46 protein-coding genes are annotated in these 44200 nt (G+C 69.3%); 18 read left to right on the top strand and 28 right to left on the bottom strand.

What is annotated here, in order from left to right; genetic code table 11:
- Positions 1–267 precede the first annotated feature (267 nt).
- A complete protein-coding gene (ruvB, locus tag jaqu_RS08105; RefSeq protein WP_043918461.1) occupies positions 268–1287 on the top strand; it encodes a Holliday junction branch migration DNA helicase RuvB in 1020 nt (339 codons plus the stop codon).
- Between the two features lie 159 nt (positions 1288–1446).
- Here the strand turns inward: ruvB and jaqu_RS08100 are convergent, their stop codons facing one another.
- The 5 genes from jaqu_RS08100 to jaqu_RS08080 form a co-directional block, all read right to left on the bottom strand.
- Positions 1447–1911: an MmcB family DNA repair protein gene (locus jaqu_RS08100; RefSeq protein ID WP_089268368.1), complete on the bottom strand. Its 465-nt coding sequence runs from the start codon at positions 1909–1911 to the stop codon at positions 1447–1449.
- Between the two features lie 102 nt (positions 1912–2013).
- Positions 2014–2871: a hypothetical protein gene (locus tag jaqu_RS08095; protein ID WP_141134321.1), complete on the bottom strand. Its 858-nt coding sequence runs from the start codon at positions 2869–2871 to the stop codon at positions 2014–2016.
- A gap of 67 nt (positions 2872–2938) precedes the next feature.
- Complete coding sequence (locus tag jaqu_RS08090) at positions 2939–3268, bottom strand: DnaJ family domain-containing protein (protein ID WP_043918459.1); 330 nt, start codon at positions 3266–3268, stop codon at positions 2939–2941.
- A 3-nt stretch (positions 3269–3271) separates the two neighbouring features.
- The gene (locus tag jaqu_RS08085; protein ID WP_043918458.1) at positions 3272–3454 is read right to left on the bottom strand and encodes a hypothetical protein; all 183 of its coding nucleotides are present in this window, start codon (positions 3452–3454) and stop codon (positions 3272–3274) included.
- Positions 3451–3690 carry an accessory factor UbiK family protein gene (locus tag jaqu_RS08080; RefSeq protein WP_043918457.1) on the bottom strand — a complete coding sequence of 80 codons (240 nt, stop codon included), beginning with the start codon at positions 3688–3690 and terminating at the stop codon, positions 3451–3453. The genes jaqu_RS08085 and jaqu_RS08080 overlap by 4 nt, the downstream gene beginning before the upstream one ends.
- Before the next feature lie 99 nt (positions 3691–3789).
- On the opposite strand from jaqu_RS08080, the gene lgt reads away from it, so the two are divergent.
- The 4 genes from lgt (at position 3790) to gghA (ending at position 10497) form a co-directional block, all read left to right on the top strand.
- On the top strand, positions 3790–4686 hold the full coding sequence (gene lgt / locus jaqu_RS08075) for a prolipoprotein diacylglyceryl transferase (protein WP_043918456.1): 897 nt from the start codon (positions 3790–3792) through the stop codon (positions 4684–4686).
- Positions 4687–4751: 65 nt separating this feature from the next.
- Positions 4752–5792 (top strand): class I SAM-dependent methyltransferase, encoded by a 1041-nt coding sequence (locus jaqu_RS08070; protein WP_043918455.1) that lies wholly within the window; start codon positions 4752–4754, stop codon positions 5790–5792.
- 61 nt (positions 5793–5853) lie between these two features.
- Positions 5854–8055 carry a 1,4-alpha-glucan branching protein GlgB gene (glgB, locus tag jaqu_RS08065; RefSeq protein WP_043918454.1) on the top strand — a complete coding sequence of 734 codons (2202 nt, stop codon included), beginning with the start codon at positions 5854–5856 and terminating at the stop codon, positions 8053–8055.
- Positions 8056–8124: 69 nt separating this feature from the next.
- Positions 8125–10497: a glucosylglycerol hydrolase gene (gene gghA / locus jaqu_RS08060; RefSeq protein ID WP_043918469.1), complete on the top strand. Its 2373-nt coding sequence runs from the start codon at positions 8125–8127 to the stop codon at positions 10495–10497.
- On the opposite strand, the gene jaqu_RS08055 is transcribed toward gghA, so the two are convergent.
- Positions 10484–11059: a DNA-3-methyladenine glycosylase I gene (locus jaqu_RS08055; protein WP_043918453.1), complete on the bottom strand. Its 576-nt coding sequence runs from the start codon at positions 11057–11059 to the stop codon at positions 10484–10486. The two genes, gghA and jaqu_RS08055, sit on opposite strands and share 14 nt — an antisense overlap.
- A 57-nt stretch (positions 11060–11116) precedes the next feature.
- Between jaqu_RS08055 and jaqu_RS08050 the strand changes: the two genes are divergently transcribed.
- The 3 genes from jaqu_RS08050 (at position 11117) to jaqu_RS08040 (ending at position 13889) form a co-directional block, all read left to right on the top strand.
- On the top strand, positions 11117–11674 hold the full coding sequence (locus jaqu_RS08050; RefSeq protein WP_043918452.1) for a type 1 glutamine amidotransferase domain-containing protein: 558 nt from the start codon (positions 11117–11119) through the stop codon (positions 11672–11674).
- A gap of 36 nt (positions 11675–11710) precedes the next feature.
- Entirely contained in the window at positions 11711–12526 is an 816-nt protein-coding gene (locus tag jaqu_RS08045) for an EAL domain-containing protein (RefSeq protein ID WP_043918451.1), read from the top strand.
- A 187-nt stretch (positions 12527–12713) separates the two neighbouring features.
- Entirely contained in the window at positions 12714–13889 is a 1176-nt protein-coding gene (locus tag jaqu_RS08040) for an acetyl-CoA C-acetyltransferase (protein ID WP_043918450.1), read from the top strand.
- A 133-nt stretch (positions 13890–14022) separates the two neighbouring features.
- On the opposite strand, the gene jaqu_RS22220 is transcribed toward jaqu_RS08040, so the two are convergent.
- Entirely contained in the window at positions 14023–14154 is a 132-nt protein-coding gene (locus tag jaqu_RS22220) for a hypothetical protein (RefSeq protein ID WP_269078984.1), read from the bottom strand.
- Between the two features lie 72 nt (positions 14155–14226).
- Between jaqu_RS22220 and jaqu_RS08035 the strand changes: the two genes are divergently transcribed.
- The 3 genes from jaqu_RS08035 (at position 14227) to gcvA (ending at position 17250) form a co-directional block, all read left to right on the top strand.
- Entirely contained in the window at positions 14227–15078 is an 852-nt protein-coding gene (locus tag jaqu_RS08035) for a patatin-like phospholipase family protein (protein ID WP_043918449.1), read from the top strand.
- Between the two features lie 22 nt (positions 15079–15100).
- Positions 15101–15823, top strand: coding sequence for an acetoacetyl-CoA reductase (gene phbB, locus jaqu_RS08030; protein WP_043918448.1), 723 nt, complete (start codon positions 15101–15103; stop codon positions 15821–15823).
- A 476-nt stretch (positions 15824–16299) separates the two neighbouring features.
- Positions 16300–17250, top strand: a complete 951-nt coding sequence (gene gcvA / locus jaqu_RS08025; protein ID WP_043918447.1) for a transcriptional regulator GcvA — start codon at positions 16300–16302, stop codon at positions 17248–17250.
- A 116-nt stretch (positions 17251–17366) separates the two neighbouring features.
- Here the strand turns inward: gcvA and jaqu_RS21030 are convergent, their stop codons facing one another.
- From jaqu_RS21030 to jaqu_RS08015, 3 genes are all read right to left on the bottom strand, one after another.
- Positions 17367–17540 (bottom strand): YdcH family protein, encoded by a 174-nt coding sequence (locus jaqu_RS21030; RefSeq protein ID WP_084629563.1) that lies wholly within the window; start codon positions 17538–17540, stop codon positions 17367–17369.
- 105 nt (positions 17541–17645) lie between these two features.
- Complete coding sequence (locus jaqu_RS08020; RefSeq protein WP_236687817.1) at positions 17646–18380, bottom strand: tRNA1(Val) (adenine(37)-N6)-methyltransferase; 735 nt, start codon at positions 18378–18380, stop codon at positions 17646–17648.
- Complete coding sequence (locus jaqu_RS08015) at positions 18377–18589, bottom strand: putative signal transducing protein (RefSeq protein WP_043918446.1); 213 nt, start codon at positions 18587–18589, stop codon at positions 18377–18379. Before jaqu_RS08015 ends, jaqu_RS08020 begins: the two co-directional genes overlap by 4 nt.
- Positions 18590–18700: 111 nt before the next feature.
- On the opposite strand from jaqu_RS08015, the gene jaqu_RS08010 reads away from it, so the two are divergent.
- The gene (locus jaqu_RS08010; RefSeq protein WP_084629566.1) at positions 18701–19633 is read left to right on the top strand and encodes a polyprenyl synthetase family protein; all 933 of its coding nucleotides are present in this window, start codon (positions 18701–18703) and stop codon (positions 19631–19633) included.
- 4 nt (positions 19634–19637) lie between these two features.
- Here the strand turns inward: jaqu_RS08010 and jaqu_RS08005 are convergent, their stop codons facing one another.
- The 3 genes from jaqu_RS08005 to jaqu_RS07995 form a co-directional block, all read right to left on the bottom strand.
- Positions 19638–20432: a 4-(cytidine 5'-diphospho)-2-C-methyl-D-erythritol kinase gene (locus jaqu_RS08005; protein WP_043918444.1), complete on the bottom strand. Its 795-nt coding sequence runs from the start codon at positions 20430–20432 to the stop codon at positions 19638–19640.
- Between the two features lie 6 nt (positions 20433–20438).
- On the bottom strand, positions 20439–22127 hold the full coding sequence (locus tag jaqu_RS08000) for a tetratricopeptide repeat protein (protein ID WP_052500849.1): 1689 nt from the start codon (positions 22125–22127) through the stop codon (positions 20439–20441).
- A gap of 231 nt (positions 22128–22358) precedes the next feature.
- The gene (locus jaqu_RS07995) at positions 22359–24008 is read right to left on the bottom strand and encodes an electron transfer flavoprotein-ubiquinone oxidoreductase (protein WP_043918443.1); all 1650 of its coding nucleotides are present in this window, start codon (positions 24006–24008) and stop codon (positions 22359–22361) included.
- Between the two features lie 659 nt (positions 24009–24667).
- Between jaqu_RS07995 and jaqu_RS07990 the strand changes: the two genes are divergently transcribed.
- The 3 genes from jaqu_RS07990 (at position 24668) to jaqu_RS07980 (ending at position 28075) form a co-directional block, all read left to right on the top strand.
- Positions 24668–25618 (top strand): ABC transporter permease, encoded by a 951-nt coding sequence (locus tag jaqu_RS07990; RefSeq protein WP_043918442.1) that lies wholly within the window; start codon positions 24668–24670, stop codon positions 25616–25618.
- A 61-nt stretch (positions 25619–25679) separates the two neighbouring features.
- On the top strand, positions 25680–26444 hold the full coding sequence (locus jaqu_RS07985; RefSeq protein WP_043918466.1) for an ABC transporter permease: 765 nt from the start codon (positions 25680–25682) through the stop codon (positions 26442–26444).
- 83 nt (positions 26445–26527) lie between these two features.
- Positions 26528–28075 (top strand): ABC transporter ATP-binding protein, encoded by a 1548-nt coding sequence (locus jaqu_RS07980; RefSeq protein WP_043918465.1) that lies wholly within the window; start codon positions 26528–26530, stop codon positions 28073–28075.
- Here jaqu_RS07980 and jaqu_RS07975 read toward each other — a convergent pair.
- The 9 genes from jaqu_RS07975 to jaqu_RS07935 all read right to left on the bottom strand — a co-directional run bounded on the left by jaqu_RS07975 (position 28026) and on the right by jaqu_RS07935 (position 36360).
- Entirely contained in the window at positions 28026–28667 is a 642-nt protein-coding gene (locus jaqu_RS07975) for a hypothetical protein (RefSeq protein WP_052500848.1), read from the bottom strand. The two genes, jaqu_RS07980 and jaqu_RS07975, sit on opposite strands and share 50 nt — an antisense overlap.
- Positions 28655–29581 carry a phosphatidate cytidylyltransferase gene (locus tag jaqu_RS07970; RefSeq protein WP_043918441.1) on the bottom strand — a complete coding sequence of 309 codons (927 nt, stop codon included), beginning with the start codon at positions 29579–29581 and terminating at the stop codon, positions 28655–28657. Before jaqu_RS07970 ends, jaqu_RS07975 begins: the two co-directional genes overlap by 13 nt.
- Complete coding sequence (locus jaqu_RS07965; RefSeq protein ID WP_043918440.1) at positions 29571–30251, bottom strand: lysophospholipid acyltransferase family protein; 681 nt, start codon at positions 30249–30251, stop codon at positions 29571–29573. The genes jaqu_RS07970 and jaqu_RS07965 overlap by 11 nt, the downstream gene beginning before the upstream one ends.
- A 99-nt stretch (positions 30252–30350) precedes the next feature.
- Positions 30351–30719, bottom strand: coding sequence for a nuclear transport factor 2 family protein (locus tag jaqu_RS07960; protein ID WP_043918439.1), 369 nt, complete (start codon positions 30717–30719; stop codon positions 30351–30353).
- An 88-nt stretch (positions 30720–30807) separates the two neighbouring features.
- Complete coding sequence (locus jaqu_RS07955; RefSeq protein ID WP_236687816.1) at positions 30808–31713, bottom strand: hydroxyacid dehydrogenase; 906 nt, start codon at positions 31711–31713, stop codon at positions 30808–30810.
- A 94-nt stretch (positions 31714–31807) separates the two neighbouring features.
- Positions 31808–32902: a Gfo/Idh/MocA family protein gene (locus jaqu_RS07950; RefSeq protein ID WP_043918438.1), complete on the bottom strand. Its 1095-nt coding sequence runs from the start codon at positions 32900–32902 to the stop codon at positions 31808–31810.
- A complete protein-coding gene (locus jaqu_RS07945; RefSeq protein WP_043918437.1) occupies positions 32899–34221 on the bottom strand; it encodes a hypothetical protein in 1323 nt (440 codons plus the stop codon). The genes jaqu_RS07950 and jaqu_RS07945 overlap by 4 nt, the downstream gene beginning before the upstream one ends.
- The gene (locus tag jaqu_RS07940) at positions 34218–35063 is read right to left on the bottom strand and encodes a PfkB family carbohydrate kinase (protein WP_043918436.1); all 846 of its coding nucleotides are present in this window, start codon (positions 35061–35063) and stop codon (positions 34218–34220) included. The genes jaqu_RS07945 and jaqu_RS07940 overlap by 4 nt, the downstream gene beginning before the upstream one ends.
- A gap of 1 nt (position 35064) precedes the next feature.
- Positions 35065–36360: a cytochrome-c peroxidase gene (locus tag jaqu_RS07935; RefSeq protein WP_052500847.1), complete on the bottom strand. Its 1296-nt coding sequence runs from the start codon at positions 36358–36360 to the stop codon at positions 35065–35067.
- Here jaqu_RS07935 and jaqu_RS07930 point away from each other — a divergent pair.
- The gene (locus jaqu_RS07930) at positions 36349–36828 is read left to right on the top strand and encodes a tetratricopeptide repeat protein (protein ID WP_043918435.1); all 480 of its coding nucleotides are present in this window, start codon (positions 36349–36351) and stop codon (positions 36826–36828) included. The genes jaqu_RS07935 and jaqu_RS07930 overlap by 12 nt on opposite strands.
- Before the next feature lie 9 nt (positions 36829–36837).
- Here jaqu_RS07930 and jaqu_RS07925 read toward each other — a convergent pair whose 3' ends face one another.
- The 3 genes from jaqu_RS07925 to jaqu_RS07915 form a co-directional block, all read right to left on the bottom strand.
- Positions 36838–37155, bottom strand: a complete 318-nt coding sequence (locus tag jaqu_RS07925) for a hypothetical protein (RefSeq protein WP_043918434.1) — start codon at positions 37153–37155, stop codon at positions 36838–36840.
- A 220-nt stretch (positions 37156–37375) separates the two neighbouring features.
- The gene (locus jaqu_RS07920) at positions 37376–38482 is read right to left on the bottom strand and encodes a phosphodiester glycosidase family protein (RefSeq protein WP_043918433.1); all 1107 of its coding nucleotides are present in this window, start codon (positions 38480–38482) and stop codon (positions 37376–37378) included.
- On the bottom strand, positions 38475–39359 hold the full coding sequence (locus jaqu_RS07915; protein WP_043918432.1) for a hypothetical protein: 885 nt from the start codon (positions 39357–39359) through the stop codon (positions 38475–38477). Before jaqu_RS07915 ends, jaqu_RS07920 begins: the two co-directional genes overlap by 8 nt.
- Before the next feature lie 168 nt (positions 39360–39527).
- On the opposite strand from jaqu_RS07915, the gene jaqu_RS07910 reads away from it, so the two are divergent.
- Both jaqu_RS07910 and jaqu_RS07905 read left to right on the top strand, forming a co-directional pair.
- Complete coding sequence (locus jaqu_RS07910) at positions 39528–40550, top strand: hypothetical protein (RefSeq protein ID WP_043918431.1); 1023 nt, start codon at positions 39528–39530, stop codon at positions 40548–40550.
- Between the two features lie 11 nt (positions 40551–40561).
- Complete coding sequence (locus tag jaqu_RS07905) at positions 40562–40927, top strand: Pepco domain-containing protein (RefSeq protein WP_043918430.1); 366 nt, start codon at positions 40562–40564, stop codon at positions 40925–40927.
- Between the two features lie 87 nt (positions 40928–41014).
- Here jaqu_RS07905 and jaqu_RS07900 read toward each other — a convergent pair whose 3' ends face one another.
- Genes jaqu_RS07900 through jaqu_RS07890 form a run of 3 tightly spaced genes read right to left on the bottom strand, consistent with a single transcriptional unit; the run spans position 41015 to position 43976 of the window.
- Complete coding sequence (locus jaqu_RS07900) at positions 41015–42067, bottom strand: TRAP transporter substrate-binding protein (RefSeq protein WP_043918429.1); 1053 nt, start codon at positions 42065–42067, stop codon at positions 41015–41017.
- A 31-nt stretch (positions 42068–42098) separates the two neighbouring features.
- The gene (locus jaqu_RS07895) at positions 42099–43388 is read right to left on the bottom strand and encodes a TRAP transporter large permease (RefSeq protein WP_043918428.1); all 1290 of its coding nucleotides are present in this window, start codon (positions 43386–43388) and stop codon (positions 42099–42101) included.
- Positions 43389–43976 (bottom strand): TRAP transporter small permease, encoded by a 588-nt coding sequence (locus jaqu_RS07890; RefSeq protein WP_043918427.1) that lies wholly within the window; start codon positions 43974–43976, stop codon positions 43389–43391.
- Positions 43977–44200 lie beyond the last annotated feature (224 nt).

The raw sequence follows: 44200 nt of genomic DNA, 5'->3' as shown, positions 1-44200 counted from the left end.
AAAGGCGGGATCCGTCCACATCGACTACGCCCCAGCCGCAGGCACTCGCCCCGGGTGAGTAGGCGCGTGATCTCCGCCGATCTCCGCGCCATCGCCGGTACACCGATCGGATGCCGTGATGTGCTCTCGAAGCCCGTCTTTCCATCCTCGATTCCGGCAGGCCCCCGTCCGCCTGTCAGACTAATCCCACGAGCATCGAACCGGCGGTCCGCCCCCGGCAAAACGGGCTGGTCCCTCGCCGTCCTCTCCGGCAGATAGGCCCGACCGATGGACCGTGACCCCCTCCTCGACCCCGCCTCCCGCGACGAGGCCGACCGCGCGCTGCGCCCGCAGACGCTCGACGAGTTCGTGGGCCAGGCCGAGGCGCGCGCCAACCTTCGGGTCTTCGTCGAATCCGCCCGCCGCCGGGGCGAGGCGATGGATCACGTCCTGTTCCATGGCCCTCCGGGGCTGGGAAAGACGACGCTGGCACAGATCATGGCGCGCGAACTGGGCGTCGGGTTCCGCATGACCTCGGGCCCGGTTCTCGCCAAGGCCGGCGATCTGGCCGCGATCCTGACCAATCTCGAGGCGCGCGACGTTCTCTTCATCGACGAGATCCACCGCCTGAACCCGGCCGTCGAAGAGGTGCTCTATCCCGCGCTTGAGGATTTCGCCCTCGATCTGGTCATCGGCGAAGGTCCGGCTGCACGTACCGTGCGCATCGACCTGCAGCCTTTCACGCTGGTGGGTGCCACGACGCGGCTGGGCCTGCTGACGACGCCGCTGCGGGACCGGTTCGGTATCCCGACGCGGCTGGAATTCTACACCGTAGAGGAGCTTCACCATATCGTCACCCGCGGCGCCCGGCTCATGGGCGCGCCCGCGACCGAGGACGGCGCGAGAGAGATCGCCCGCCGCGCCCGTGGCACGCCCCGCATCGCCGGACGGCTCTTGCGTCGCGTCGTCGACTTCGCCGTGGTCGAGGGCGATGGCACCGTCACCCAGGCCATCGCCGACCGCGCCCTGACCCGCCTGGGTGTGGACGGTCTGGGCCTTGACGGCGCCGACCGCCGCTACCTGACGCTGATCGCCGAGAATTACGGCGGCGGCCCGGTGGGCATCGAGACGATCTCCGCCGCGCTTTCCGAAAGCCGCGACGCCGTGGAGGAAGTGATCGAGCCCTACCTTCTGCAACAGGGCCTCATCGCCCGCACACCCCGCGGACGGATGCTGGCCCGGAAGGGTTGGGACCATATCGGCCTCGCCGCTCCGGACCGGCTCGACCAGGGCGGGCTGTTCGAATAGGCGACCAGGCCGGGACCCAGACATCGCCGCCCGGTCGCGCACCGGCTTGCAGATGCAGCGCGACCCTCCGTCCGAGATGCACGGGCGGGATGCCTCCGGCGGGAGTATTTGTGCCGAGAAGAAGCGGAGGTCTTTCCCCCATTGACCCGGAGCGGTGGCCTAGAGCAGCATTCCCATGGGATCGCGCATCCGGTGCAACCGTTGGGCGGCCACGCGCGCGAAGCGGTGGGTCAGCTTGCGCCTCCGGGCGGTCGCCACGGGCATCGCTTCGGGCATGCGCACCACTTCGGCCCCGAACCCGTCGCCGATGATCAGCCCCGCCGCATCGGGCAGGATCTCTGTCGGAAAGTCGCAATCGACCGCGAAGAAGAACCGGTCGGCGAATGGCAGATACCCCTCCCATTTGCCGTCGCTGGTGAAGTCCGCGCGGCAGGACTTACACTCGATGCACCAGAGTTCGCCCTTCGGGCCGACGGCCAAAAGGTCCATCCGCAACCCCCGCTCGGGCACGAACTCCTCCAGGCAGGCGAAGTCATGGTCGCGCAGATGCCGCGCCACGCCCCGGGCCAGGACCTGGCCGGGCTGCAGCGGCGGCGAACCCGCGGGATCGGACGCGTCGAGCATGGGCATTATTAGTGAACGAACCGTGAATCGGTGTCCAGACCGAAGCGTCGCAGATGACACCCATTGATGCGCGGCATCCTGCCGCCTAGATCATGCGGGCGGTTACTGCCCTTCCCGTCCCATGTGGCGAAATTCCGGTGGCCTTAAGCAATTCCGAGGGAGCTGGCTCTGTCGCGGCCCTGGCCGAGTTACCTGGCGCCCACCTGTATATACAGGTCCTCGGGAATGTACGTCCGACGGTCGTGGTGGTTTCCGCACCTTTTTCCCTCGTCCGTCCTTCGGCACGAGGATCCGCAGGCAGCCGATCTCCCGGAATCCTGCCGCGCGGGCGGCCGTGAGCCGATCGCCGTTCTCGTAGCCGACGACCGTGCGGGCTCCACCGAACGAGCCCGCCGCATGCAACGCCTGTGCGAAACCGGACGGGTCCTGCCCCAGACCGAAGACGTTCGACAATCCGACGACTGCCTCCGACAGGTTTGCGAGGCATCCCGCGCGCATCCGTGCGCCCTCCCACCGGGCGAGGAAGGCGAGGTCCGGCGCCTCAAGGCAGGGATCGGGAAAGACGCAGTCTGCATCCGGTCCGGCATCTCCGCGCCACGTCCTGCGCCAGGCGGAGAAGGCGGCCGGATCCTCGACCCGCCCCCATCCTTCGGGCATCGCGCCCGCGCAGGGATCGCATTCGATCCAGCAGGCCTCCGACAGGACGACGCAGCCCAGGGGCGTCGGATCGAGTGTCGCGAAGCTGTCCTTGATCGCGACCGCGCCCCGTCCCGCCAACCCCAGGATTTCGTCCGGATCGACGTCGGGATGCAGCGTCACGATGCCGGGATAGAATGGCGGCGGCGCGTCCAGACAGCGCAACAACCGGTCGTCGCGCTCGAACCGCAGGCCGTGGGCACGAAAGATCGCTGCGCAAAGATCGGCATTGTTCCCGGCGGCGATCCAGATGGCTTCGGTCACCTGGGCCACCCCTCTCTCGGTCCATGAGAGGACACCCGACCGGATGAGGCATTCCGGGTCACCGCCGTCAGAACCGCCCGCGCCGGCGCCCCTCCATCCGCATCGCGCGGCGCATTTCAATATCCGCCAGCCGCCGCATCAGCGCCTTGCGCGCCTCGGGATCGGACTCGTCCTTCAACTCCGCCCGCAGCGCGTTCGCCTGCTGGGCCAGGATCACCTCCGGAGGCAAAGCCCCCTCGCGCGCCATGATGCGGAAGCCCGCCGCCTCGACGGGATCGACGAAGGCGCCGCCCTCGGGCTGCGGCAACGGCTGCCCCTCGCCCTTCAGCCCCCGCAGGTCCCCCTCCGCCTCTGCGCGTCCGATCAGGCGCTCGGCGAGGTAGCGCAGCGTCCCCAAAGCTCAGCCCTTGATCTTGGATTGCCCGTCCCGGGCGACGGCCCGCCGTGTCAGCAGGTCCAGCAGGCGCGCCATCGCGGCCCGGCGGGACGCGGCACCCACGGCCGTGGCGAGAGCCGTGCGCGCGGCGGCGATCCGCTTGGTGAGCGCGGCGTCCGCCTTCGCCTCGGCGGGCTTGCGTCTCATTTGCCTTCCAGCGCCTCGATCCGCGCCTTGAGGGCCTCGTTCTCCTCGCGAGCCTTCTGGGCCATGGCGCGGACCGCGTCGAATTCCTCGCGGGTGACGAAGTCCCGGTCCGCCATCCAGCGGTCCATCATCGACTTGAAGGCCGTCTCGGCCTCGGCGCGCGCGCCCTGGGCCACGCCCATCGCGTTGGTCATCAGCTGACCGATGTCGTCCATGAAACGGTTGCGGGTCTGCATGATGCGCCTCCTTTTGCGTCACCCGATCATATGGGATGCCCGTGCGCCGGCCACAACCGTCCGCTTGACGCGCGCGGACCCGCGCGCCATCCCGCGCCCATGGTTCCCTTCGCGATCCCCTTCCCCGACATCTCGCCCGAACTCTTCTCGATAGAGATCGGCGGCTTCACCTTCGCCCTGCGCTGGTATGCCCTGGCTTATATCGCGGGGATCCTCGGCGGCTTCGCGCTGGCGCGGCTGGCGATGCTGCGCGGGGCCTGGTGGCCGGCCGGGCAGCCGCCCGTGACCGGCGCGGACCTCGAGGATCTGGTCACCTGGGTCGTGCTCGGCATCATCCTCGGCGGACGGCTGGGCTTCGTGCTCTTCTACCAGCCGGGCTACTACCTCGCGAACCCGGCCGAGATCCTGGCCGTCTGGCAGGGCGGGATGAGCTTTCATGGCGGTGCGCTGGGCGTCCTCGTGGCGCTGGGGATCTGGGGCAGGCGAAAGGGGCGCCCGGTCCTCTCGCTCTGGGATCTCGGCGCGCTGGTGGCGCCGCTGGGGCTCTTCTTCGGCCGTGTCGCCAACTTCATCAACGCGGAACTCTGGGGGCGGCCCACGGACCTCCCGTGGGGGGTGATCTTCCCCGGTGCGGCGGCGCAGGACTGCCCCGGCGTGGCCGGGCTCTGCGCGCGGCACCCGTCGCAACTCTACGAGGCGATCCTGGAAGGCGCGGTGCTCCTGCTCGTGCTGTGGATCGTCGCGGCGCGCGGCGGGTTGCGTCGGCCGGGCCTGATCTTCGGGCTGTTCCTCGCGGGCTACGGCGCGGCGCGCAGCTTCGTCGAGTATTTCCGGGTCGCCGACGCACAATACATCACGCCAGACAACCCGCTCGGCCATGTGATCGGCGGGCCGGTCTGGGGGCTGACCATGGGGCAGGTCCTGTCGCTGCCGATGCTTGTCGTGGGCGTCGCCGTGATCGCCTGGGCCCTGCGGCGCCGACCCAGAGCCGCATGACCTGTCCCCTTCTTCTCGGCACAAATACTCTGGGGGGTACGGGGGGCTAGCCCCCCGCCGGACCCATGCCGAGCCTCGCCGATCATCTTCTGGCCCGCATCCGCGCCGACGGGCCGATGCCGCTCTCGGCCTACATGGCCGAGGCGCTGACCCACCCGACCCTGGGCTACTACACCACCCGCGACCCGCTTGGCCGCGACTTCACCACCGCGCCCGAGATCAGCCAGATGTTCGGCGAGATGGTGGGCCTCGCGCTCGCGCAAGCCTGGCTGGATCAGGGCGCCCCCGCACCGGTCACGCTTGCCGAGCTGGGGCCCGGCCGTGGCACGCTCATGGCCGATGCCCTGCGCGCGACGGCCCGCGTGCCCGGCTTTCACGACGCGATCCGCCTGCATCTGGTCGAGGTCTCGCCAACCCTCCGGGCCGAGCAGGCGCGGCGCCTGCCCAACGCCACCTGGCACGATCACGTGGACGACCTGCCGGACGGCCCTCTCCTGCTGGTGGCCAACGAGTTCCTCGACGCCCTGCCGATCCGCCAATGGCGCCGCGAGGAAGCGGGCTGGTCCGAAATCGTCATCGCCGAGCGTGGCGGCGTCCTGACCCGCGCCGCCACGCCCCCCAGCCCCGTGCCGGAGCTCGACCACCACACCGACCTTCCCGCCGGCAATATCGTGGAGCTTTGCCCCGCCCTGCCCGCCATCGTCGGCGCCGTCGCCGCGCGGGTCGCCACGGGCGGTGCGGCGATCTTCGTGGATTACGGGCATTGGCGCTCTCAGGGGGACACGCTTCAGGCGCTGCGCGCGGGATCGACCGTCGACCCGCTGAACGCGCCGGGCACGGCCGACCTGACGGCGCATGTCGACTTCGAGGCCGTCGCGAGGGCGGCCCCGCCCACCGCCGCCTCTGCCATGACCCCACAGGGCGTCTGGCTGGAACGCCTCGGCATCACCGCCCGCGCTCAGGCCCTTGCCCGCGGCAAGACGGGCGCCGATCTGGACGCCATCGTTGCCGCCCATCGCCGCCTGACCCATCCGCAAGAGATGGGCGACCTCTTCAAGGTCATCGCCCTCACACGCCCCGGTGCCCCGCCCGTACCGGGCACCTGACGCGTGTCCCGGGCACGCGCAGATTGTATCCGGACGTCGGCGTACTACCCTCTGCGGGGCCATGCCAGACAAGAGCGAGACGCCTCCCGCCCCGCGAACAGAGGATTACGCGCGGCTTCTGGCGGGCACCCATCCGGACCCGTTCTCCGTCCTCGGACCTCACGAAATCGCCGGGCACCGCACTGTCACCGTGCTGATCCCCGGTGCGCGGAGCGTCTCCGCCATCCGTCCTGCGGCGCCGCCTGTCGATCTTCCGTCGGTCGCCGGCGCGGAGGGCCTCTTCTCCGGCCCGATCGGGACCGCAGCCGCCTACAAGCTCCGGGCGACCACGCCCGAGGGCCACTCGTGGGAGTTCGAGGACCCCTACAGCTTCGCCTCCGTCCTCGGACCCGTAGACGAACGGCGTATCGCAGACGGCACCCACGGACGCCTCTGGGACGTGCTCGGGGCGCATCCGATGATGCATCAGGGGCGCGAAGGGACCCACTTCGCCGTCCGTGCACCAGCGGCCCGGCGCGTCTCTGTGGTGGGCGCGTTCAACGCCTGGGACGGGCGGCGCCATCCGATGCGGCGGCTTCCCCTGTCCGGCATCTGGGAGATCTTCGTCCCCGGCATCGGCGAGGGCGAGGCCTACATGTACGAGATCCTCGGCCCGGACGGCGCGCTCCTGCCGCTGAAGGCCGATCCGTTCGGCTTCGGCGCCACCCATCCTCCGGAGACCGCTTCGGTCGTGCGCGACATCCGGGGCTATGGCTGGGACGACGCGGAGTGGAGGGACATACGCGCCGCGCGCAACGACCGTGCCGCGCCGATCTCGATCTACGAGGTCCATCTCGCCTCCTGGCGCCGGAAGGCGGAGGGCCGGCCGATCTCCTATCGCGAGGCCGCCGAGGAACTGGTCACCTACGCGGCCGAGATGGGTTTTACCCATATCGAACTCATGCCCATCTCCGAACACCCGTTCGACGGCTCCTGGGGCTATCAGCCCGTCGGCCTCTTCGCGCCGACGATCCGCCACGGCCCGCCGCACGAGTTCCGCGATCTGGTGGACGCCGCGCACCGGGCCGGGCTCGGGGTGATCCTCGACTGGGTTCCGGGCCACTTCCCCACCGACCCCCACGGGCTGGGATGTTTCGACGGCACGCCGCTTTACGAGTATGCGGACCCGCGCGAGGGCTTCCATCAGGACTGGAACACCCTGATCTACGATTACGGCAAGCCCTGGGTAAAGGACGTCCTCGTCTCCAACGCGCTCTTCTGGCTCGAGGAATACCATGCCGACGGCCTGCGCGTGGATGCGGTCGCGTCGATGCTCTATCGTGACTATTCGCGCAAACCCGGCGAATGGATCCCCAACGCCGATGGCGGGCGCGAGAATTACGAGGCCATGGACGTGCTGCGCGCGGTCAACACCGCGACCTACGGCACCCATCCCGGAACCATGACCATCGCCGAGGAAAGCACGGCCTTCCCCAAGGTCTCGGCACCCGTCTTCGACGGCGGGCTGGGCTTTGGCTTCAAGTGGAACATGGGCTGGATGAACGACACGCTCGACTACATCCGCGCGGATCCGGGCCGACGCCGGGACCGCCACCATCGGATGACCTTCGGCCTCACCTATGCCTTCTCGGAGAACTTCGTGCTGCCGATCAGCCATGACGAAGTGGTGCACGGCAAGGGCTCGATGCTGGGCAAGATGCCGGGCGAGCGGGAGGCCAGGCTGGCCGGTCTGCGCGCCTATTACGGCTTCATGTGGGGCCATCCGGGAAAGAAGCTCCTGTTCATGGGGCAAGAGCTGGCCCAGCCCTCCGAATGGGATCACGACGGACAGATAGACTGGAATCTGCTCGACGATCCGGATCATGCGGGCGTGCAGCGCCTCGTGCGGGACCTCAATGCGCTCTACCGGGCCACGCCCGCGCTTCATCGCAAGGATTGCGAAGCCGACGGCTTCCAGTGGCTCGAAGCCGACGATGTCGAGGGCGCGACCTATGCCTGGATCCGCCGCGGCGGGGCGGAGGACGGCAACGCGGTAATCGTCTGCAATTTCTCGACGTCGGAATACCGCGACTACCGGATCGGCCTGCCCTACGCGGGGACGTGGACCGAAGCTCTGAACACCGATGCCACGACCTATGGCGGCGCCGGGCGGGACAATGGCGGAACGATCCACGGGGATCGGGTGTCCCATCAGGGCCAATTGGCCAGCGCGTCGATCCGCCTGCCGCCGCTGTCCACCGTCTTTTTCACCACGGTAACCTGAACTACCGTCGCATCCGCATGCCGGAGGCGGCCAATGGCGCTCCGGAACGGGGCGCAAGGGGAGGACCAGATGTCACTCAAGGACTCCATCGCATTCGTCGATGAAGCGGCCCGCGCCGAGGCCGAGGCCGCGCGCGACGCCCTGATCGGCGCGCAGAACAGCTTCGAAGGCGAACGCGTCATCGCCCGCCGCCTGGGCGCGCACCTGCGCGACGGCGCGGCGGTCTTCGGCTTCTGGGTGCCCGAGTTGCTGGACGCCAACGTGCCCGCCGGCGACATCTTCCTCGAGGTGTTGCGCCCGTCCGAGCCGCTCGACCTAACCCGCGCCCACCAGACCATCCGATTCGAGCGCGCCTGGATCCCCGTCGTACGGGAAGAGGCCCATTGCTTCACCGCCGTGACCGGCATGCAGGCGGGCACCCGGGATCGGGTCGGCGACTTCTACGCGCTCACCTGGCGGGATGCCGAAGACCGCTGGCATCGCATCCTCGACCCGCTCGCCATGTCGCTTCCCTTCGGCGCGATGGCCCCGGCCGAACTCTACGACGTGGACGCGATGCAGGCGGGGCGCGGCGACCGCGCCTACTTCGAGGCGCTGGCCGGAGGCGAAGGCCCGGTCAAGCAGGGCCCTCCGGTGAACATCCTCCAGATCCACGTGCCCACCGCCACCGCGGGCGGCACGCTGGCCAGCCTGACCCGCCATTACCGGCGCCTGGCCGAACGGGTGTCCCGCGACCTCCCGCTGGAGCCTGCCGACCAGCTCTTCCTGGGCTATGACGCCGTCCAGCTTCTGCCGGTGGAGCCGACCACCGTCTACGAGGCCGGCCCCGACTTCTGGCAGGAAACCGGGGACGGCGAAGACGACCTGACGGTCTCGCTGTTCAGGCCCGACACGACGAACTGGGGCTACGACGTCGTGATCTCGGGGATGGCCACCGTGAACCCGGTCCTGCTGGAATCGGGCCGTCCGGACGAATTGGTGGACCTCGCATCGGTGCTCCACACCTTCCCGTCGAAGCCCAAGAAGCTGATCCTCGACGTGGTGTTCGGCCATTCCGACAATCAGGGCCTGCGCGCGCTCAACGGGCATTACTTCGCGGGCCCGAACATGTACGGCCAGAACCTCGACTACCAGAACCCGACGGTGCGGGCGATCCTGCTGGAGATGCAGCGCCGCAAGATCGATTTCGGCGCCGATGGCGTCCGCGTGGACGGCGCGCAGGATTTCAAGTGGTGGGACGCCGCCGCCCAGACGTTGCGCCATGACGACGACTACCTGCAGGCCATGGCCGATCTCGAACAGGAGGTGGCCGGAACCCGCTATCGCCCGTGGTTCGTTTTCGAGGACGGCCGCCCCTGGCCCGAAGAGGATTGGGAACTGTCCTCGACCTACCGCTCGGTGATCGAGCAGCAGCGCGACGACGACGTGTTCCAATGGGGTCCGCTGACCTTCGCCCACAACACGCCCTTCCTCTACACGTTCTGGCTGTCGAAGTTCTGGCGCATCCGCGAGATGGTGGATGTGGGCGCGAACTGGATCTCGGGCACCTCGAACCACGACACCCTGCGCCGGGGCACGCAGGTCAGCCCCAAGCTCAACGTGAACACCCGCCTCGGCAACACCCGGATGGAGATCCTCGACAAGGCCTACGACAATCCCGCCGTCCATATCCTGACCTATGTGGCGATGCCCGGCGTACCGATGGACTTTCTGAACGCCATGGCGCGGGCAAGCTGGGGGTTTATCCGCAATCAGGACGACCGCTACGGCGTGAAGGTCGTCGCCGAAGAGGCGATCAGCCTGAAATGGCAGGTGGACGAATACAGCTATTCGGTGCCGCAGAACTTCCGCCGGCTCAAGGCGCTCGGCTTCGAGACCCGCGCCGACCTCGCGCGCTTTCTCGAATTCCTGCCAGCCCTGGTCGAGGTGACCGAGTACAACCTCTCGGAGATCACGCGCCTTCTGAACGCCTCGGAGCCCGCGCTGGCCGGCCCATCGGAATTCACCGAAGCCACGCTGAAGGAATGCGCGCGCGCGTGGATGGACGACATGCACGATTACTGCAACGTCTCCAATTCCCTGCCCTCTCTCGACGCCGATCAGGCCGCGTTCTGTCTTGCCGTCCGCACCTTCCGGCGCGAGCGGCCGTGGCTGCGCGAAAATTACGGCCCGGAGGATCGCTTCGACTACCTCCAGCCCATCGAGGGGCGGACGGTTTTTACCTCGCTCCGCCACGGGCCGGACGGCGAACGGATCTTCACGCTCGCGCATATGGAGGGCAAGCCCACGGGCGAGATCGACCCCCTGTCCCTGCCGGTGCCCGGTCTCGATCGCGGGACGTGGCGCTGCGCTCTGCGCACGCCGCCCATCGGATCGGACTATGAAGGGGGCCCGATCGATCTCAAGGATGCGATGGCGCTGGTCTTCGTCAGCGATCCGTGACCGCTGCGGGCGCGCGGGCCAGATCCGCGTGCCGGTCGCAGGTCGTCACGTGGTCGTTGACCATCCCGGTGGCCTGCATCCAGGCATAGACCGTCGTCGGCCCGCAGAACCGGAACCCCGCCTTCTTGAGCGCCTTCGAAATCGACTCGGACAGATCCGTCTTCGCGGGCACGTCCGCCAGGTCGCCCCGGGCAGGCTGCAACGGCAGGCCGTCGACCCAATCCCAGGCCCAGGCGGCGAAGTCGTCCATCGCCAGATAGGCCCGCGCATTTCCGATCACCGCCTCGATCTTGCCCCGGTGACGCACGATGCCCGGATCGCCAAGCAGCCGCTCGACCTCCTCCGATCCCCAGCCCGCGATGACTTCCGGGTCGAACCCGGCAAAGGCCCGGCGGAAGCCCTCGCGCTTGCGCAGGATGGTGATCCACGACAGGCCCGCCTGCATCCCCTCCAGTTGCAGCGCCTCCCACATCGCACGGCCGTCGCGTTCGGGCACGCCCCATTCCTCGTCGTGATAGGCGCGATAGAGCGGGTCCTCGCCCACCCAGCCGCATCGCTCCATCGGAACCCTCCGCTTCGGCCATCCGTTGCCCTTCCAGAGCTGCAAGGGAGCACGCAAATGACTTCGATCCAAGACGCCAAAGTCCTTATCCTCGCCACCGACGGGTTCGAGCAATCCGAACTCATCAAGCCGCTGGAGGATCTCCGTGCCAAAGGCGCGACCGTGCAGGTCGCCAGCCCCGAGTCGGGGCACGTCAAGGGGTGGAGCGGTGACGATTGGGGCGACAGCGTTCCCGTGGACCTCGCGCTCTCGGATGCCGACGAAGGCGCCTACCACGCCCTAGTCCTGCCGGGCGGCCAGATCAATCCCGACCTGCTGCGCGTGAACGAGGAGGCCATCGCCCTGATTCGCGCCTTCGCGGAGGCCGGCAAGCCCATCGCCGCGATCTGCCACGCGCCCTGGCTGCTGATAGAGGCCGGCCTCGTCTCCGGCCGCCGCGTGACCGGCTACCCGTCGATCCGAACGGATCTGAAGAATGCCGGGGCGCAGGTCGAGGATAGCTCCGTCGTGCGTGACGGCGGGCTCATCACCTCGCGCAATCCCGACGACTTGGGCGATTTCGTCTCCGCCCTGGTCGAGGCGATCGAAGGCGACGGCGGCCGCGCCGCGGCTTGACCGAACCTTAACCCCCCACATGGCAGAAGGACGGGCATGAGAGACCCGTCCTTCGCCGAAGACGCCGACCCGTTCTCCTACGTGATCAACGCCAAGGACCGGTCGGTCATGGAAATGGTTCACGAGGCGCTGAACGCGAACCGCGTCACGCTCGCCTTTCAGCCCGTGATCGGCGCCGCCACCGGCGAGACGGTCTTTCACGAAGGGTTGGTTCGCCTGCTCGACGATACGGGCCACATCATTCCCGCCGGTCAGTTCATGGGCGTGGTCGAAGCGCAGGAGTTGGGCCGCCAGATCGACTGCGCCGCCCTGCGCTGCGGCCTCGGCGCGCTCGCCCGTCACCCGCGCCTGCGACTGGCCATCAACATGTCCGCGCGTTCCGTCGGCTACCCGAAATGGATGCAGGTCCTCAAACGCGGCCTTTCGCGCGACGATACGGTGGGCGAACGCCTGATCCTCGAAATCTCGGAAACCAGCGCGATGCAGGTCCCCGAACTGGTCAAGACCTTCATGGCCGATCTTCAGGACAAGGGCATCACCTTCGCGCTGGACGATTTCGGTGCAGGCACGACCTCGTTCCGCCACCTCAAGGAATTCTACTTCGACATCATCAAGATCGACGGCGGCTTCGTGCGCGGCTGCGACCGCGACCCCGACAACCAATGCATCCTCGACGCGCTGGTGACCCTGGGCCAGAAGTTCGACATGTTCACCGTCGCCGAAAAGGTCGAAACCAAGGGGGAGGCGAATTTCCTCGCCTCCGTCGGCATCGACTGCATGCAGGGCTACTATTACGGCGCCCCCGAAACCCGTCCCAGCTGGTACGTGCCCCCCGGACGAATGGCAGGCTGACACCGCGCGCCCCCGCCGCCCCGGTCGAAGATGTCCCTCAGACGCGCAACATTCTTGCGCGCACCCCGCCCGCGGGGACCGATCCCGTCCACCCCGACGAACGGCGCTTTGCATCGGCCCGCTCCACGCGCTAAGGCCCGATCCAAGACCCCGCATCCAGCGGGCCAGGACCGACAGGAGATTTCCCATGACCAACGTCGTCATCGCCTCCGCCGCCCGTACCCCGGTCGGCAGCTTCCTCGGCAGCTTCGCGAACGTGCCTGCCCACGATCTGGGCGCCGCCGTCATCGAAGAGGTCGTCGCCCGCGCCGGGGTCGACAAGTCCGAGGTCTCCGAGACGATCCTGGGTCAGGTCCTGACCGCCGCGCAGGGCCAGAACCCCGCCCGCCAGGCCCATATCAACGCGGGCCTCCCGCAAGAGGCCGCCGCCTGGGGCATCAACCAGGTCTGCGGCTCGGGCCTGCGCGCCGTGGCGCTGGGCGCCCAGCACATCCAGCTGGGCGATGCCGCCATCGTCGTCGCAGGCGGGCAGGAAAGCATGTCCCTCGCCCCCCACGCCCAGGCGATGCGCGCGGGCCAGAAGATGGGCGACATGAAGCTCGTCGACACGATGATCCGCGACGGCCTCTGGGACGCGTTCAACAACTACCACATGGGCCAGACGGCCGAGAACGTCGCCGAGAAGTGGCAGATCTCGCGCGAACAGCAAGACGAGTTCGCCGTCGCCTCGCAGAACAAGGCCGAAGCCGCGCAGAAGGCGGGCAAGTTCGCCGACGAGATCGTCGCCTACACGGTCAAGGGCCGCAAGGGCGACACCGTCGTCGATCAGGACGAATACATCCGCCACGGCGCCACCCTCGACAAGATGTCCAGCCTGCGACCGGCCTTCGCCAAGGACGGCACCGTGACGGCCGCCAACGCCTCGGGCCTCAATGACGGCGCCGCCGCCACGCTTCTGATGTCCGCCGAAGACGCCGAAAAGCGCGGGATCGAACCGCTGGCCCGCATCGCCTCCTATGCCACCGCCGGCCTCGACCCGTCGATCATGGGCGTGGGCCCGATCCACGCCTCGCGCAAGGCGCTGGAAAAGGCCGGATGGAAGGTCGACGACCTCGATCTGGTCGAGGCGAACGAGGCCTTTGCCGCCCAGGCCTGCGCGGTGAACAAGGACATGGGCTGGAACCCCGAGATCGTGAACGTGAATGGCGGGGCCATCGCCATCGGTCACCCGATCGGTGCGTCCGGCTGCCGCGTCCTCAACACGCTTCTCTTCGAGATGAAGCGCCGCGACGCCAAGAAGGGGCTCGCCACGCTCTGCATCGGCGGCGGCATGGGCGTGGCCCTCTGCGTCGAGCGTCCGTGACCCCGCCGGCGGGGCTCCGGCCCCGCCAACGCGCGCCGATGGGCCATCCGACCACCTTCCCACCCCTCGTTTCCGGGGCCTCGCCCGTCAGCCCGGCACGGCAGACCGGCCAGGGATCCACGCGCTCCGATCGTCAAGCGCGTTCCAGCTTCTTCTCGGTCGAAATACTCCCGCCGGAGGCGCGGATCGCACGGGGCTCGATGCCCCGTGCGATCCGTCCCCGGACGGGCCACCCGAGGCGACGCGCCATCCGTCCGTCAGCCATTCGTGCAGACGGGGGGTGCACAGGGGGTGCACAGGGGGTGCACACGTTAACACTCAAGAATTTCTTGTCCGGATGAGTGACGGCGCCCCCAGACCCGCGCCCTACGAGCAGATCGTCTTTTCGGGCGGCGGACTGCGCTGCTTCTGGCATGGCGGCTGGATGGAGGCGGTGGGCGAAAGTCTCGAATTCCGTCCGGCCCGCATCACCGGCTCTTCCGGCGGCGCGCTTTCGGCGGCGGCCTGGATCGCTGGCCGCGAGACCCGGCTCTTCGACCGGTTCGTCCGCGCGGTGCGCCGGACCGATTGGAACGTGACACTGGACGACATGGACGACGACCACGGCCGCACCCCCCATCAGCGCGTCTACGAAGCGATCGTCGAGGACGTGATCGACGCCGCCGCGCAGGCCCGTATCGCCGAAGGCCCGGCCTTCCAGGTGAACGTCTCCACCGTGGGCGACGCGTCCGGCGCGACGCTGCGCGCCCTGGTCGCGGGCACGATCTATCAGGCCGAACAGGCGGTCGCTCCCACGCCCCGGCCACGCCTGTCCGCCAGCGCCGGCGTGGAACAGCGCCTCATCGACGCACGACAGGCCGCCCGCGACGGCATGCTGCCCGACCTGATCCGCATGGCGGCCACCGTGCCCCCCGCCTTCCGCCCCGACGATTGGGACGGAGAGCCGATCTATGACGGCGGCATGGTCGACAAGGCCCCCCTGCCCGACCCAGACGAGGGCCGCACGCTCGTCCTTCTGACCAAGCGGTTCCACTCGCTGCCGGACGACGATCCGGACCGGATCGACTATGTCGAACCGTCCGAGACGGTCCTGTCCGGTTCCAAGCTCGATTTCACCGATCCCGACCTCCTGCACGAAGCCTGGGCGCTCGGCGGGAAGGACGGCCGGGATTGGCTCGCAAGACGTTGATTTACCACAGGAGGAGACAACCATGGCACGTATCGCACTCGTCACCGGAGGGTCGCGCGGCATCGGCGCCGCCATCTCGAAGGCCCTGCAGGAACAGGGCTGTCAGGTCGCCGCGACCTATGCCGGCAACGACGAACGCGCAAAGCAGTTCACCGACGAGACCGGCATCAAAACCTACAAATGGGACGTCGCCGATTACGAGGCCTGCAAGTCGGGTATCGCGCAGATCGAAAGCGATCTGGGCCCGGTCGATATCCTAGTGAACAATGCGGGGATCACCCGCGACGCGCCGTTCCACAAGATGACGCCCGAGCAATGGCATCAGGTGATCGACACGAACCTCACGGGCGTCTTCAACATGACGCACAACGTCTGGGGCGGGATGCGCGAGCGCAAGTTCGGCCGGATCGTCACGATCAGCTCGATCAACGGCCAGAAGGGTCAGTTCGCCCAGGCCAACTACGCCGCCACCAAGGCCGGCGACATCGGCTTCTCCAAGGCGCTGGCCCAGGAAGGCGCGCGCGCCGGCATCACCGTCAACGTCGTGGCGCCGGGCTACATCAACACCGACATGATGAGTACGATCCCCGAAAAAATCATGGAGAACATCGTCGGTGCCATCCCCGTCGGCCGTCTGGGCGAAGCCGAGGAGATCGCGCGCTGCGTGGCCTTCCTGACCTCGGACGATGCGGGCTTCATCACCGGATCGACGATCAGCGCGAATGGGGGCCAGTACCTGGCCTGACGCCGATGCGGAACATCCCGGCCGGTCCCGCTATTCCGTGACGACCGGCCGGTCCGCGCGAGCCGCGGATCTCCGAGGCCGGCCGTCTTCGCCGCGTTCGAAGTTGCGAGCTTTGCAAGATTGAACGACCCGGTCGCAGCCCCGGAGCCAACTTGGTGCCAAATAGACCGGCCCGGCGGAGCGATCCGCCGGGCCGGTCTGTCTTCGGCCGCTGCGGAGGGGACCGGCGGCGACCGCAGGACATCTCGGGCCGTTACCGCAGCGGGATCAGGCCGAACAGGCGGCGCAGCACATTGCCCCGCTCGGCCCGGGCGCGTTGCATGGCGGCTTGGTGATGGCGGGTGGGCGTGGTCTCGAACATCATGGCGGCTCTCCGTCGGGTCAGGGATTCTTGTCCTGCCCTCAACATGGACCCCTGCGATCCCTGCGACAAACGAGACTTTTCAGGCTTTCAGTTAAGATATACTGTTCTGAACATGCCCGATCGCCTGCCCCCTCTCACCGCCCTCCGCGCCTTCGAAGCCGCAGCACGGCACCTTTCGTTCCGGGATGCCGCGGCCGAACTGAACGTGACGCCCGCGGCGCTCTCGTTCCAGATCAAGGCCCTGGAGGAGCATCTGGGCGCCGCCCTCTTCCGTCGCCTGAACCGGCGGGTCGAACTGACCGAAGCCGGGGCGGCCCTCGCCCCCGGCACGACCGAAGGCTTCGGGGCACTCCAGACGGCATGGCGGGCCGCCTGCCGCACGCAGGAGGCCGGGGTCCTGACCGTCACCGCGGGCCCCGCCTTCACTGCCCGCTGGCTTGCCCCGCGCATGTTCCTCTTCGCGCGAGAGCATCCCGAGGTGGAGCTGCGTTTCTCGGCTACCTTGCGCCTCCTGGATTTCGCGCGCGACGATATCGACCTCGCGATCCGCTTCGGCATCCCGCCCGCGCGGGGTGAGGAAGATCTGCATCAGGCCCTCGCGATCCGCGAATGGATGACGCCGATGATGCATCCCGATCTCGCGGGCGATTTCCCCACACCAGAGAGCCTGCGCTCCGCCACGCTGATCCATCAGGACGATACCGCCTTCTTCGATCCTCCGATGGATTGGCCGGTCTGGTTCCGGGCCGCCGGCGTGACCCCGCCCGACATGCATGGCCCCCGGTTCAGCCAGGCCGATCACGCGCTGGACGCCGCGCAGGCGGGGGCCGGGGTCGTGCTGGGCCGGGGCAGCCTGGCGGACGCCGCGCTGCGATCCGGCGCGCTGGTGGCGCCGTTCGACATCGCGCTGGTGCCTCGGGCTCACTTCCGGGTGCTTTGTCCCGAAGGCGCGCAGAACCGGCCCTACACGCGCGCCTTTCTCGACTGGCTCAGCGCCGAGATCGGCGCCATGGAAGATCACGGCGCCGGGCATCGCATGGTTCCGGTGGAAGACCTGCTCTGACGAATGCTTCAGAGCGCGCGGGCAGACATCGACGGGCCGGGGTCGACGCACGAGGCCGGAACGGAAAAGGCCCGCCGGGCGGGCGGGCCTTCGACTGGAATACAGGATCGCTCAGGTCACGCAGGCGCCGAGTTCAGACGCTCGATCTGCTGCTTGATCGCCAGCTTGCGCTTCTTGAGGTCGGACAGCACCAGCGTATCCGTCGCCGGATTGCGGGCCTCCTCCTCGACCTGTCGGGAAAGGGTCTCGTGCTTCTTCCTCAATTCCTGAAGGTGCGAGCTCAGCGACATGGACGTCTCCTCTCCGGTTGGTGTTGCAGGGTCAGTGCATCACGGAAGATAAGGTCTGTCACGGAAATTACCCGCCGCAGTGCGGAATGTTGCGCGAGATGTGAGCTAAGTTAACGGAAGTGGCGCGGCATCGCGCAGCACTGCTCGCGCTTCGGGCGTGTGTCGATCGCCATCCTGATGCGCGTCGCCGCGATGCAGCACGAAGGGCGGCAGTATTTTCAACGGCGCGCGGGCCCCCTTGCGTCCCTGCACGATGACGCGGCCCGCGGGCTGGCCTGCGCGCGGGGCCAGCGGCAGGATGGCGATGCCGCCCAGCCCCTCCATTCCCGCCAAGACGTCCGCGAGGCGGTCGGCCCGCGTGATGAACGTGACGCTGCCCTTGGGCGCGACTCTTCGGCGCGCTGTTTGCAGCCATGGACCGAGGTCGAGCCCTCGTCGCGCCGCCTCCCGCGCGGGGTCGGGAGAGGCCGATCCTTCCGTGAAATAGGGCGGGTTGCAGATCACGTGGTCGAATTGCCGGGCCCGCACGGCCGCCGGGGGGTCCGCCACGTCGCCGTGAAGCGCGGCCCCGTCGGCACAATTGTCATCCAGGTTCCGCCCCGCCCACCCGACCGAGTCGCGGTGGACGTCCAGACCGGTCAACTCGACGCCGGGGACGCGCGCCGCAACGCAGAGCATCGCCGCCCCCGCCCCGCATCCCAGATCCAGGACGCTGGCGCCCGCCCGCGCCGGGCAAGCGGCCGCCAGCAGGACGGCGTCGGACCCGGGCGCAAAGCCGCCGGGCGGACGCATGATGCGGACCCGTTCGCCCAGCATCATCGTCAGGATCGGCTTGGTCACGCGATGTCGATCTCGTTGTCCCGCAAGACGGCCGAGGCGACGAAATGATCCCGATCCGCCACCATCATACGGCGCGGCAGGATCCCGATCGAGCCTTCCAGAACGGACGTGTTTGCGTCCAGCACGAAGACGTCTATACCCTCGCCTTCCAGCAGCGCGGTGGCGAAGGCGATGACCGTCGGGTCGTTCGTTCGGAGCAGTTCCCTCATCGCATCACAGCTAAGCGGGCCACGCGCCCCTGTCGAGACGGAGACGCCCGCGTGAACGACGCCCAGCCCCCCAAGCCGCACGAACGTCTGGCGGCCGCGCTCTCGTCCGAGATGGCCGCGGTGGATGCCCTGATCCGGGAACGGATGGCCAGCGAGCATGCGCCCCGCATCCCCGAGGTGACGGCCCATCTGGTCGGCGGCGGCGGCAAGCGGGTGCGGCCGCTGATCACGGTCGCCACGGCCCGGATGATGGGCCATGAGGGCGAGGACCATATCAAGCTGGCCGCCACGGTCGAGTTCATTCATACCGCGACGCTGCTGCATGACGATGTCGTCGACGAAAGCACCCAGCGACGGGGGCGGCCGACGGCGAACCTGCTCTGGGACAATCCGTCCAGCGTGCTCGTGGGGGATTACCTGTTCGCGCGCAGCTTTCAGTTGATGGTCGAGACGGGATCCCTGCGCGTGCTCGACATCCTGTCCGGCGCCGCCGCCACGATCGCCGAGGGCGAGGTGCTGCAACTCTCTGCCGCGAGAAACCTCGCCACGACCGAAGAGACCTATCTGCGCGTCGTCCGCGGCAAGACCGCCGCCCTGTTCGAGGCCGCGGCCGAGGTGGGCGGCGTCCTCGCCGGCGCGCCCGAGGATCAGGTGCGCGCGCTGGCCGAATTCGGCGACGCGCTGGGGATCAGCTTCCAGATGGTCGACGACTGGCTCGATTACGGCGGGGCGGGCGACGGGATCGGCAAGAATCTCGGCGACGATTTCCGCGAGGGGAAGCTGACGCTGCCCGTGATCCGTGCGCTGGAGCGCGGCGACGAAGAGGAGCGGTCATTCTGGCGGGAAGCGATCGAAAAGGGCCGTTCGGACGATTTCGGGCGCGCGCGCGCCATCGTCGAGCGGCATGGCACCCTGGAGGAGACCCGGAGCGAGGCGCTGGCCTGGCGTGACCGGGCCAAGGCCGCTCTGGACCGTCTGCCGCCGCACGACCTGCGCGATCTGCTGGCGGATCTGGCCGATTACGTGGTCGCGCGGGCCGAATAGGTCGCTAGCTCAGAACGGTCGCCTGCACCCACCAGTCCGGACGTCCGAGCGCCGCCGCCGCGCGCTCGGCCCCTGTCTTGTCGGCATAGAGGCCGAAGCAGGTCGCCCCGGATCCCGACATACGAGCGAGGTCGGCCCCGCTGTCGCGGAGGGCCGCAAGCGCCTCGTCGATCGGGGGCGCCAACGCCCGCGCCGGCGGCTCCAGATCGTTGCGCATCCCGGTCAGCCAGTCGGTCAGGGCGGCGGCGTCGGGCCAGTCCGGCAACCGGTCCGGCATGGGCGCATTGTCACGACGCGCGAGGCCCGCAAAGACGGCGCCGGTGGGCACGGGAACACCCGGATTGACCAGCACCGCGGGAAGGGGCGGCAAGTCGACGGGCTCCACCCGCTCTCCGGCGCCGCGCATCCGCGCGCCCCGCGCAAGCAGGCAGACCGGCAGGTCCGCCCCCAAAGCCATCAGCGTCTCGACCGAAAGATCCGTCCCGACCGCCCTCAGCACCGCCGCCGCATCCGACGAGCCGCCGCCGATCCCGGCGGGGTGGGGCAGCCGTTTGTCGAGGGCCACGTTGCGCCTCTCGCCCGCCTCCCGCAAGGCGCGGCGGATCAGGTTGCTGTCATCCGTCGGAACACCGGCGGCGAAGGGTCCGCTGACGGACAGCCTGTCCCCCGGCGCGACCGTGAGGCGGTCACCGACATCGGCAAAAGCGACGAGACTGTCCAGATCATGGCGACCGTCCGCCCGCCGCCCCGTCACATGCAGCGACAGGTTGACCTTGGCCGGCGCGACATGGGCCGTCACGCGGGCCTAGTCCTGCGCGGTCTCCCGTGCGCCGACGCCGCCTTCCTCCTCCAGCACGACGTCGAGCCCGACATCCAGCTTGCGGCGGATGCGCTCGACCTCGGACTGCTCCTCGGGCTCGAGGCTCAGGGCCCGGCGCCACTGGAACCGCGCCTCGCGCTTGCGGCCCACCATCCAGAGCACGTCGCCCAGATGGTCGTTGATGAGCGGGTCGAGCGGCGTCAGTTGCACCGCCCGCTCCATCGGGGCGACCGCCTCTTCGAACCGGCCGAGGCGATAGAGCACCCAGCCCAGACTGTCGGTGATGTAGCCGTCGTCGGGTCGCGCCTCGACGGCGCGCTCGATCATGTCCAGCGCCTCGTCCAGCTTGATGCGTTCCTCGACCAGCGAATAGCCGAGATAGTTCAGCACCAACGGCTGATCCGGGTTCAACTCCAGCGCGCGGCGGAAATCCGGCTCCGCCAGATCGAAGCGGTCCGTCCGCTCGTAGGCGATGCCGCGGGCGTAGAACAGGAACCAGTCGCGCGGCTCGATCTCGTCCTGCAGATCGATCGCCCTGTTATAGGCGTCCGCCGCGCCCTCGAACCGGTCGAGACGCCGCAGGGTGTCGCCAAGCGCAATCCAGACATTCGCGTTTTCCGGCAGGTCGCGGGTCAGTCCTTGCAACACTTCGACGGCGGCCTCTTCCCGTTCGGAGGAGAGCAGCACTTCGCTCCGCGCGATCTCCGCCCCGAAGAAGGCCGGATGATTGGCGGGCACGCGGCGCAACACTTCGGCGGCGAGCGCATACTGGTCCTGGCTGTCGAACAACTCTCCGACGAGGATCAGGCCATCGACATGGTCGGGACGCAGCGAGATAGTCGCCTGCGCGTTCAGGAGCGTGAAAGTCGCCGAGGTCTCGCCGGCGAGGATCGCGGCGAGGGTGAAGAACGCTTCGGCCATGCCCGCGCGGGCGTCCGGCAGGAAGGTCCAGGGGATCTCTTCCCCGGCCTCGATGCGGGCCTGCAGATCCTGTAGGATCGGGGAATTCGTCGCCGCGTTCGCCTGTTCCAGAAGCTCAAGCGCATCGTCGGACCGGTCGAGCTGCATCAGGACCTGCGCCTGCGCCTCGACCCCGCGGGTCGTCAGGTTGAGCGGTCCCTCCGTCTCACCGGAGAGAAGGCCCTGCGCCTCCTCGAATTCGCCTGCGGAGGCGAGCGCGTAGGCCAAGTGCAGATGCGCAAAGGAATCGAAGCCCGGCTGTTCCGCCAGGGCGTCAAAGGCCGCGCGCGCACCGTCCAGGTCGTCTTCGGCCATCGCGATCCAGCCCAGCAGGAGACCGTCGAGCAAGGCCCCCCCGACGCCTTCGTCGCCGCTCAGCATGTCGTGGGCCTGCCCGATCTCTCCCTTGATCAGCGCATCGACCATCTGGGCGCTGGCGCCGAACCGGCTGGGACGGCCCATCTCTTCCAGACGGGTCGCAGCCTGCGCGGCGCGGTCGAAGCGGCCGAGCGCGGAATAGACCACGATGGCGTTGTCCAACACGGCATCCGGAACGTCGTCGCGGCGCAGCAGGCGGTCGAAGTTGCGCGCGGCGACGGCATAATCGTTGGAGAACCCGGCCACGCGGGCGGCCAGATACGGTCCGGCGACGTTCTGCGCCTGCACCGTGGCAGGCACGAGCAGCGCGGTCGCGAGAATGAGCGTGCGGAACATGGCGGTCCTCCGGTGGCCGGAACGGTCGGCCAGTCGCCGCACGCTACGGGTCCCGACTCGCGGATGCAACGCGGCCACGGGCAGATATTCGCGCCTGTGCGGCCCTCAGGGCGCGTCGGCCCGATCTTGCCACAGCTTCAGCGCGAAATCGTCCGGATGACGCAGCCCTCCGGTCGAGCAGCCGCCCGATCAAGCCCTGTCCGCCGCCCGTGCACGTTACCCGATTACGGGTCACATATTCGGGTAATTCGGCCCGTCGCCGCCTTGTGGCGTGGTCCAGACGATGTTCTGCGCCGGATCCTTGATGTCGCAGGTCTTGCAGTGGACGCAGTTCTGGAAGTTGATGACGAAACGCGCGTCGTCGCCTTCTCCGACGAATTCGTAGACGCCGGCCGGGCAATAGCGGCTGGACGGGCCGTCATATTGCCTGAGGTCGATCTCGACCGGCACGTCCGGGTTCTTGAGCGTCAGGTGGGCCGGCTGGCTCTCTTCGTGGTTGGTGAAGCTGAAGGCCACATTGGTCAGGCGGTCGAAGCTGAGCTTGCCGTCGGGCTTGGGGTAGTCGATCGGCTTGTGCTTGGAGGCGGGCTCGGTCGAGGCGGCGTCGGACTTGCCGTGGCTCCGGGTGCCCAGCGGGTTCCATCCGGTGACGTTCGCCACCCACATGTCGAAGCCGCCACCCACAAGCGACGCCGTCAGGCCGTAATTCGACCAGAGCGGCTTGACGTTGCGTACGCGCTTGAGGTCCTTGCCGATGGCCCCGTCGCGCACTTCGGTGTCGTAGGCCTCCAGCACGTCGCCCTCGCGCCCCGCCTGGATCGCCTCGTAGGCCGCCTCGGCCGCGGCCTTGCCCGACAGCATCGCGTTATGGTTGCCCTTGATGCGCGGGACATTGACCATGCCCGCCGCACAGCCCAGCAGCGCGCCGCCGGGAAAGACGGTCCTGGGCAGCGATTGCCAGCCGCCCTCGGTGATCGCGCGGGCGCCGTAGGACACCCGCTTTCCGCCCTCCAGCAGCTCTGCGACCATGGGATGGTGCTTGAATTGCTGGAACGACAGGTACGGGTTCACATAGGGGTTCTTGTAGTTCAGGTGGACGACGAAGCCGACATAGACCTGATTGTTGTCAAGGTGATAGATGAAGGAGCCCCCGCCGGCATTCGAGCCCAGCGGCCATCCCATCGTGTGCAGGACGCTGCCGGGCTTGTGCTTCGCGGGGTCGATCTCCCACAGCTCCTTCATGCCGAGGCCGTATTTCTGCGGCTCGGCATCGGCGTCGAGACCGTACTTCGCGATCACCTGCTTGGAGAGGCTGCCACGCACGCCTTCGCCCAGCAGGACGTACTTGCCGCGCAGCTCCATCCCCGGCTCGTAGCCGTCGCCGATGGTGCCGTCGGGGTTCTTGCCGAACTCTCCGGCCACCACGCCGGCCACCCGGTCGCCGTCGAAGACCAGTTCCGAACAGGCCATGCCGGGGAAGACCTCGACGCCCAGCGCCTCGGCCTGCTCGGCCATCCAGCGGCAGACATTGCCCATCGAGACGATGTAGGCGCCGTGGTTCGACATCAGCGGCGGCATCATGGCGGTGGGGACGCCGACGCGCCCCTCCTCGCCCAGAACGTAGAACTTGTCGGAGGTTACAGGCACGTTCAGCGGCGCGCCCCTGTCCTTCCAGTCGGGCATCAGCGCGTCCAGACCGACCGGATCGAGGACCGCGCCCGACAGGATATGGGCGCCGACCTCGGAGCCCTTCTCGAGCACCACGACGTTGAGATCGGCGTCGAGCTGCTTGAGGCGGATGGCGGCGGACAGGCCCGCCGGACCGGCGCCGACGATGACGACATCGTATTCCATGCTCTCGCGTTCGACGGCTTCGGCCATGGCTTTCCCCTGATGCTGCACATGCAAAGTTGCGGCGTGGTATGGGCATCGGTTGTCCCGGGGTCAATCGTGACGCAACATCATGTCGCGGGGGCGGACAGCGCGTTAACCGAGGTTAACGATAGGGCCAGATCGGGCGCCAGAGCCGGAATCTGGACCTAAAATCGCTGTGCACCCCCCGTGCACCCCCCGTGCACCCCCCGTCTGCACAGGCGGTGCCGGGCTTTCTGCGGCTCCCACGTTTACGAAGATGAACGGCTGCATCCGCGACGACCAGGACCGGAGCGGGGGACACGGGGCCAGCTTCACGGACGGGAGAACGGGGCCTCTGCCAGACCTCACTTCTGCCCGGCCGGGCGTCGGCGGCGGGCTCGGTTTTCGCGACAACGCCCGGTGCGCGGAAGAGGATCACGTCGCTCGGGCTCGCACTGACCGGAACGTCGATCGTGCAGACGACGCCAACCCCGGCGGGCGTCCATACGGACGCGCGCCGGGCGACAGGCGATGAGCAGCCTCGTCGTCGCATGTCCCCCTGGTCGCGCCCCCGACGGCACGCAGATCGCCCGTTCGCGCATGGGATCCGGCGCTGCATGAAAGCAAGCCGGCCCGCCCCCGACACCGCGCTTCACCCCCGCCCGCGGGCGCGGTAGCGTCGGCGCATGCTGTCCGCCCTCGCCCGTCGCGCCGTCTCGCTCGTCCTGTCGCTGGTCGTGGCGAGCGTGGTGATCTTTCTGGCGTTGCAGGCGGTTCCCGGCGACCCGGCGGCCTTCATGCTGGGCCTGAATGCGCGGCCCGACACCGTGGCCGCCCTGCGCGCCGAACTGGGGTTGGAGGGGTCGCTGGCGGAGCGGTATCTGGGCTGGGCCGGGGGCATGCTGCGCGGGGATTTCGGGACGTCCTACACCTACCGCGTGCCCGTGGCCGAACTGGTGGCCGACCGGGTGGGCGTGAGCGTGCCTCTGGCGCTGCTATCGCTGGCGCTCACCGTGGCCATCGCCCTGCCCGTGGGCCTGCTGGCGGCCACGCGGCGGGGCGGGCCGGCGGATTGGGGCGTGATGGGCGCGACGCAGCTCGGCATCGCGATCCCGAATTTCTGGTTCGCCATGCTGCTGGTGCTCGTCTTCGCCGTCGGGCTGCGCTGGTTCAGCGCCGGCGGCTTTCCCGGCTGGTCCGATCCGGGCGGCGCGCTCAAGGCGCTGACGCTGCCCGCAGTCGCGCTGGCCCTGCCGCAGGCGTCGATCCTGGCGCGGGTCCTGCGCTCGGCCGTTCTGGACACGCTGGATCAGGACTATATCCGCACCGCCCGCGCCAAGGGGCTGAGCCGCCGGGCCGTGGTCTGGCGCCACGCCCTGCGCAACGCGCTGATCCCGGTGCTGACGATCATGGGCCTGCAATTCAGCTTCCTTTTGGCCGGGGCGATCATCATCGAGAACGTCTTCTTTCTGCCGGGCTTGGGGCGGCTGATCTTCCAGGGGATCACGGCGCGCGACCTGATCGTCGTGCAATCGGTGACGATGCTGCTGGTGGCGGCTGTGATCCTGGTCACCTTCCTGGTCGAGGTCGCCTACACGCTGGCCGATCCGCGCCTGAGGCGACCCCGTGCGCGGTAGCCCGACCCGCGGGAGCCCGGCGCTGTGGATCGGGGCGGCGATCACGGCGGCCGTGGCGGCAATGGCCGCGCTGTCGCTGGTCTGGACGCCCCACGACATCACCCGGCTGGAGATCGGGGCCCGGCTGCAGCCGCCCTCGGCCGCCCATTGGCTGGGCACGGATCAGTTGGGGCGGGACATGGTTTCGCTGCTGATGGAGGGCGCGCGGACCTCGATCGCGGTGGCCCTTGTGGCCGTCGGCATCGGCATCGTGGCGGGCGTGCCGCTGGGCCTGCTGGCGGCGGCGCGGCGGGGAAGCTGGATCGACGAGGTGGTGATGCGGGGCAACGACTTGGTCTTCGCGTTCCCGTCGCTGGTCATCGCGATCCTGATCACCGCCGTCTTCGGGCCCAGCGCCGTCAACGCGATCCTCGCCATCGGCATCTTCAACATCCCCGTCTTCGCCCGCGTGGCCCGGGGCGGCGCGCTGCCGATCTGGACGCTGGATTACGTCATGGCGGCGCGGGTGGCGGGCAAGGGCGCGGCGCGGATCTCGGTGCAGCACGTGCTGCCCAACATCGCCAACCTGCTGATCGTGCAGGCGACGATCCAGTTCTCTCTGGGGATCCTCGCGGAGGCGGCTCTGTCCTATGTGGGGCTCGGCGCGCAGCCGCCCACCGCCTCCTGGGGCCGGATGCTGTCCGAGGCGCAGACGATGATCTACTCCGCCCCGTCGCTGGCACTGCTGCCGGGGCTGGCCATCGTGGTGACCGTGCTGGGCCTGAACCTGCTGGGCGACGGCTTGCGGGACCTGCTGGACCCGCGCCTGCGGAGGTTGCGGGCGTGAGCGCGGACGGCACGGGCGGGGGCGAGGGGCCAGCCCCTCGCGCTCCCCGGGATATTTCCGAAGCGAAGAAGACGGGCGCGGCTCTGCTGGAGGTCGAGGGGCTCTCGGTCTCCATCGGGGGGGCGCCGATCCTGCGGGACGTGTCCCTGAGCCTGCCGCCGGGCGAAGTGCTGGGGCTGGTGGGCGAGAGCGGGTCGGGCAAGTCGATGACGGCGCTGGCCTGCATGGGGCTGCTGCCGCGCGCGGCGCGGGCTTCGGGTCGCGTTGCGCTGGCGGGGCGCGATCTGCTGGATCTGCGCGAGCGGGACTGGCTGGGCGTGCGCGGCGAGGAGATCGGCATGATCTTCCAGGAGCCGATGACCGCGCTGAACCCGGTCCACACGATCGGGCGTCAGGTGGCGGAGACGCTGCGCCTGCGCGGAACCGGCCGGGCCGAGGCGGAGGCGGTCGCCCGCGACCGGCTGGACCGGGTGGGGCTGGGGTCGATCCCGCTGGACCGCTACCCCCACGAGCTGTCGGGCGGGCAGCGCCAGCGGGTCTGCATCGCCATGGCCATCGCCCGCCATCCGCGCCTGCTGATCGCGGACGAGCCCACGACGGCGCTGGACGTGACGACGCAGGCGCAGGTGCTGGACCTGCTGCGCGGCCTCGTCGAGGAGGAGCGGATCGGCATGGTGCTGATCACCCACGATCTGGGCGTCGTGGCGGGCCGCGCCGACCGGGTGGCCGTCATGAAGGACGGCGCCGTCGTCGAGGCGGGCGCGACGGAGCCGCTGTTCCGCGAGATGCGCCATCCCTATACGCGCGACCTGCTGGCGGCCTCTTCCCCGGCCCCGCGGGTGCGGCGCGAGGTGCCGGCGCGCCCGGTGCTGGAGGCCGAGGACCTGGTGCGGCGCTACGGCGATCTGGCGGCGGTCGATGGCGTGTCGCTGGTGCTGAACCATGGCGAGGCGCTGGGTCTGGTGGGCGAGAGCGGCTGCGGCAAGTCCACGCTCACGCGCGCGCTCCTGGGGCTGGAGCCGGTGCAGGGCGGCGCGATCCGTCTGCTGGGCCGGCCGGGGGGCACGGCGATGACCTTCGCGGACCGGGCGCGGATCAGCGTCGTCTTCCAGGACCCCTATGGCAGCTTCGACCCGCGCTGGAGCGTCGCCAAGCTGGTGGCCGAGCCGTTCCACCTGACGGGCCGCCCGCGCGACTGGCGCGACCGGGTGGGCGCCGCGCTGGAAGCCGTGGGCCTGAGTACAGGGGACATGGCCAAGTATCCCCATGAGTTCAGCGGCGGCCAGCGTCAGCGCATCGCCATCGCACGCGCCCTGATCACCGAGCCGGAAATCGTCGTCCTCGACGAGGCCGTCAGCGCGCTGGACGTGCGGGTGCGCGCGCAGGTGCTGGCGCTGCTGCGCGACCTTCAAGAACGGATGGGCCTGTCCTACCTGTTCATCAGCCACGATCTGACCGTGGTGCGCGCGGTCTGCGACCGGGTGCTGGTCATGCGCGCAGGCCGGATCGTCGAGGAGGGGGTCGAGGTCTTCGACGCCCCTGCCCATCCCTATACGCGCGACCTTCTGGCCGCGGCGCCGGTCATTCCGCCCGATTGGCGGCCAGCGCCGACAGAAGCCGCCGCCCCCTGAGCCAGGCCGTCAACGCCCCGCCCAGCGTCACCAGCCAGAGCGCGGCCGTCATGGCCCAGGCGGTGCCCCAGATGGCCGCCTCGGCCGCGCCGATCAGGGCGGCGACCGTCACGGCGGCCATGCGTTGCTGCTTGGCGAAGGGTCCACCGAAATCCTCTCCGCGTCCCAGCGCCACCGACATCGCGCGCAGATAGGCCGTCATCAGCGCCGCCCCGCCGGCCGCGAGGCCCAGCGCCAGCGAGCCGCAGGCCAGGCCGGCACCTGTGAGGATCAGCAGGTCGGCGGGGCGGTCCGGCACCTCGTTCCAGAACGGACCTTCGGGCCCGCCGCGTCCGCCCTCCACCGCGACCATCCCGTCGAAGAGGTTGCACAAGAGCCGGCCCTGCACGCAGGCCGCCCCCACCAGCAGAAACGGCCATACGCCCTGCCCCGCCGCCCAGAAGCACGCGAAGGCCGCCGCCGCGAAGACCAGCGACGCCTTTGAGATCGTGTCGGGCGCCACTCCGCGCGCGGTCAGGCGCCGCGCCGCCGCCTGCGCCCATCCGGTGCCGCGCACGGCGAGAGGTCGGCGTCCCTCGGTCACGGGGTCCACGCGTAGCGGGTCAGGTGGAAGAAGACCGGCGCCGCGAAGGCGACCCCGTCCAGACGGTCGAGAAAGCCGCCATGCCCCGCGATGCCGTGGCCCCAATCCTTCACCCCCCGGTCGCGCTTGATCGCGGACAGGACCAGACCTCCGAAGGCGCCCATGATCGCCGCGAGGAACGCCATCCCGAAGGCGGCGACGGGCCCGAACGGCGTCAGCCCGTGCAGAAGCGCGCCGATGACGCTGGCCGAGAGGACGCCGCCGATCAGCCCCTCCCACGTCTTGGACGGAGAGACCTGCGGCGCCAGCTTGGTGCGGCCCAGCGTCTTGCCCCAGACATATTGCAGCACGTCGCTGGACTGCACGACCAGCAGCAGGAAGGCGACCAGCAGGATCTGGCGGCCCTCGAAGCCGGGGATGTCCAGCGACAGGAGCGCGGGGACGTGGCTGATGCAGAAGACGGCGATCATCAGGCCCCATTGCACCTGGCTCACGCGGGCCAGGAAGCCTTCGGTCTGCCCGCGCAGGACCGACAGGACGGGGGCCAGAAGGAAGGCGTAGACGGGGATGTAGATCGAGTAGAAGCCGTACCATTCGATCCAGATCGCAGCGTACTGGATCGGCAGGGCCAGCGCGAACGACCCGAACAGCGCGTAGTGGTCCGCGCGCGTGCGGTCGACCAGGGTGAAGAACTCGCGCAGGACGGCGAAGCTGCAAAAGGCGAAGAGGATGATCAGGCCGGCCCGGCCCAGCAGGAAGGCCACCGCCAGGATGCCGATCATCGCCCACCAGGCGCGCAGGCGATCGCGCAGGTTGGCCAGCGTCTCGGCGTCGATGCGCGGGGCGATGTAGTCGGTCACAACGCTGGCCACGATCAGCACGAGGAACAACCCCCCGAAGAGAAGCGCGAGTTCAAGCGCCATGGGCGACCTCCTGCGGTGTGTCCTCGGCCGGCGCGTCGGGGGCGAGGGCCAGGACGGCCGCCTCGGCCCGTGCCAGGAACGCGGCCTTGTCCTCGTCCCGCTCCAGCACAAGGGCCGCGCCGAAGCGCAGGGTGCAGATCAGCGGCACGGGCACCAGTTCTCCGCGGGGGAGGACGCCATTCAGGTTGTCGATCCAGATCGGCACGAATTCGGTGCCGGGGCGGGCCTGCGACAGGTGATAGATGCCGGTCTTGAACGGCAGCAGCCGTTCGGGGCCGGGATTGCGGCGGCCCTCGGGGAACAGGATCAGCGAGTGCCCCGCCTCGAGGGCGCTGGCCATGTCGGCGATGGGATCGCCCGTGCGGGCCTCGGGGTCGCGTTCCACCGGGAGGATGCGGAAGACATCGCGGCCGATGAAGGCGCGGAAGCGGCTGGTCAGCCAGTAGTCGGCGGCGGCCACGGGCCGCAGGCTGCGCCGCATCTCGGGCGGCAGCGCGGCCCAGATCAGGATCGTATCGGCATTCGAGCCGTGATTGGCGATGAAGACGCGGGACGGGCCGGCATCCAGCGGCTCGTCAAGCATGACGCGGGGCGCGCAGACGAAGCGCGCGAAAGTCACGATGGCCCCTTCGAAAAAGCGGGCGGCGAGGCGTTTGACGGCGGCGCGCATGGTCCGCAGGTCGCCTCGTCCCGCCCGCCCGCGCAAGAGGGGGCGGTGCAGAAGTGTAGCGTGGTGTGGCGGGCCGGACCCGAATGCGGCGGCGGCGCGTCAGCCCGTGGGGTAGAAGAACTCCTCGCGCACGATTCTGCCGTCATAGACGTGGTAGACGGCGACCTCCTTCATCTCGTCGACCTCGCCGGTCTCGCGGTTCTTCGTCTTCGCCTCGAAGATGACGGCGAAGCGGTCGTCGCCATGGGGCATCGGATCCGAGGCGCTGTGGTCCAGAACCTCGAACATGGCGTTCCATCCGGCATGCTTGGCCTTGATCGCCTCGATGCCCTGCGCTTCGCGCCCCTGGCCGAAATCGGCGGCCTCCACGCTGACGGCATCGGGGGCGTAGAGCTTGTCCAGATTCTCGCCCTCCCGCTCCTCGCGGCATCCGGCGACCAGTTCGGCGGCGATCTCGTTCAGGGTCATGGCAAAGCCTTCTCTGCGGTGCGACGCCGGGAGTGTAGCGGGCGACCCCCGCGCGCGTCCACGGGTCGCCCGCCGGTTGCGCCACCGCTCAGGCGGGCAGGTCCAGCCGATCGGCCACCGCCCGCGCGATCATCTCGCTGACGCGGGCATTCGCCTCGGCGGTCACGCCCCCCACATGGGGCGTCAGGATCAGGTTGGGCACGTCCGCGAAGGGGTTCTCCGCGCCCAGCGGCTCGGTTGCGAAGCAATCGAGCGCCGCGCCCGCCAGCCGACCGTCCCGGAGCGCGTCGCAGAGCGCGCGCTCGTCAACGATCCCGCCGCGCGCCGCGTTGACCAGCACCGCGCCCGGCTTCATCGCGGCCAGCGCGCCCGCGCCGATCAGGCCCTTCGTCTCTTCGGTCAGCGGGACGTGCAGGGAGACGACATCGGCCCGCGCCAGAAGGGCGTCGCGCGTCACGGCCTCGGCCCCCTCGAAGTCGCCGGCAAAGGGATCGTGGGCGATCACCGACATGCCCAGCGCGCGGCCCAGCCGGGCGGCCTCGCGCGCGATGGCACCGTAGCCCAGCAGGCCCAGCACCTTGCCCGCGATCTCCCGTCCCTGTCCGGCGGGGCCGCGCGGCCAATCGCCCGCCTCCATCGCCGGACGCATGAAATAGGCGCCCCGCAGCAGCATCGCCGCGGTGGTGACCACGTATTCCGCGACCGACAGGGTGTTCGCGCCGGTGGCGGGGATCACCTCGATCCCCCGCGCGCGGCAGCCATCGGTGTCGATATTGTCGAGCCCCACGCCCAGACGCCCGACGACGCGGAAGCCCGTGTCCAGCAGATCGCCCCGCACCTGCGTCCGGTTGCGCACGATCAGCGCCGCCGCGCCCGTCGCCGACCGCGCCAGATCGTCCGGCCGGTCCGGCAGGTCGGGCTGGTAGTCGATATCGGTCCGGGCGCGCAGCCAGTCGACCCAGGCCTCGTCCATGAATTCGGTGATCAGGATCACGCCGCGCCCTCTTCTTCGCTTCGGAAGTATCCCGGGGAGCGCGAGGGGCTGGCCCCTCGCTCCTGCCCTTTCCGACGGCGCGGCGTCCGCCCGGTCACGCCCCGCGGCCCCGCAGGTCGATCGCCTGGCCCGAGCGGGCCGATTCCTCGGCGGCCTCGCCCACGAGCACGGACCAGTAGCCGTCGTCCAGCGTCACCTCCGGCACCCCGCCTCCCTCGCGCACCAGCTTCAGGAACCGCTCGTGCTGGTAGAAGGTGCTGCCGTGATGGTCTCCCGCGATCAGCAATTCGGGCGGGGTGTGGACGACTTCCCGCACCTCCTCCTTGAGCGCGCGGATCGAGGTGACGACCTCGGCCTCACGGGGCTTGCCGTCGGGGGCAAAGCGCGCCGGTCCCGGGATGAACGCCTCGATCCGCGCGTTTTCCCCGGTCACCGCGATCTGCTCCTGCCAGTGGGAGCCTTCGGCGAACATGCACAGGTCCAGCATCCCCCTCGCGCCGTTCGAGAAGTCTACGACCACGAAGGCGTTGTCCACGATGTCGGGACGGGCGCCGTAATAGCGCTCGTCCCGGTGGTTCACGTCGATGCCGGCGCTGGCATAGACCCGGACGGGATCGGCGCGCAGAATCAGGCGCATCAGATCCCAGAAATGGCAGCACTTCTCGACCAGCGTTCCGCCGGTGCGGGCATTGAAGCGGTTCCAGGCATCCACCTTGGGAAGGAACGGAAAGCGGTGCTCGCGGATCGAGACCATGCGCGGGGTCCCGGTGGCCCCCTGATCCAGCGCCGCCAGCATGTGCTGGACGGGCGGCATGTAGCGGTACTCCATCGCCACCCAGACCGGCGCGCGACGCCCCTTGGCCATGTTGAGCAGGTCGCGGCAATCCGCGGTGGTGGTGGCCAGCGGCTTTTCCACGAGGATCGGCTTGTCGGTGGCCAGAAGGCGCTGGACGAGGCCCGCATGCAGGTCGTTGGGCGCCGCCACCAGGTAGGCGTCCACCTCTTCGCGCGCGATCAGGTCCTCGGCGGTCAGGTAGCCGCGATTGGATTGCGCGGTCGCGAGGCTGAGGCGCCGCATCCCCTCGTCCGGGTCGGCCACGGCCGTCACCCGCGCGCCCTCCAGGAGGTTGATGTTGCGGATATGCTCCTGCCCCATCATGCCGCCGCCGATCAGGCCGTATCGGATCATGCGCCCAACTCCAGAACAGGAATGTCGAGATGCGCCGCGACGCCGCGCAGCGCTTCGGAATGGTCGCCATAGGCCAGCGCCATGTGGTGCTCCAACCCGCTGGCGATCAGCGCGTCGGCCATGTCGGGCCGGTCCCAGCGGATCGTGCCGGAGGTGCCGGTGAACGCCATGGGCGCGTCGACCGCCTCGCCGGTCGCGATCACGGCCTGATGGCGGCCATGGGCCTGGCTCAGGCGGAACAGCGTCACCCGGCCGGGCCTGAGCGTGAACTCGTAGAGCAGTGCCTGACGGCGATTGGTGTGCACGGTCGCGGCCATCCCGCCCGCCGCCATCGAGGCCGGGGCCTGGCCGCAATGCCAGACGATGCCGGTCTCGCCCTCCATGTCGACGATGTCGGCCAGAAAGACCGGCGCATCGGCCACGTCCTGCAGGATCGCCTGGGTGACGGCGCCGTAGACGTCGGCCTCGCAGGCGCAGGGCGTGCGGGCCTCGCCCAACATCGAGACCGCGCCGCAGACCGCGCCGCCATATTCGGTGAAGGTCTCGGGCCAGCAGCGGATCGCCATCGCGTCGAGCCGTTCCTCGGTGCGGATGCCGTCCAGCGCGGCGGCGAGGCGCAGCGAGCGGTCCAGCTCCCCGGCGTCCAGATCGTCCACACCCGCCAGCGCTGCCGCCTTCTCGCGGTAGGGCGCGACGGCCTGTGCCTCGACCCCCCTGGCCCGATCGAAGAGCGCGGAGAGATCCATCGTCACCACCTCGGCGCCGGTGAGCGCGCGCAGGCGGGGCGCATTGTAGCGGCAGGTGTCGAAGCCCTCGGGATGCTCTCCGATCCGTCCGATCCGAAGCGGGCGCGGTGCCACGGGCGGGGCGTCCGAGGGCGCGCCGAAGACGGGCGCGACCTCGGGCCCGGTCAGCAGGGCGTCGAGATCGGCCTCTCCGTAAGCCCAGGCGAACCGCCGGTCGTTGAGCCCCAGCGCGTGGGACAGCAGGTTGAGCCCGCAGAAGGCGTTCAGCCGCAGGCGCCCCCCGGCGCGAGGCTCGCGCGCGGCCCAGATCGCGACGCGGCCCGGATGCCCGGCGACCGCGCGGGTGGCGAAGGCGGCATCGGTAAAGGTCACCTGAAGGATCAGCAGCACATCCGCGTCCGCGACCTGCCCCAGCGCGTCCTCGTCCGGCCCCATCAGCAGGCTGCGCGGGCCCACGACCGAATGCGCCGCCCCCGCCCAAGCGTCGAGCGCCGCCAGCATCGCGGCCAGCTTCTCTTCGGCATAGGCCACGTCGAAGGTCGGCCGCGCCAGCGGCAGGATCCCGATCTTCATGGAAACTCCCTCAGCTCCGCCGCGTCGGGATAGACCTCCCATCCCCCCGACCGGCTGCATTTGATCGCTGCCGCACGATTGGCGAAGCGCGACGCATCCGCAAGGGTGTCGCCGCGTCCCAGCGCCAGGGCGAAGGCGCCGTGCCACAGGTCGCCCGCGCCCAAAGTATCCACCGCCCGGATCTCGGGGGCCGGGACATGCGGCCCGTCGGCCCAGATCGTGCCGCGCGGCCCGTCCGTATAGGCGACGCGGCCCGGCAGGCGCGCGGCGGCGCGGGCCAATCCCCGGTCGGGATCGGCCTCGCCGGTGAAATCGGCCAGGCCCTGCGTCGAGAAGACGACATGGCTGGCCAGCGCCGCGCCCGCCTCGGGGGTCCGCCGCTCTCCGTCGACGACGCCGGGGCGGCCCCGGTCGCGCGCGGCGCGCAGGACGGCCTCGGAGGCGCGGGGCCAGCGGAAATCGACGAGGGCCGCATCGAAATCCGGCAGGTCGGGCACCGTCTCGGGCAGGTCGGCGCCGGGGAAGTTGACGATCATCCGTTCCCCGGCGGCGTCGATCATGACCGAGGAGAGGGGCTGCCGCCCGCCCCGTTCGGCCAGCAGCGTCACGCCCGCATCGCCCAGCATCCCGGCCAGTTCCTCGCCCGCCGCATCCGCGCCAAGCCGCGTCAGCAGGGTGACGTCAGCGCCCAGCCTGGCGGCACCCACGGCGGCGTTGGCCGCGCATCCGCCGCCGATCCGCTCGAACCCGTGGGAGCGGAACTTGGCCCCGCCCTCGGGCAGCGCGTCCATCCGGTGGACATAGTCGATGACCGAGATGCCGGCGACGAGAAGGCGGGTCACGTCAATCCACCGGCAGCCCGCTGGGCACCGCATCGGGTCGTCCCAGACGCCCGTCCCGGCTGTCGCCCCCTGTCAGCGCATTCAGGAAGGCGACGAGATCCGCGACATCGGCATCGCTCAGCGCGACGGGCGTGATGTCCACGCGGGCGGCGACGCGCGCCATTTCCCGCACGTCGTTGCGGATCACGAAATCCGTCGCGGCGAGCCAGGGCGCATCGGGCAGCCTGGCCATCGCGGGCGACCACTTGGCCAGCGCGGCGGCCGGGTCGGCATGGTGGCGGACGATCCCGTCGAGCGTGGGGTAGGCGCCGTTATGGCCGTAGGGGGCGGTCAGCGCGACGTTGCGCAGGGAGGGCGTGCGGAAGCGGTAGGCGTCCTCCAGATCGTCGGTGGCGGCCATGCGGCCGGTGTCGCGCGGCAGGGGGTCGAAGCGGCGCGTCCGGCCCGGGCCGAAGGGCGGCAGCGCCAGCGCGTGGAACTCATGGTCGGTGAAGAGCGGGCCGGAATGGCATTCCGCACATCCCGCGCGCCCGAAGAACAGGTCATGGCCCCGCGCCTGCGCAGCGGTCAGCGTGGCTTGACCTGCGCGCCAGGCATCGTAGGGCGCATCCAGCGAGCGCCATTCGGAGCCCATGAAGTCGGCCAGCGCGATGCCGATATGGACGATCGTCACATCCTCGGGCGTGGCGACGTCGTCGAAGGCCGCCACGAACATCTCGCCGTAATCCGGGATCGTCCGCACCCGCTTGGCCAGGATCGGCCAGGCATAGTCCACGCGGTCGTGGATGGCGCCCGCCACCTCGTTCTCGCGCGGGTTTCCGGCCATCTCGAACTGCGCGACCATCGGGAAGAGCGCCTGCACGGCCAGCAGGTGCGGCAACCCCTCGGGCAGCCATTCCTCGGCCGGGGTGTCGAAGCCCACCTCGTAATGCGGGCTGCGTGCGACGCGGCCGTCATGGAAGAAGCGGGTGAACTCGACAGCCCCCACGTTCCAGAGCGCGGGGGCGTGGCGGGGCACGCGCTTGCGGATCGCGTCGTCGCCCTGCCCGGCGGTGCGCTCGGTCCCGACGCCCTGCCCGCCCTCGCCGATGCCGAGGCTCAGCCCGTCGGCCGAGAACGTCTCGTGATGGTGGCACGTCCCGCAGGAGATGTTGCGGTTCCCCGACAGGATCGGATCGTAGAACAGCAATTGCCCGATCCGCGCCCTGGCTTCGTCGAAGGGATGGAAGGTCACCTCTTCCGCCCCGGCGGGCGCGGCGGCTAGGATCAGCGCGAGGAGAAGACGATGAAGCGTCATGCCGCGATCTTGGCCACCCTGCTGGCGCTGTCCAGCCCCGCCGCGGCGGATATCGAGGAAGCGCGCGACCTCATGGAAGCGGGCCGCTTCGCGGAGGCGCGCGAGATGCTGTGGCCCGCCGCCCGGTCCGGCAACGCCGATGCGGAGGAACTGATCGGCGTGATGTACGCGCTGGGCCTCGGCGTCGAGAAGGACGAGGTGCGCGCCTTCGAATGGTATCTGCGCAGCGCGATGAAGGGCCATCCGGGGGCGCAATCGGGGGTCGGCTGGTATTACGAGGTCGGGATCGGCATGCCCGCCCCCGACCTGACCCGCGCCTACATGTGGTACGTGCTGTCCGCCATCGGCGGCGACCCGGACGCGGCGATCAGCCAGGCAGAGGTCGTCAAGAAGATGACGCCCGAACAGATCGCCCACGCGCTGGAGCTGGCTGCGGATTACAAGGTCTGGATGTACCCGTTCCGCTGAGGCGCGGCGCTAGTCGCAGGCGGCGACGCCGTCGTTGTAGAAGTCGTTCTTGTTCAGGTCGATGCCGATGCCCCGGCTCACGGCGGCGGCCACGAGTTGCGGATCTTCGGTCGCTGCGGCTTCGCGGATGTCGGCCATCTCTTCGGCCGAGAAGATGCCGGTCATCGACTCGATCTCGCAGCTGCATTGGTCTTCGGATTTGCCTTGCGCCTCGCAGAAGGTGGCGATCGGGTCGGCTGCCGGGGCCTCGGCCTCGGTCGTCGCATCCTGCGCCATCGCGGCGGGCGCGAGGAGAAGGGCCAGCAGGGAAAAGAGGGGCGCGCGCATGTGTCTGCTCCGTTTTGCATCGCGATTTGCGCGACGGGTAGCGCAGAACCGTGGAGGGATGATGCCATCCCGCCGTACGATTGTCCCCATTTCCGAACCAATCGGCTTTGGAATGCGGCATTGGCGCACTGATCCGCCGGGAGGCGGGGCCCGTGTCGCCCTGGGCGGGGGTGATGCGTCGCGAGCAGCCCGGCACGCGGGCCCGGCGGCGCGGATGGCCCTAACGGAAGATCCCGGTCCGGATCTCGTCGCCCGCCGGGCGGCGGACGGACACACCATGGACCGCGATGGCGCTGGGAAGGGCGATCAGCGAATTCTCCAACAGGCCGATCCCGCGGAGATACATGCCGCCCGTCTCACGTCCCGACAGGCGCATCGCCTGGCGGCAGCCGAGACCATCCACCAGCGCGGGGCCGAGTTCATGCAAGGTGGCGGCGCCGGAGATGCCCATGACCAGCGCCCCCTGGGCATCCTCGCACAGGAAAGTGTGGATCACGATCTGATCGGCCAGCCGCGCCTCGCCGTCGACCAGATCGGAGGCGGGGTACCGGCTGGCGCCGTCGACCACGACCATCGGCCCGGCCTGCAGGCAATCCGTCCGCCCTTCGACGATCTCGGGCGAGAAGCTGCGGACGAGGTGATCGCTCCCGTCGGTGCAGAACACGGCCGTCGTCAGCCAGGAACGGTGGATCCGCGAGATATCCCGCCCGCCGACCCGGACGAGCCCCAGCGCCGTCGGAGGCACGAAAGCCGAGAGATAGCCGCCCGAGATCAGGATGTCGGGCTGGTACTCGGTCGCGATCTCCAGCAGCACGAGACCGGCATCGTCCTTGCGGCCCGCCGCATCCGGGGCCACGATCTCGACCCGCGCGGCGTTCGGAAGGGTCACGACCTGCAGGGCGACCGGCCCGCTCTGCACGGTGCGGAGCGCGACGGAGGGCGGTGACGCGGGCCTTGGCGCGGCCGCCGGGGCCGAGACGATCGCGGTGACGTGGTTCGGATCCGCTGCGGGTGCCGGATCGGCGGCGGGTGGAGCGCCGTCCTCGTCGTCCGAAGCTGGTCCCAGACCCCTCAGCAAGCCGCCTAACGCGTTCGGGGAGCCGACGGTCTCTCCGATCGCCCGGTCGTGTGTCGGCCCCCCGATGCCCACACCGCTCTGATGCCTCGAGAGGTTCTGCAACAGGACGCCGCCGCCCGGTTGGGCCTGCGGCAGCGGCTTCGACGGAACCGTCACCTGCGGCACCGGACGCGGGAACGAGAAGGTCTCCTGCGCGGCGGCCGGCGCGGCGCCGAGTGCTCCTGCCAGCAGGATCGCGGCCCTAATCATGGTTCTTCTTCAGGGGCGGCGTGAGCAGGGCGACGAATTCGACCCGCGCCTCGGAGCGCAGGGCGGGCCGCGCGCTGCGGGCATCCGACGCGGCGACCAGCACCTCGTCGGGATGGCTCAGCCGGAGGGTCAGCGGCAGGAGGTTGCGCATCCGCCCCTGTTCCTCCTCCAGCGATGGGGCCCCCAGCGGGTTGGCCCCCACACCGATCATGCCCTCGGACGGCTGCCGCAATTCGGAGACGTCGAAGACGCCGTTGCGGTCGATGATCGCCTCGCCGCCGCCGGCGCCGCCGAAGCTGCCGGCCCCCACGCGGATCACTTCGCCCTCTTCGAGGTCGCGGACCCGCAGGCTCATATCGACCTGATGGTCGGCGGGGACGTAGAACCGCAACGTCCGCGTCGGCTCCTGAGATGAAAAGCGCAATTCGCCCGCCATCGCCGTGCCCACCCGCGCATCCAGCGCGGCGTCGATCCGCTCGGCCATCGCGACCGAATAGATCCCGTCCTCGGCTAGCGCGGCGTCCATGCGCCGTTCGATGGCGGCGTCCGTGCGTTCGGCGAAGGCGACCGAAATCAGGCCGCCCTGCTCTACCGCTGCTTCGATCCTTGCATCCATGGCGGGGCGCAGGATCGCGTCGTCGCCGCTCTCGGCCAGATCCGCGATCAGCTTGGCGGTCACGACTTCCTCGACCATCCCGCGAAGGCCCGCCTGGACGTGCCCCCCGATCCAGCCCACGAACCGCTCGCCGTAGCCGATCGAGCCGCCGACGAGCAACGCGATCACGGCGGCCCAGAGCTTGGTGCGGAAATCCCCGAAGAACCGGCGGATCCCGGTGGGCTTCGGCTTTTCTTCGGCAGTCTCGGTCGCGTCGGTCATCGCATCCCCCTCGCCAGGCTTCCCCGTGCCAACCCGATTCCTTACCTTACGTTAACCTATGCCTACCGATATCCGAAATGGCTGGGCAGTAAGGGGAACCTGACTGTCTCTACCTGGTCCGGCGCGCGAAAACTGTGACCTATCGCACCGAGCCGGAGGGGCCCCCGCATGAGCCTGACCCTGGAGACGATGCTGCGCGCCCTGCCCCCGGATATGCCGCCCTGGGAGGCCGGGACCGAAGGCGAAAGGGACAAGGTCGCCTCCCTGCGCGACCGGGACGGGGGCGCCGGGCCGCTGAGCCGCGGCTATGCGTGGCAGAAATGGCTGACCCGGTATCTGCGGGAGAACGGGCCGAACGTCGCATCGGGGTTCGGGGTGGATACGGGCGTTCCCTCGGATCGGATGGACAGGAAAGGCTATGTCGCCCCGCAGGCAGAGTTCGCGGTAGGCTATGTCGAGACGGACGTGGCTGCCTCTCGGGACACGAGGGTCCGGGATGCGGCCAAGGGGACGGGTTATGTCTTCGGCGCGGCGCTCTACGACCATCGCGGGGGCGATGTGACGGACCCGGTCGTCGCCGAGTTCATCCCGGTCGGGTCGCCCGGCGCCGGGATCCAGCTTCCCGTCGTTCGCCTCGTCGCGGCAGAGGTGCTGCACGCCCCCGACCCGTCGAACGCGACGGCGGCGTGCTGGGCGAGCGACGCGCGGACCCACATGATGCCCAACCGCGTTCTGACGGCGAAGCATGCCGTCAACGGGCTGGCGCCGGGCGACAACGTCGCCATGGCGGATGGCAGCATGGGACAGCTCGTCACGTTCTGCCCGGCGGGGGTCGATGCCGCCATGATCGAATGCGGCGCCCGCAGGCCCGCGCCCGTGCCGCTGGACATCGACCCGGATCCCGCTGTCGGAGAGGAGGTGTCCTTTCACGGCGCGGTCAGCGGGACCGTCTCTGGCCGCATCACGCGAACATGGATCTTTCCCGACAATTCCAGTGCCTACGACGCCCACCGCATCCATCTCGACGAGACCGGCAAGGCCGGCGACAGCGGAGCGCTGCTGCGGCTGAAATCGGATCGCCGGGCCGTGGGCCTCTATACCGGGATCAAGCATGGCCGGTCGACGCAGACCGGCATGGCGCAGGCGATCTGGCAGGTGACCGACCTGCTGGGCCTTGACCTTCACGAGTGAGGAGTGACGCGATGGCAGGGGACGATTTCATAATCATCGGGGCGACGCCCCTCGGAGACGAGCGCGGCGGAGGGGTCGCGTCGACCCCCGGCACGGACGAGTTCCAGAGCAACCCGCTCGACCGGGTGCGCCGCTGGTTCGGCCCGTCCGCCGCGGAGGTCCCGACCGAGCGGCTGATCGAGAGCCTCGAAAAGACCCAGGGCGCCATAGACCGGATGGTCGCGAAGCTGGACGCGGAGTCGGATGCGGCGTTCCGGCTGGAGGCGTTCGAGGTGAGCCTCGGTCTGTCGGGCAAGGGGGATATCGGCATCGTCACCGCGACCGCGCAGGCGGGCGTCAAGCTGACCTTCAAGCGGGCGGCGGCGTCGACGGGATGATCCGCGCCGGTCGGGCGCGGGTCCGGTCGGTCCGCAAACGAAAAGGGCGGCCCGCAGGCCGCCCCCGATCACCGGGTTCCGGTGGTGTTACTCCATCTCGGCCGAGCGGCGCGCATTCACGCTCTCCTCGGCCTGGGCGATGGCGTCGCGGAAGTTCTGGAGCATCTCCTCGCCGCCATCCACATTGGCCGCGAACCAGTCGTAGACCGGCGCCGCCGCGTCCTGAAACGCCTGCTTCTGCTCGGGCGTGGGCACGTAGAGGTCGCCGCCGCCGGACACGAACTCTTCATAAGCCTCGATCGACTTGCGCTTGGGGCTGGCGAAGGTCGCCTGCTGGAGCGCGCTGAACCCGTCGACCACGACGCGCTTGAGGTCGTCGTCCATGCCCATGAACCGCTCGTTGTTCATGATCCAGAGCGCGCCCATGTAGGCGTGTCCGTCCAGGGTCATGTATTGCAGGCCGGCATCCGGGAACTTCATGCCCATGATGTCGGTGATGCCGTTCTTCGACCCCTCGACCACGCCGGTCTGCAGCGAGGTGAACAGTTCGGGCCACGCGATCGGCGTCGGTGACGCGCCCAGCGCGCGGACCAGTTCCTGCGGCAGGTCGGCGACCACGGTGCGGATCTTCAGGCCGGCCAGATCGCCCGGCTCCGCGAGCCGCCGTTCGGTGTTCGCGAAGTTGCGCCAGCCGCCCGTGTTGCCGATGGTCATGAGGCGAACCGTATCACCGGAATCCGAGAGGATCCGCCGGCGCAGATCATCAGTCAGACCGGTCGATGTCAGCACCTCTTCCGCGATGCGGTCGTCGGACATGAGGTAGGGCAGATCGAAGATCTGGACGTACGGAAAGGCGTTGGCCAGGCCGGACGACGTCGAGATGTAGATGTCGATGGTCCCGTCGGCGACGCCCTGGATGCATTCGTCGGGCGCCGAGCAAAGCTGCGTGCCGATGAACATCTCGACTTCGATGGCACCGTTCGACGCGTTCTCGACGTAGTTCTTGAAGACGACCAGGCCGTCGTAATCCTCGTCGTTCTCGTTGGAATTGGCCGTGGCGCGCAGGGTAATCGTGTCCTGCGCCACGGCCGGCACGGCCATCAGCGCGGCCAGCATCGTCGCTTTGAGAAGGTGTTTCATCGTTGGTCTCTCTCCCTGTGTGACCGGTGTTTCAGAGGAAGCCGAAGAAGGTCGGCACCGCCAGCGAGATGGCGGGCACATATGTGATCAGCCCGATCACGAAGACCTCCACGGCGAGGAATGGCAGGATCGCCTTGGCGATGGTCTCGACCCGTTCGCCGCTGACCGACGAGGCGACGAACAGCACCAGCCCCATGGGCGGCGTGGCCAGCCCCACCGTCAGGTTGACGGACATGATGATCGCGAAATGCACCGGATCCACCCCGAGATCGGTGAAGATCGGACCCAGGATCGGGCCGAGGATGATGATCGCCGGGCCCGCATCGAGGAACATCCCGATGATGAACAGCAGCAGGTTGATCAGCAGCAGCAGGATCAGCGGGTTCTCGGACAGCGACAGGATGAAGGCCGCCAGCGCCTCGGGCGCATGGGACAGTGCGACCACCGTCTTGAACGACATCGCCGCGCCCACCAGCAGCAGCACCACCGACGAGGCGATGGCGGCGCGCAGCAGGACGTCCGGCAGGTCCTTGACGGTCATCTCGCGCAGGATGAAGAGGCTGACGATGGCGGCATAGGCCACGGCGATGGCGCTGGCCTCGGTGGGCGTGAAGGCGCCGCCCAGGATGCCGCCCAGGATGATGACCGGCGTCATCAGCGGAAAGAACGCCTTGAGCGAGGCCCGCCCCTTGCCCGCCCAGCCGATCCGCGGCTTGAGGGGCGGAAACTCCTCGGAGCGGCGCGCGATCAGGTTGGTGACGACCATCAGGCCCAGCCCCACCAGAACGCCCGGCACGATCCCGGCAAGGAACAGGGCCGCGACCGATTCCTCCATCACGTAGGCATAGATGATCATGATCCCCGATGGCGGGATGATCGGCCCGATCACCGAACTTGCGGCGGTGACGGCGGCGGCGAACTTGCGGGTATAGCCCTCGCGCTCCATCGCAGGGATCAGCATCGAGCCCAGTGCCGAGGTGTCGGCGACGGCGCTGCCCGAGAGGCCGGCGAAGAGCATGGATGACAGGATGTTCACCTGCGCCAACCCGGCGCGGAAATGGCCCACGCAGGCCTGCGCGAACTCGACCAGGCGCAGGGTGATGCCGCCCCGGTTCATCATCTCGCCCGCGAGCATGAAGAACGGGATCGCCATCAGCGGAAAGCTGTCCATCCCGTTGTACATGTTGCGGTAGAGCAGGACGAGGTCCCGCTCCTGCCCGCCCAGCCAGAGCATCAGGCCGGGCGAGGCCAGCAGCGCGAAGAAGACCGGCAGTCCGACCATCAGGAGCACGAGAAAGAGCGGCAGGAACCAGACCAGCATCTATTCCGCCCCCGCCGCAATATCGACGGCCATGGGGATCTCGGGCAGGTCGTCGCCCCGTCCGCCGAGGATCGCGATCTGCCGCAGGATCAGCTCGGCCGCGACCGCCGAGAGCAGGACCATGCCCACCAGGATCGAGCCCATCATCCACGACCGCGGCATCTTCTCCCAGCCTTCGGCCGTGGGGTAATAGAGCGACGAGGTCGCGAAGCGGCCCGAGAAGCCCGTGACCTCGGCCCAGCCGATGCGTGCGGCGGTGACGAGGACCAAGAGGGACAACCCGAGCAGGACCAGCGTCAGCAGCCCGCCGATCAACCGCGGCAAGGCAAGCTGGACCATGTCGATGGCGACGAAACCGCCCCGGCGGAACGCCGTCGGCGCCACCAGCCCCGTCATCCAGAGCATCAGGAAGCGCGCCGCCTCTTCGGGCCAAGGCAGCGGGTCGTTGAGCACGTAACGCCAGAAGACCTGGACGAGGATGGCGATCACCATCGCACCGATGGCGGCGATCCCCAGCCAGCGCCCGACGGCCAGAAGCGCGGCATTCACCGCGCCCAGCGCCCGTGCGATGGCCACCACCCCTCCCATGCGCCCTCCCCGCGCTGTGTCCGAGGGGAGTGAACGCGCTGGGACGTGGCGCGTCAACCGGAGGATGCGCGGGCGGGCGCGAACGTGGGGGAAGCCGCCGCCAATCCGGAATCGGCCTCCCGCCACGTCCCGGGCCCGGGACCCAGGCGCTGCGGCGGCGTCGCGCGCCGTGGGACAGGCGTCCGTCTGCGCGGGCCGTCCTTGATGCGGGGGCGGGAGGCCTC

Origin of the sequence: Jannaschia aquimarina (assembly GCF_000877395.1) — a bacterium.
GTDB lineage: Bacteria > Pseudomonadota > Alphaproteobacteria > Rhodobacterales > Rhodobacteraceae > Jannaschia > Jannaschia aquimarina.
This window is presented reverse-complemented; position numbering and strand designations above follow the sequence as displayed.

Coding starts and splice junctions, on each gene's coding strand:
- ruvB (WP_043918461.1), top strand. CDS start 268: ATGGACCGTGACCCCCTCCTCGACCCCGCCTCCCGCGACGAGGCCGAC.
- jaqu_RS08100 (WP_089268368.1), bottom strand. CDS start 1,911: ATGCTCGACGCGTCCGATCCCGCGGGTTCGCCGCCGCTGCAGCCCGGC.
- jaqu_RS08085 (WP_043918458.1), bottom strand. CDS start 3,454: ATGAGACGCAAGCCCGCCGAGGCGAAGGCGGACGCCGCGCTCACCAAG.
- jaqu_RS08080 (WP_043918457.1), bottom strand. CDS start 3,690: ATGCAGACCCGCAACCGTTTCATGGACGACATCGGTCAGCTGATGACC.
- lgt (WP_043918456.1), top strand. CDS start 3,790: ATGGTTCCCTTCGCGATCCCCTTCCCCGACATCTCGCCCGAACTCTTC.
- jaqu_RS08070 (WP_043918455.1), top strand. CDS start 4,752: ATGCCGAGCCTCGCCGATCATCTTCTGGCCCGCATCCGCGCCGACGGG.
- glgB (WP_043918454.1), top strand. CDS start 5,854: ATGCCAGACAAGAGCGAGACGCCTCCCGCCCCGCGAACAGAGGATTAC.
- gghA (WP_043918469.1), top strand. CDS start 8,125: ATGTCACTCAAGGACTCCATCGCATTCGTCGATGAAGCGGCCCGCGCC.
- jaqu_RS08055 (WP_043918453.1), bottom strand. CDS start 11,059: ATGGAGCGATGCGGCTGGGTGGGCGAGGACCCGCTCTATCGCGCCTAT.
- jaqu_RS08050 (WP_043918452.1), top strand. CDS start 11,117: ATGACTTCGATCCAAGACGCCAAAGTCCTTATCCTCGCCACCGACGGG.
- jaqu_RS08045 (WP_043918451.1), top strand. CDS start 11,711: ATGAGAGACCCGTCCTTCGCCGAAGACGCCGACCCGTTCTCCTACGTG.
- jaqu_RS08040 (WP_043918450.1), top strand. CDS start 12,714: ATGACCAACGTCGTCATCGCCTCCGCCGCCCGTACCCCGGTCGGCAGC.
- jaqu_RS22220 (WP_269078984.1), bottom strand. CDS start 14,154: ATGGCTGACGGACGGATGGCGCGTCGCCTCGGGTGGCCCGTCCGGGGA.
- jaqu_RS08035 (WP_043918449.1), top strand. CDS start 14,227: ATGAGTGACGGCGCCCCCAGACCCGCGCCCTACGAGCAGATCGTCTTT.
- phbB (WP_043918448.1), top strand. CDS start 15,101: ATGGCACGTATCGCACTCGTCACCGGAGGGTCGCGCGGCATCGGCGCC.
- gcvA (WP_043918447.1), top strand. CDS start 16,300: ATGCCCGATCGCCTGCCCCCTCTCACCGCCCTCCGCGCCTTCGAAGCC.
- jaqu_RS21030 (WP_084629563.1), bottom strand. CDS start 17,540: ATGTCGCTGAGCTCGCACCTTCAGGAATTGAGGAAGAAGCACGAGACC.
- jaqu_RS08015 (WP_043918446.1), bottom strand. CDS start 18,589: ATGAGGGAACTGCTCCGAACGAACGACCCGACGGTCATCGCCTTCGCC.
- jaqu_RS08010 (WP_084629566.1), top strand. CDS start 18,701: ATGGCCGCGGTGGATGCCCTGATCCGGGAACGGATGGCCAGCGAGCAT.
- jaqu_RS08000 (WP_052500849.1), bottom strand. CDS start 22,127: ATGTTCCGCACGCTCATTCTCGCGACCGCGCTGCTCGTGCCTGCCACG.
- jaqu_RS07995 (WP_043918443.1), bottom strand. CDS start 24,008: ATGGCCGAAGCCGTCGAACGCGAGAGCATGGAATACGATGTCGTCATC.
- jaqu_RS07990 (WP_043918442.1), top strand. CDS start 24,668: ATGCTGTCCGCCCTCGCCCGTCGCGCCGTCTCGCTCGTCCTGTCGCTG.
- jaqu_RS07985 (WP_043918466.1), top strand. CDS start 25,680: ATGGCCGCGCTGTCGCTGGTCTGGACGCCCCACGACATCACCCGGCTG.
- jaqu_RS07970 (WP_043918441.1), bottom strand. CDS start 29,581: ATGGCGCTTGAACTCGCGCTTCTCTTCGGGGGGTTGTTCCTCGTGCTG.
- jaqu_RS07965 (WP_043918440.1), bottom strand. CDS start 30,251: ATGCGCGCCGCCGTCAAACGCCTCGCCGCCCGCTTTTTCGAAGGGGCC.
- jaqu_RS07960 (WP_043918439.1), bottom strand. CDS start 30,719: ATGACCCTGAACGAGATCGCCGCCGAACTGGTCGCCGGATGCCGCGAG.
- jaqu_RS07950 (WP_043918438.1), bottom strand. CDS start 32,902: ATGATCCGATACGGCCTGATCGGCGGCGGCATGATGGGGCAGGAGCAT.
- jaqu_RS07945 (WP_043918437.1), bottom strand. CDS start 34,221: ATGAAGATCGGGATCCTGCCGCTGGCGCGGCCGACCTTCGACGTGGCC.
- jaqu_RS07930 (WP_043918435.1), top strand. CDS start 36,349: ATGAAGCGTCATGCCGCGATCTTGGCCACCCTGCTGGCGCTGTCCAGC.
- jaqu_RS07935 (WP_052500847.1), bottom strand. CDS start 36,360: ATGACGCTTCATCGTCTTCTCCTCGCGCTGATCCTAGCCGCCGCGCCC.
- jaqu_RS07925 (WP_043918434.1), bottom strand. CDS start 37,155: ATGCGCGCGCCCCTCTTTTCCCTGCTGGCCCTTCTCCTCGCGCCCGCC.
- jaqu_RS07920 (WP_043918433.1), bottom strand. CDS start 38,482: ATGATTAGGGCCGCGATCCTGCTGGCAGGAGCACTCGGCGCCGCGCCG.
- jaqu_RS07915 (WP_043918432.1), bottom strand. CDS start 39,359: ATGACCGACGCGACCGAGACTGCCGAAGAAAAGCCGAAGCCCACCGGG.
- jaqu_RS07910 (WP_043918431.1), top strand. CDS start 39,528: ATGAGCCTGACCCTGGAGACGATGCTGCGCGCCCTGCCCCCGGATATG.
- jaqu_RS07905 (WP_043918430.1), top strand. CDS start 40,562: ATGGCAGGGGACGATTTCATAATCATCGGGGCGACGCCCCTCGGAGAC.
- jaqu_RS07900 (WP_043918429.1), bottom strand. CDS start 42,067: ATGAAACACCTTCTCAAAGCGACGATGCTGGCCGCGCTGATGGCCGTG.
- jaqu_RS07895 (WP_043918428.1), bottom strand. CDS start 43,388: ATGCTGGTCTGGTTCCTGCCGCTCTTTCTCGTGCTCCTGATGGTCGGA.
- jaqu_RS07890 (WP_043918427.1), bottom strand. CDS start 43,976: ATGGGAGGGGTGGTGGCCATCGCACGGGCGCTGGGCGCGGTGAATGCC.